We start from the raw sequence: 55,210 nt of genomic DNA, 5'->3' as shown, positions 1-55,210 counted from the left end.
GCGCAAGTTCGTCTCGATCAGGATCGAGCCAGTCAAAGGCCAATTGGCCTGAGTTTGCGGAAAAAGGGTCGCTCATGGATCCGCCGCGGGCTGTCGCGGCACGTGGGCGCGTTTAAATTCTCTACCGGTAGTATACTCGCCACCCCAGCAAGACGATACGTTCGGAACGCGCGGGCCCTTTATCCACAGGTCTTGCATACCCCTTGAACAGAGGTAACCACTGGCCAGACCGTACACGCACAGAAGTTTTTGGGCACCCATTACAAATCTTGTCCGGAGCGCCGCCAACCGATCTGCGCACCGCCTGGCCCGATGGATTCCGGGCTCACGCCCAGGTGGGGTGCGCCCCGGAATGACGGGGTGCGTGGGGCCGCCCCCCTTGAGCCCCACCCCGATTCATGCGACCTCCGCCCCAACAAACCCCTCATTTCGAGCCTTCGATGCACATTCTCCTGCTTGGTTCCGGCGGCCGCGAACATGCCCTGGCGTGGAAGATCGCAGCCTCTCCCCTGGTGACCAAATTCTGGTGCGCGCCGGGCAATGCCGGGATCGCGCGCGAGGCGGAATGCGTGGCGCTCGATGTTGCCGACCATGCCGCCGTGATCGACTTCTGCAAGGCGAATGCGGTCGAGCTCGTGGTGGTTGGCCCGGAGACGCCGCTGGCGGCCGGTATCGTCGATGACCTCACCGCCGCCGGCATCAAGGCGTTCGGGCCGAACAGGATCCCCGCCCAGCTCGAAAGCTCGAAGGGCTTTACCAAGGCGCTGTGCACCGAATTCGGTATTCCGACCGGCGCCTACAAGCGTTTCACCAGCGCCGCCGATGCGCGTGCCTACGTCCAGAGCCAGGGCGCGCCGATCGTGGTCAAGGCCGACGGCCTTGCCGCCGGCAAGGGCGTCGTCGTTGCCAAGTCGGTGCGCGAGGCGGAGGACGCCATTGCCATGATGTTCGAGGGCGCCTTCGGCGAGGCCGGCGCCGAGGTCGTGATCGAGGAGTTTCTGCCGGGCCGCGAGATCAGCTTCTTCGCGCTGTGCGACGGCGAGACCGCCATTCCGCTGGCCTCCGCCCAGGACCACAAGCGCGTGTTCGACCATGACGTCGGCCCGAACACCGGCGGCATGGGCGCCTATTCGCCGACGCCGCTGGTCACGCCGGCGATCCATGATGCGATCATGGCCAAGATCATCCTGCCGACGGTCGCCGGCATGAAGCAGCGCGGCACGCCGTTTCGCGGCATCCTCTACGCCGGCATCATGCTGACGACGCAAGGGCCGAAACTGTTCGAGTTCAACGTGCGCTTCGGCGATCCCGAGTGCCAGGTGCTGATGCTCAGGATGATGTCGGACATCGTGCCGGCCTTCCTCGCCGCCTGCGACGGGCAGCTGAAGAACTTTGACCTCCGCTGGCATCCCGAGGCCGCGCTCACGGTGGTGATGGCGGCGAAGGGCTATCCCGGCGACTATCAGAAAGGCACGCGGATCGAGGGGCTCGATGACGCCTCAGAGGTCGAGACCGCCGAGATCTTCCACGCCGGGACGGTCGAGAAGGACGGCGCCATCCTCGCCAATGGCGGCCGCGTGCTCAATGTCTGCGCGCTCGGCAAGACCGTGACGGAAGCGCAGGCCCGCGCCTACCAGGCCGTCGACCGCATCAACTGGCCGGAAGGTTTTTGCCGCCGCGACATCGGCTGGCAGGCGGTGGAAGCCGAGAAGTCCAAGAACTAAGGCCAAGAGCTGACAGGCTTTTTTCGCGCGCGCGCGCAATGTGCGGCCCGCCCGACGGCACTCCGAAATTGTGTAGGCGGCTGTTGAACTTAGCTACTGTGCATGGGGTTGTTTTTCGACTTTTTGTTTTGGGGCACCTCAAGACCGAGCAGATCCCGCGCTGACAGATAAGGATGCAGAAGATGTCCGATCTCGCCGACCTCTATCCCGGCTTCGCCTCCGAATGGATCAACACCTCCTTCGGCCGCATCTTCGCCCGCGTCGGCGGCAAGGGACCGCCGCTGTTGCTGCTGCACGGCTTCTCCGAGACCAACGTGATGTGGCACCGCGTCGCGCCGCAGCTGGCCGACCGGTTCACGCTGATCATCGCCGATCTGCCCGGCTATGGCTGGTCCGACATGCCCGAGAGCGACGCGCTGCACATCCCCTACAGCAAGCGGGCGATGGCGAAAGCCATGGTCGAGGCGATGGAGCAACTCGGCCACGTGCATTTCGCGCTCGCCGGCCATGATCGCGGCGGCCGCGTCTCGTATCGGCTGGCGCTCGATCATCCCGGCCGGCTGTCGAAGCTTGCGGTGCTCGATATCCTGCCGACCTATAATTACTGGGAGCGGATGAACCGCGCCTACGCGCTGAAGATCTATCACTGGACTTTTCTGGCGCAGCCGGCGCCGTTGCCGGAGACGCTGATATCGAGCAACGGCGAGTTCTTCCTGCGCTTCAAGATGGCGAGCCAGACCAAATCGAAGACGCTGGACGCCATCGACGAGCGCGCGCTCGAACACTACATCGCCCCGTTCCGCGATCCCGCCCGCGTGCATGCGATGTGCGAGGACTACCGCGCCGGCGCCTATTTCGACTACGATCTCGACAAGGCCGATTTCGAGGCCGGCAAGAAGATCACCATTCCGATGCTGGCGCTGTGGGGCAACGCCGGCATCGCACAAGCCGCCGCCACCCCGCTCGACATCTGGAAGCAATGGGCGACCAACGTGGATGGCATGCCGGTGGATTCGGGGCACTTCCTCACCGAGGAGAACCCGGACGTGACCGCCAAGGCGCTGCGCGAGTTCTTCTCGGCTTAGGCCTCATCGTCATTGCGAGCGAAGCGAAGCAATCCAGGCTCTTTCCGCGGCGGCAGTCTGGATTGCTTCGTCGCTTCGCTCCTCGCAATGACGGGGAGAGGCCTACCGCCGCTCCCGAAAGAAGTCCTTGAGCAGCCGCGCCGACTCGCTTTCGCCGACCCCGGAATAGACGTCCGGGACGTGATGGCAGGTCGGCTGCGTGAAGAACCGCACGCCTGATTCAACCGCGCCGCCCTTGGGGTCGGCGGCGCCGTAATAGAGCCGCCTCACCCTTGCAAACGAGATCGCGCCCGCACACATGGTGCACGGCTCCAGCGTCACGTAGAGGTCGCAGTCGACCAGGCGCTCGCTGCCGATTTTCTTGGCCGCCTCGCGCAGCGCGACGATCTCGGCATGAGCCGTGGGGTCGTAGTCGGTCAGCGTCCGGTTTGCCGCGGTGGCGATGACCTCGTAATTGCGGACCACGACGCATCCGATCGGAACTTCGCCCGCCTTTCCGGCGTTTTCGGCCGTTTTGAGCGCCAAATCCATGAAAGAGGGGGCTTTCAAGCCTCGTATCATCCCGAGAAACCTGCTAGTAGCTGCGCCTTCAGCAGAAGTGCTTACCGAATTTGCCTGAGCATGCGGCTCGAGACGAGCGCGCACAATGCTTTCTGGCCACCCCCTGAGTGAGATTATTCATGCCTCGCGACAGCGACAAAGACAACGATTCCCGCGGCCGGCGTGATCGCGGCCCGGCCAAGGGAGGCCCCGCGAAGGGCCGCTCCGGCAAGCCCCGCGGGCCCGACAAGAAGTTCGCCAAGCGCGGCCCTCCTGGGGACAAAGGCGACGCCCGCCCGCCCCGCGAGGGTCAACCGTTCCGCCGCCGCGAGGAGGGCGATGCCCCGCGCCGCGATTTCGGCGACCGTCCGAAGTTCAATCGCCAAGACCGGCCCCGCGAAGACCGGCCGCGCGGCGAGGATCGTGGCGAGCGCAGCTTCAAGCCGCGTGGCGATCGGCCCTTCAAGCCGCGTGCAGACCGTCCGTTTTCCGATCGTCCGTCGCGCGACGGCGAGAAGCGCCCGTTCAAGCCCCGTGGCGACCGCCCATTTTCTGATCGCCCCTCGCGCGATGGCGAGAAGCGGCTGTTCAAGCCGCGCGGTGATCGCCCCTCCTATGGGCGTGATGACCGTCCGCCGCGCAGGGATCGCGACGATTCCCGTCCGGCCGGCCGAACCGGTGACGCGAAGTTTGGCGACAAGCGACCTTACGCGCCGCGTGGCGACCGTCCGGAACGCAAGTTCGACGGCGAGCGGAAGTTTTCGCGCGGTGCTCCGGACCGCAATCGCAGCGAGCGCAGCGATTCAAAACCCTGGCAGAAGCGCGATGCGGCCCCGCGCGGCGACCGGCCGCCGCGCAAGGATTTCAGCAAGGGTCCGCGCAAGGATTTTGGCGGCAGCGACCGCGGTGGAGACAAGCCGTGGCAGAAGCGCGACGACCGGCAAGGCGGCGGCGAAGACCGTCCGCGCTTTTCGCGTTCGCGCGACGATCGTCCATCGGGTGACCGTCCGTTTCGCGAGCGGCCCAAATTCGATCGTCCCAAGTTTGATCGCCCACGCGATGATCGTCCCAGGTTCGATCGCGGCGGCGATCGCCCGAAATTCGATCGTCCGCGCGAGCGCTCCGAGGGCCGCTCCGACTGGCACGAGCATCCCCGCAGCGAAGCGCGTTCCGGCGATCGTCCACGCCGCGAAAACGAGGATGAGAGCAGGATCTTCGAGAAGCGTCCGGCCTTCGGCGGTCGCGGCGCCTATCGCGAGCGCGATCGTGATTCTGAGCGGCGGCCGCGCCGCGAGGAAGAGGCCAAGCCGAAGAAGGCCGGCGAGCGTATCGCCAAGGTGCTGTCGCGTGCGGGCCTCGCCTCGCGCCGCGATGCCGAGGAGATGGTCACGCAGGGCCGCGTCAGCGTCAACGGCCGTGTCATCAATTCGCCGGCGCTCGACATCACCTCGAACGATGTCGTCACCGTCGACGGCAAGCCGTTGCCGGAGCGCGAGCGGACGCGGCTGTTCCTCTATCACAAGCCGCGCGGCCTGATGACGACGCATGACGATCCCGAGGGACGTCCGACCGTGTTCGACAATTTGCCCGAAGGTCTGCCGCGGCTGATCAGTGTCGGCCGGCTCGACTTCAACACCGAAGGCCTGCTGCTGCTCACCAATGATGGCGGGCTCGCGCGCACGCTCGAGCTGCCGGACACCGGCTGGCTGCGCCGCTACCGTGTCCGCGCCCATGGCGACGTCACGCAGGCGCAGCTCGACGAACTGAAGAACGGCATCGAGATCGAGGGCATCAAATACGGTCCGATCGACGCGACGCTGGAGCGTGACCAGGGCGCCAATGTCTGGCTGGTGTTCGCGATCCGCGAGGGCAAGAACCGCGAAGTGCGCAACGTCTGCGCTCATCTCGGACTCGAGGTGAACCGGCTGATCCGGGTCTCCTACGGCCCGTTCCAGCTCGGCGAGGTCCCCGAGGGCCAGGTCGAGGAGATCAAGTCCCGGGTGCTGCGCGACCAGCTCGGCGAAAAGATCATCGAGAAATCGGGCGCGCAGTTCGACGTGCCGCAGAAATCTGCCTCGCATGAGGGAGACGACGCGCCGCGCGAGAAGAAGCCGGCGACCAAGCGCGGCGTGATCAACGACCGCAAGGGCCGCCGCGTGCTGGTGCAACGTACCGGCAGCGAGGAAGCGCGCGAGCGCAACGAGGCTGAGGCGAGCGGCTACGGCCCGCCGCGCCGTCCCAAGCGCGGCTATCACGGCAAGCGCGATCTGGCGCCGAAGGAGGACTGACGTTGCGCGTCGTCGGCGGTCGATTGAAGGGGCGCAATCTGGCCTCACCGTCCTCGCGCGACATCCGCCCCACGGCGGACCGCCTGCGCGAGTCCGTGTTCAACATCCTCGTGCACGCCTATGACGATCCGATTGCGGACGCGCGCGTGCTCGATCTCTTCGCCGGCACCGGCGCGTTGGGCATCGAAGCGTCGTCACGCGGCGCGAAGTTCACGCTGTTTGTCGACAACGGCGCGGAAGCGCGCGCCCTGCTGCGGAACAATGTCGAGACGCTGGGCTTGGGTGGCGTGACAAAAGTCTATCGCCGCGATGCGACCGATCTCGGGCCTGCACATCCGGTCGAGCCGTTCTCGCTGGTGTTCCTCGATCCGCCCTATGGCAAGGGGTTTGCGGAGAAGGCGCTCGCCTCCTTGCGCGACGGCGGCTGGCTGGCGCCGGGCGCGCTGCTGGTTGTCGAGGAAGCGAAGGCCGCGCAGTTCGTGACGCCTGAGGGTTACGAGGAATTGGAGCGGCGGGCGTATGACGACACGGAGTTCGTGTTTTTGAAGAGGCCGTAGCCTTGCACTCGGTGCGTAGGGTGGGTTAGCCGAAGGCGTAACCCACCACTTCTGTTTGCGCGGATACCAAAGAGGTGGGTTACGCTTCGCTAACCCACCCTACGAAATCACCTCCGCCCGAACAGCTTCTCCACGTCGCTCAGCTTCAGCTCGACATAGGTCGGGCGGCCGTGATTGCACTGGCCGGAGTTCGGGGTGTCCTCCATCTCGCGGAGCAGGGCGTTCATCTCCTCCGGCCGCAGCCTTCGGCCGGCGCGCACCGAGCCGTGGCAGGCCATGGTGGCGGCGACGTGCATCAGGCGGCGCTCCAGAGGCAGCGCCTCGTCCCACTCGGCCATGTGCTCGGAAAGATCGCGCAAGAGCCCGCCCGCGTTGGTCTTGCCGAGCAACGACGGCGTCTCGCGCACCGCGACCGCGCCGGGGCCGAAGGATTCGATCGCAAGGCCAAACGACGCCAGCTCCTCGCTGCGCTCGAGCAGGCGCTCCACCGTGGCTTCGTCCATCTCGACGATCTCGGGGATCAGCAGGATCTGCCGCTGCACGCCGTTGGCCGCCAGCGAGGCCTTCAGCCGCTCGTAGACGATGCGTTCATGCGCGGCGTGCTGGTCGACGATGATCAGGCCGTCGCGGGTCTGCGAGACGATATAGGTCTCGTGAATCTGCGTGCGCGCAGCGCCGAGCGGGCGGTCGACCAGCTCGCCGGCGGGCTGGGTTTCGATCCGCACGTCCGCGCTGGGCGCGCCAACGTCGAACGCGGCCTGTGCGCGCTCGGCGAAGGCGGGCGCGGCGGCACCGTCGAATGACGGCATCGGCGCGACGGGGGCGGATGGCGACGCCCGCCAGTCCCAGCTTGCCGGGCGCGGCGTGAATGCGGGGCGGAACGACGACAGCGCGCTCTCGCCGCTGTTGGCGGCCGTACGCCGGCCCTCCCGTGCAAGCCCTTCCTTCAATCCGTGCACGATCAGCGCGCGGACGAGGCCTGCGTTGCGAAACCGCACCTCGGTCTTGGCCGGATGCACATTGGCGTCGACCTCGCGCGGATCGAGCGTGACGAACAGCGCCAGCACCGGATGACGGTCGCGCGGCAGATAGTCGGAATAGGCCCCGCGCACTGCGCCGAGGATCAGCTTGTCGCGCACTGGGCGGCCGTTGACGAAGAGATATTGCCCGAGCGCGTTGGCTTTGGTCAGCGCGGGTCCTGCGGCATAGCCGGCGACCACCACACCCTCGCGCTCGGCATGGACCTCGATGGCATGGCTGCGGAACTCTGCCCCCAGGATGTCGCCGAGACGCGTCAGGCGACCGGCGACGCCGGGCAGCGCCGCAGCCCAGGTCACCGGGGTGCGCTCTTCGCCCGCGAGCGTGAAGGCGATTTCGGGCCGCGCCATCGCCAGCCGCCGCACCACCTCACGGATCGCTTCCGCCTCGGTCCGGTCGGTCTTCAAGAATTTCAGCCGCGCCGGCGTCGCGTAGAAGAGGTCATTGACCTCGACCCGCGTGCCATGCGCGAGCGCGGCCGGCATGATCTCGGACTTCTCGCCGCCCTCGACATTGAGCGCCCAGGCGTGCGGCTCGCTGGCATGCCGCGTGGTGATGGAGAGCCGCGCCACAGAGCCGATCGAGGGCAGCGCCTCGCCGCGGAATCCGAGCGTGCGGATCTGCAGCAAGTCCTCGTCGTCGAGCTTGGAGGTGGCGTGACGCTCGACCGCCAGTGACAGGTCCCTGGCGGTCATGCCGCCGCCGTCGTCGGTGATGCCGATCCGCCGGCGCCCGCCGCCATCGGTGAAGACGTCGATCCGGCTCGCGCCGGCATCAATGGCGTTCTCGACCAGTTCCTTGACCACGCTCGCGGGACGTTCGACCACCTCGCCGGCGGCAATGCGGTTGACGACCTGTTCTGGCAATTGGCGGACGGGCATGAAACTCGATCTTGGGTTTCGATCTTGGGCTTCGATCTGGATTCGCTGACAGCACTATTCTAGGCCGTGTTGCGTCAAAAGCATGTGTTGGGCAACAGGAACGTGGCGGGCTGGGGAAGAGGGCTGTCTATCACATTGAAGAGATTGGACGTTCGACAAAATCGTGCAATCGGGTGGACCGATCTCCGGCTGCCGTCCCGATTGTGGGGTACCGGGCTGCGGTGTAGCATCATGAAAAAAACGGCAACAGGACGGGAGGACGCCATGTGCCATCTCTTCGCGCATCAGCCCCAACGCGACTACGAATCCCAGACCCGCTCATTGCGGATCGGTGGGCATTGCACCTCGATCCGTCTGGAAATGGCGTTCTGGGACACGCTGGAGGAGATCGCGGCCAAGGAGAACATGAGCGTCGGCAAGTTCCTGACGACGCTCTACAACGAGGTGCTCGACCATCACGGCGAGGTCAACAATTTCGCCTCGTTGCTGCGCTGCTCCTGCCTGATCTATCGCTCCCGGAGCGTGGCGCCGGTACGGGATTTCAAGGTCGCCGTTGCGCCCATTCTTGATGCGGCTGAATAGCCCTACCGTCATTGCGAGGAGCTCTTGCCACGAAGCAATCCAGACCGTCACCGCGGTGGGATGCTGGATTGCTTCGCTTCGCTCGCAATGACGGGGAGGGAGCGGTGTGCTCCATTCCGAGCCGATGGACGTCGGACCTCAGATCTCCTTCTTCTGCATCGCACTTGCAATGTAATCCGCCTGCCGGATCGCCAGCGAAACGATGGTCAGCGTCGGATTGCAGGCAGCACCGCTGGTGAACTGGCTGCCGTCGGAGACGAACAGGTTCTTGACGTCGTGGCTTTGACCGAACTTGTTGACCACGCCATCCCTGGGCTTCTCGCTCATCCGGTTGGTCCCGAGATTGTGCGTGCTCGGATAGGGCGGTGTCGGATAGCTCACGGTGGCGCCGACGGCATCGTAAACCGCAGCGCCCTGCTTGTAGGCGTGCGCGCGCATTGCGATGTCGTTGGGATGGTCGTCGAAGTGGACGCTCGCGACCGGCTGACCGAACTTGTCCTTCACGACAGGATCGAGCGTGATGCGGTTGGTCTCCTGCGGCATGTCCTCGCCGACCAGCCACATCCCGGCCATCCGCGGATAGCCGTCGAGCGCGGCGGTGAACGGACGTCCCCAGGCGCCGGGGTTGAGGAACGCGGCCATGAACGGCAGTCCGATCGACAGTGTCTCCATCTCGTAGCCGCCGACGAAGCCGCGCTTCGGGTTGTTGGCGGCCTCGTCGCGGACGATGCCGGCCATGGTGGTGCCGCGATACATGTGCACCGATTTCTCGAACACGGCGTAGACGCTGCCGGTCATGTGGCGCATGTAGTTGCGGCCGACCTGGCCGCTTGAGTTGCCGAGGCCATCGGGAAACATCGTGGATGCGCTGTTCAACAGCAGCCGCGGGCTTTCGATCGAATTGCCGGCCACCGCGACGATGCGCGCCTTCTGCCTCTGCATCGCGCCTGTTGCGTCGGCGTAGACGACGCCGGTGACCTTGCCGCCGGCGTCGTGCTCGATCTTGATCGCCATGCTGCTCGGCCGGACCTCGAGATTGCCGGTCGCCTCGCCCTTGGGGATCTCGGTGTAGAGCGTCGACCATTTCGCGCCGGACTTGCAGCCCTGGAAGCAGAAGCCGATCTGCTGACAGGCGCCGCGGTCGTCGCGCGGCTGGCTGTTGATCGCCATGTTGCCGGTATGCACAGTCTTGTAGCCGAGCTTCTTTGCGCCGGCCTCCAGCACCTTGAAGTTATTGTTGCCGGGAAGCCCGGGAATGCCGTTGGTGCGGGTCACCCCCATCTTGTTCTCGGCCTTGGCGTACCAAGGCTCCATCTCGGCGAGCGTGACCGGCCAGTTCAGCAGGTTGGCGCCGGGAAGGCTGCCGTAAGTGCTCTTCACCCTGAACTCGTGCTCGTCGAAGCGCAGCGATGCGCCCGCCCAATGCGTTGTGGAGCCGCCAACTGCCTTGACGATCCAGGCGGGGAGACCCGAAAAATCCTTGGCGACGCGCCAGGTTCCGGATGTGGTGCGCGCATCGGTCCAGGCGAGCTGGGAGAAACTCTCCCACTCGTCGTTGACGAAGTCCTGATTTTCGATTCGGGGGCCAGCTTCGAGGATAACCACCTTGACGCCCTTCTGCGCGAGTTCGTTGCCCAGCGTGCCGCCGCCGGCACCGGAGCCGACGATCACCACAACGCTGGAGTCGTTCAGATCGAATTTTGCCATATGCGTTCTCCTGAACCGTTGGGTGGGCCTTAAGCCTTCGGCAGCCAGTCGATGTCGGCGAAGCCGCGGTTGATGTAGCCGCCGTGCTCGGCGGAAGAGCCCTCGTAGCCGAACCGCGGCCAGACCTCCTTCTGGTTGTAGAGAGAGACGATGAGGTCGCCGCGCACCTTCTGGAAGAAGTCGCTCTGCTCGATTTCCTTCAAGAGCACCACGCGGTCGGCTTCCCAAGGCACTTCAGCGTAAGCCACCTTGTGGCGATCACGCGCATTCTGGTCGAGCCGTGTGATGCCGTCGCTGATCAGCGACTTGACGGACGCGTCCTTCGCCGCCTTGCCGTCCCACGGCTTGATCGCGGTGATGTAGTAGCTGTCGCCGAGGACGTCGTGCGGATAGATATCGCGCGCGACCTTCAGCAGCGTCTTCATCGTCGCTGGCGAAAGCGCGCTTGTCTCGTCGGCCCATGCGCCCTCGATGCCGACGGCGACGCTGGTCGCGACTGCCGCGACCGGGACGGCGGTCGCGGCGCCCTTGAGAAAGACGCGGCGGCTGTGCTTGCTTCGACGATCGACTTCTCTCATGGCATTCCTCCTTCGATTTTTGTATTTTGAATTTTTGTGGTCAGATCAGTTGAAACGTCCGCCGCGCTGGATCACCTCGATCTTGTAGCCGTCGGGATCACTGACGAAGAAGAAGCGCGCCAGCGTTTTGCCGTCGTGCTTGAAGTCGCGCAGCGGGCCCGGTGCAAGCTTCTCGCGCTCGAAGCGGGCATGTTCGGCATCGAGATCCTCGACCACCACGGCAAGATGTCCGTAGCCGTCGCCGAGCGCATACGGCTCCTTGCGATCGAAATTGACCGTCAGCTCCACCTCGAAGGGCGAGGAGGGATGACGCAGATAGATCAGGGCAAAGTCTGCGAACTTCAGACGGTCGGTGACTTCCAGGCCAAAGGCCCGCTGGTAAAAGTCGAGCGAGCGCGCCTCCTCGAGTGCGCGGATCATGGAATGGACCGGCTTCGCCATTCAGTTCTGCTCCCTGAGAAAGGCGATGATGGCGGCGCGCGTCTCCGGCTTCGCCTGCCGGTAGACCATGACCACGCCGGGAATCACGGCTTGCGGATTGGTCAGCCAGGCGTCGAGCTTCGTCTCGTCCCAGGCGAAGGCTGCTTTTGCGAGGGGCTCCGAATAGTGAAAGCCTTCGACCTTGCCGGCGGCCCGCCCGACGATCCCGACCAGCGGCGGACCCTGCCGCACCGGTTCTGACAAGTTCGTGGTGTGGCACACCGCGCATTGCTGCTTGAACAGTGTCGCGCCATCCGGCGGCTTTGCAGCCGGCAAGGGCATCTGCGCCTCGGCCACCCGCACCACCAGCACCATCGCGGTGCACAATCCCAGCACGATCGCGCGCATCGTCAAAAGTCCGCCCATTTACGTCAATTCAGCGTGCGCAAATTCTAGGCGCGGCAAAACATGCGGTGGTAGTAGCGGGCTGTTTCGCTGCGCGCGGGGGTCTTTGTTCCGCGCTGCCGCATATGCGGAGGACAATTCCGCGAAACCGCCGTCAAATTCCTAAACGATCACCACACGAGGCAGATTGCATCGCGGTCGCGCCGTTCGAGCTCTTAACGCGATGGATTGGTTCGGCTCAGGCGGACGGCGCATCAAGCCGCCGAACCGATCATCGCGAAAATCCAGGAGAAATGGATGAAGTTGGTGAAAACCTCTGCAATCGCATGCGCCGTCTCGGCCCTCATTGTGACACCCGTTCTCGCGCAAGGTACGTCGTCTGGCGCCAAGCCCAGCGGCACCGTGCAAAGCAAACCCATGCAAGGCAGCACGATGGGCAGCGGCGACGAGGAGATGAATGCCCAGCCGGGCGCAGCGGGCGAGACGACGGGCATGAAGCCGACGAAGGGCACCAGGGGCACGGTTGGCACCACGGGCAGTGCTGCGCACAAAGGGACCGCCGACGATTCCGCGACGGGCGGTGCAGCCACGGGCAAGCGCTACTAGCCCAAGCGCTACTAGCCAATGGAGTGAAACGGCAGAACTCCGGTCGCCCTGCGGCCGGAGTTCTTTTGCTGTGTCTGCTAGTCGTCGAAACCGCGCCCGCGCTTCGACTTGATGTCGCTGCGGTGTTTCTTGCCCTCGAGCCGGCGCTGCTTGGAGCCAAAGGTCGGCTTTGTCGCGCGCCGCGGCTTCGGCCGGATCATGGCTTCGCCGAGCATCTCCGTAAGGCGGTCGATGGCGTCCTGTCGATTACGTTCCTGGGTGCGGAAGCGCTGGGCGTGGATCACGATCACGCCGTCTTTGGTCATGCGCTGGCCGGCGATGCGGGCGAGCCGGATCGCCGCATCTTCCGGGATAGTCAGCTTGCGCGCGTCGAAGCGCAATTGGGCCGCGGTCGACAATTTGTTGACGTTCTGCCCGCCCGGGCCGGAGGCGCGGACAAAGCCGATCTCGATGTCGTCCTCGTCGATGACGAGATCGCGGGATATCCGCAGCATAGTGGCACCATTCGTGATGCCCGGACATATCCCGGACGCCTACATTCGGCAATGGCGCCCGAAATGCGAATGGCCGGGCGAGCCCGGCCATTTCAGGAAGCGTCCGAAAGACGTCAGTTCGACTTCGTCGCCGGTGCGGCTGCCGGTTGCGCCGCGGCCTGTGGGGCGCGGCCGACGACGACGGTCAGGAGGCCCTGGCCCCAGAGGCGCTTTGCGGCCGCCTTGGCGTCGTCCATGGTGACCGCATCGACAACGCCGTTACGCTTCTCGATATAGTCGATCGGCAGCTTGTCCTGTTGATATTGCAGCAGCGCCTGCGCGAGCTTCGAGGAGGTGTCGAGCGCCAGCATCTGCGAGCCCTTGAGGTAGGACTTGGCCTCGTCGAGCTCCTTCTGCGTCGGGCCTTCCTCGGCGATCCGGCGCACTTCCTTGTCGATGGCGTCGATGGTGTCGCCGGCGCGGTCGGCGCGGGTGCCGGTATTGCCGATGAAAACCGCCGAATGCTCCATCCAGAGCAGCGATTCGAACACCGAATAGGCCAGCCCGCGCTTCTCGCGCACCTCGCGATAGAGCCGCGAGGACAACCCGCCACCGCCGAGGATGTGGTTGACGACATAGGCCGCCATGAAGTTCGGATCGCTGCGCTTCACCCCGGGGCCGCCGAAGGTGATCACGGTCTGGGGCACGTCGAGCGTCACGAAGGCGCGTTGCGGCGGCTTGGCGGCCTCGACGTCGGGGACCGGCACGAGGTTGGCCTTGGCGGGCAGGCTGCCAAAAGTGTGGTCGAGTAGCTTGCCGAGCGTGGCCGGATCGACATCGCCAACCACCGCGATCTTCAGCGTGTCCTTGGCAAGCACGCGGCCGACATAATCCTTCATGTCGGCAACCGTGATGGTCGGAACGCTGTCGAGGTTGCCGTTGGACTGCCGGCCGTAGGGATGATCGCCGAAGGCAATCTCCAGGAATTTGCGGCTCGCCAGCGAGGTCGGGTTGGTGGTCTCGCGGCGCAGGCCCGAGATCACCTGCGAGCGAATGCGCTCGACATCGGCGGTTTCAAAATGCGGCGAGGTCAGCGCGCTCCGCAGCAGGTCGAAGGCCTCGTCCTTGTTGTCGCGCAGCATGCGCAGGCTGCCGCGGAAGGTGTCGCGGGTGGCGCTGAAGGAGAGCTCGATGGCGCGGCGGTCGAGCCGCTCATGGAAGGTCTTGGAATCGAGATCGCCGGAGCCTTCGTCGAGGAGATCGCCGACCAGATTGGCGACGCCCGACTTGTCCTTGGGATCCTGTGCCGAGCCGCCGGCAAAGGAATATTCCATGGCGATCAGCGGCACGGTCGCATCCTGCACGAACCAGGCCTCGATGCCGCCCGGCGAGGTCAAATGCTGGATCTTTGCAGCCGCCTGCGACGGAGAGACGGTGGCGAGTGCGAATGTCGCGCCGGTGACGACGGAGAATGCTGCACGTCGAAGGAAGGGATAGGTCACGAACGCTTCTCCTCGCGCTTGGCGGCGCCGGTGTCCTTGATCAGATAGCCCGTCACCGAGCGCTTCTTCTCGAGCCATTTCTGCGCGACCGTGCGGACCTGCTCGGCGGTGACCGCGCGGATGCGATCTGGCCAGCTCCGGATGTCCTCGATCGACAGGCCCGTGGTCAGTGCGCCGCCATACCAGCGTGCCAGCACCGCCTGGTTATCCTGGGCGTAGATCGCCTCGGCGATGAGCTGGGTCTTGACCCGCTCGAGATCCTCGGCGCGGATCGGATTCTGCGCGACGTCGGCAATGACGCCGTCGACCACCTGCTCGACCTCGGCGAAGCTGACGCCGGATTTGGGCGAAGCCGAGATCGCGAACTGGGTCGGGTCGAGCGAGATGCTCGAATAGCTGGCGCTGGCGGAGACCGCGAGCGGCTTGTCGACCACGAGCGCGCGGTAGAGATAGGAATTGTTGCCGCTGCCCATCAGCTGCGCCAGCACATCGAGGGCCGCGCTTTCGCCGGCTGCTGCCGTGGTTGCCGAGGGCACCAGGTAATAGCGCCGCAAGCCGGGTTGCTCGACGCGCGGATCGGCCAGGGTCACGGTGCGCGGCGCCGCGGGCTCCGGCTCCTGCGGGCGGACACGGCGCGCCGGGATCGCGGGCTGGGCCGGGATGGAGCCGAAATTGCGCTCGACCAGCGGGCGGATGTCGGCGGCCTCGACGTCGCCGGCGATCACCAGGATCGCGTTGTTCGGCGCATAGAAGCGGCGATAGAAGGCGAGCGCATCCTCGCGATCGAGCTTCTCGATCTCCTGGTGCCAGCCGATCACCGGCCGGCCGTAGGGATGGTTGAGATAGAGCGCGGCCATGATCTGCTCGTTCAGCCGCGCGTCCGGATTGTTGGCGACGCGCATGTTGTATTCTTCGAGCACGACGTCGCGCTCGGGCAACACGTTCTCGTCCTTGAGGATCAGGCCGGTCATGCGGTCGGCCTCGAACTCCATCATGGTCGGCAATTGCTCGCGCGGCACGCGCTGGTAGTAGTTGGTGTAGTCGACCGAGGTCGAGGCGTTCTCGTTGCCGCCGACGCGGAGCACGGTCTGGGAGAATTCGCCGACCGGATGCTTGGAGGTGCCCTTGAACATCAGATGCTCGAGGAAGTGCGCGAGCCCGGACTTGCCCGGCGTCTCGTCTGCCGAGCCGACCTTGTACCAGATCATTTCCGTGACGACGGGCGTGCGGTGGTCGGGAATCACCACGACCTGCATGCCGTTTCCGAGCGTGAAGCTGGCGGGCGGAGCCGACGTCACCGTGGTCTGCGCAAGGGATGCGCCGGCCGTCAGGACACTCGTCGAAAGCAGCGCGGCAAGGAGGCGGGCAACCGATCGGTTTGCGAACATCATGATCCCTAGTGAAAGGCCGAGCCCGGACGTCCGGCTCGGAGACACGGCATGGTACACCGTGCGGCAAACGCTTCGCGTCACGAAGCAGAGAACTCAACTCGGGCGCAAGTTACTGATAAGCAATTTAAAGACCGCGTCCGGCGCGCACGAGCCGCCGGCGCGGGTCCGCGTCTGTCGGGATATCGAAGGACAGGAGGGCTATTGTTCCTTGTCCTTGCCGGACATGATGTCGAAATAGGTCCGCCGTGACTTGTCCTCTCCGGCGCCATAGGCGTAGCTCGGCGACGGTGTCTGATAGCCCGGCGGCGGCTCGACCAGCGACTGGCGTGGCGGCTCGGTCGTGAACTGCTTGTTTTCGGAGGCGCCGCTGCCCTTCATCATGCCCCACAGACCGCCGGTGAAGCCGAGCTGAGCCGGGCTGAGCGACGGGTTGCCGTTGGTACCCGGCTGAATAGGATCATTGCTCGTGCGCTCGGGTGCGGCTGTCCTGCCGACCTCCATCTCGGCGGGGGACAACGCCCGGCCGGCCTGCCAGCTCTCCGTCGCCTTGACGGCCTTCTTGCGCTGCGCGATGGCCTCCTTGCGGCGTCTCTCGTCAGGGTCCTTCGGCCAGTTCGGTGCGTTCTTGGCTTCGGTCCCGGCGGGCGGCGGCAGGTCAAGCTTGGGCGGCACCACCAGCGGCGAGCGCTCGCGGTATTCGATACCCTTCTTCTCCATGCTCTTGGCGCCGATGCCCGACATCAGGTTGTCGATGAGCTTCTCTTCGAAGGTCATGTCGTCGTCGTCCTCGCCGTCGTCACCGGCGCGTGCGGCGCCAGCCGACATGACGAGACCGATGCCGAGCGCGACAGCGGACAATTTCAACGCCCGCCAGAACCCCTGCCGGGGGTCTTCAACCATCGAACCGCTGGTTTTCGAGCTGCGCATCACTGTACCTGTTCCAAATTGTGGCAGTTTGCCGCTCTCGCGCGGCATAATCCCTCGCAAAAGCAAGGTTCCGCCTGCCGGTCCGTATCGGCCGGGATCAGGGCGCTTTTGCGGCGGGTACCCCCAGGAAGGAATCATACAATAGCGCCGCCACGCCAGCAACGATGGCCACGTCTGCGAGGTTGAACACGTACCAATTATAGGTATTTCCGCCGATCTCGACGTGGAACAGGGCAAAATCGACCACCGCGCCATAGGCCAGGCGGTCGATGCCATTGCCGATGGCGCCGCCGATGATCAGGCCGAGCGCGATAGTTGCCAGCAGGGTGTGCGAGCGGGCCATCCAGATCGCCAGCGCAACCACGGCGAGGACCTTCACGGCCATCAGCGCCATTTGCGCCGCCTGACCGTCGTTCTGGAGCCAGCCGAAGCTGATGCCGATGTTCCAGGCCAGCACCAGGTCGAAGAATGGCGTCACGCTCACCGCGCCGCGACGGGCAAGGTCGAACACGTTCAGCAGCCAGAGCTTTGAGGCCTGGTCGGCCACGAGCGTGACCAGGGCCGCGAGGATGCCGGCGCGGAGCGGGGTCATGCAGGGGAGATCTCTATCTCCACTACAAACACCGCCGTCGTCCCGGCGAAGGCCGGGATCCATACTCCGAGGCGGAAGTTGTTTGAGGGACTCGTGGTCATCAGCCTTCGCTGCAATCGGCGGTCGTGGTTATGGGTCCCGGCCTTCGCCGGGACGACGCAGAGTTAAACGCTGACCCCCAGCGCCTTCCATTCGCGCAGCGCCTTGGCGTCGCGCGGGGTGACGTCGGGATATTCGGGGTCTTCACCCACCGTCGGCGAAATCTTCCAGGAACGGGCGCATTTGGTGCCGACCGCCTTCTCCACCACGACAGCGACGCCTGGAACGGCATCGAGACGGAATGCGGAAGCCGGCGCCTCGCCCTCGCGCACCTCGTAGTTCGAGGTGATGCAGATCTCGGCGAGGTCCGTGTCGAACAGCGTCGCAAGCATGTCGCGGTCGGCGACATAGATGACCGGCGATGCCTCCAGCGACGACCCGATGTTCTTGGCGGCGCGTTCGAGCTCCAGCGCACCGGTGACGACGCGGCGGACGTTGCGGATCGCTTCCCACTTCGCGGCGAGCTTGTCGTCGCGCAGGCTTTCGAGGTCGTCGGGAAACTGCGTCAGGTGCACCGAGGGTTCTGCGTCGGGCCTGTACATGCGCCAGGCCTCCTCCGCGGTGAAGCTGAGGATCGGCGCCAGCCATTTCAGGATCGAGCTGCACAACAGGTCGATCGTGGTCAGCGCCGCCTTGCGCGTCGGCGAGGACGGCGGATCGCAATACAGCGTGTCCTTGCGGATGTCGAAATAGAACGCGGAGAGCTCGCTATTCAGGAAGGCGGACAGGGTTGCGACCACGGTCTTGTAGTCGAACTCCTGATAGGCCTTTCGGACGACGGCAGCACGGACCGCGAGCTCGTGCAGCATCAGCCGTTCGAGCTCAGGCATGTCGGCGGGCGCGACTGCGTCGGCCAGCTTGTAGTGATCCAGCGTTCCCAGCATCCAGCGCACGGTGTTGCGCAGCTTGCGATAGGTCTCGATGGTGTTCTTCAGGATCTCCGGGCCGATGCGCTGGTCGTCGGCATAGTCGGTGGCGCAGACCCACAGACGCAGGATATCCGCGCCCGAATCCTTGATCACCTTCTGAGGCTCGACTGTGTTGCCGATCGACTTCGACATCTTGCGGCCGTTCTCGTCGAGCGTGAAGCCATGGGTGAGCACGATGTCGTAGGGCGCGCGGCCGCGCGTGCCCGCGCTCTCCAGCAGCGACGAGTGAAACCAGCCGCGATGCTGGTCGCTGCCTTCCAGATACATCACGGTGTCGCCGCCGCCGTCGACCTTGCGAACGATGTTGCCGAGCTGCGGGAAGTTCTGGCGATCCTCGAGCACGAAGGCGTGCGTGGAGCCGGAATCGAACCAGACGTCGCAGATGTCGTCGATCTTCTTCCAGTCTTCCTTCGCGCGCGATCCAAGGAAGCGCTCGCGGGCGCCTTCCATGTACCAGGCGTCGGCGCCTTCCTCCATGAAGGCCTCGGTGATGCGCTGGTTGACGATTTCGTCCTGCAGGATCTCGGCCGAGCCGTCGCTCTTCTCGCGCACGAACACGGCAATCGGAACGCCCCAGGCGCGCTGGCGCGAGATCACCCAGTCCGGACGATTGGCGATCATGCCGTTGATGCGGTTCTCACCCGACGGCGGCACCCATTGCGTGACCGAGATCGCATGCAGCGCGCGGGCGCGTAGCGTGTCGCCCTTCTTGGCGTGGCCGTCGTCGCTGATGTCCTTGTCCATCGCAATGAACCATTGCGGCGTGTTGCGGAAGATCACCGGCTTCTTCGAGCGCCAGGAATGCGGATACTGGTGCTTGAGGCGGCCGCGCGCGAGCAGCTTGCCGGCCTCGACCAACGCCTTGATCACGGCCTCATTGGCATCGCCCTTCTCGCCCTTGTCGTTGAGCACGCGCTTGCCGGTAAAGCCGGGGGCCTGCGCGGTATAGGCGCCGTTCTCGTCGACAGTGTAGGGGATCGCGGTCGAGATGCCGCGCTCATCGAGCTCGCGGGTATTGGCCGTCCAGACGTCGAAGTCCTCGCGGCCGTGGCTCGGCGCGGTGTGCACGAAGCCGGTGCCGGTATCGTCGGTGACATGCTCGCCGGCGAGCAGCGGCACGATAAACGCGTAACCGCCATCGAGGCCGCGCAAGGGATGGGCGCACTCCACGGCGTCCAAGGTGTCGCCGGGAATGTCGCGCACCTTCTCATAGGCCGTGACGCGCGCCTGCTTGAACACCTCTGCAGCGAGCGCGTCAGCCAGGATCAGGAGATCGCCGGTCTTCGCCCAATTGTCCGCGACCGCATCCGTCACCTTGTAGAGGCCGTAGGCGATCTTCGGTGAGAACGAGATCGCGCGGTTGCCGGGCAGTGTCCAGGGCGTGGTGGTCCAGATCACGACCGAAGCATCGGCGAGCGCACCATGTGCCGGGGAGGTGACGGGAAATTTTACCCACACCATGTCGGAGGTGTAGTCCTCGTACTCGACCTCGGCCTCGGCGAGCGCGGTCTTCTCGACCACGCTCCACATCACCGGCTTGGAGCCGCGATACAGCGTGCCGTTGGCGGCGAACTTCATCAGCTCGCGGGCGATCTGCGCTTCGGCGGGATAGCTCATCGTCTGATAGGGATGATCCCAGTCGCCGATGATGCCGAGGCGCTTGAATTCCTCGCGCTGCACGTTGATCCAGTGTGTCGCATAGGCGCGGCATTCCTTGCGGAATGCCACCATCGCGGCGGAGTCGCGGAAGTCGGGCTTCTGCTTGCCCTTGGAGCGGTAGTTCTCTTCCTCGATCTTCCATTCGATCGGCAGGCCGTGGCAGTCCCATCCAGGCACATAGTTGGAGTCGAAGCCGAGCATCTGCTGGCTCTTGGTCACGACGTCCTTGAGGATCTTGTTCAGCGCGTGCCCGATATGGATGTTGCCGTTGGCGTAGGGCGGGCCGTCATGCAACACGAATTTGGCGCGGCCCTGGGCTTCCTGGCGGAGCTTGTCGTATAGGCCGATGTCGTTCCAGTATTTCAGCAGCTCCGGCTCGCGCTGCGGCAGGCCGGCACGCATCGGGAATTCGGTCTGCGGCAGGAACAGGGTTTTCGAATAATCTTTGGCTTCGGATTTTTGGGACTTTTGTGGCTTGTCGGACATGAGGCTGACTGGCTCGGAAGGGCGCGGGAACGGATGGCGATGCGGAATCGCGGGTGAAACGACAACATCCCGGTCTTGCGCCGAGCCGAAGGCTCAGGCGGAAGCCGGGCCGCTAATCCCTATGATGCGCCGCGCAAACATGGGCTCTCCATAGCAGGGGGGCGGGGGAAGCGCAAAAGGTTCGGCGGGCCGGTTTCCGGCCTCAATCGATGGCGCCAAGCCTCGGAAACGCGTCCGGGGCGGCGGCGAGCATGGCCCGGGCGCGAGCAGAATCGTCGTCCATCTGGCGGATCAGGGCATCCAGGCCGTCGAATTTCAGCTCTTCGCGGATGAAGCCGATAAAGGCGCAGTCGAGCGCCTGTCCGTAAAGATCGCCCTTGAAGTCGAACAGGAAGATTTCCAGCAGCGGCGCACCATTATCAAACGTCGGGCGGCGGCCGAAGCTTGCCACCCCGTCCAGCCGCTCCGCGCCGCGGCCGATCCGCACCGCATAGATGCCGTGCTTGAGGCCGCAATTGGCGTCGAGGCGGATGTTGGCGGTGGGATAACCGAGGTCGCGGCCGCGCTTCTCGCCGTGGATGACCTCGCCGGTGATGAACCAGGGCGCGCCGAGCATGGTCGTGGCCTCGTCCAGTTGGCCTTCGGCGAGCGCGATCCGGATCGCGCTGGAGGAGACCGGCCGCTCGTCGATATCGACATGCGGCTGCACGTCGACCTCGATGCCGAGCCGGGGCGCCTCGTTGACCAGGAGGCTCGGCGAGCCGACCCGACCCTTGCCGAAGTGGAAGTCGTAGCCGACGGCGATGCCCCCGATGCCCAGGCGTCCGATCAGGTCATGGTGAATGAAGTCTTGCGCGCTGGTCCCGGCGCGCGACTTGTCGAAGGTCATAACCACGGCGCCGTCAAGTCCGGTGCCGGCCAGAAGCCGCAGCTTGGCACGCTCGTCCGTCAGGCGGAATTGCGGGGTGTTGGGGCTGAAAAACCGGCGCGGATGCGGCTCGAAGGTCAATGCCAGCGCAGGGCGGCCATGTATCCGGCCCATTTCCAGGGCTGCCGCGATCACGGCGCGATGACCGAGATGAACGCCGTCGAAATTGCCCATGGCGACCACGGCACCCCTTGCAATGGCGGAGTCCGGCGTGGTGTCGCGGATAACGGTAAAATGCGGAGCCATCAGGGGAATTCTCGAACCGGCGGGACCGGCCGGGACCGTGGCGCGACGGGCCGGATGAAGTCAAGCGGGAGGGGCGGCCGCATCGAAAGCGATTTCAGTCCACCGGGGGCGTTCCCAGTTAACGCGCTGTTTAACGCCTTGGTGCTAGTCCTTGGGCATGGAACCGCGGGGCTCCGGCCCGGCTGGTCCGATTGTAAATATTTCCTGGGTTTGCGTTGGGGGAGTCGAGATGGCGGTTGATTTGTCGATGTCGGTTCTGGTGGTTGATGACTACAGCACCATGATCCGTATCATCAGGAACCTCCTGAAGCAGCTTGGCTTCGAGAATATCGATGATGCAAGCGACGGTTCGGCAGCGCTGAACAAGATGCGCGGCAAGAAGTACGGGCTCGTGATTTCCGACTGGAACATGGAGCCGATGACGGGTTACGACCTGCTGCGTGAAGTGCGCGCGGATCCGAACCTCGCCACCACGCCCTTCATCATGATCACGGCCGAATCGAAGACCGAGAACGTGATCGCGGCGAAGAAGGCCGGCGTGAACAACTACATCGTCAAGCCATTCAACGCCGCGACGTTGAAGACCAAGATCGAGGCGGTCTTCCCGGACATGGCGAGCGCGTAAGGCGCTCCTGCCGCTTTCATCAAGATCGTCATGCCCGGGCTTGTCCCGGGCATCCACGTTCTTGGAGCTGCAAAGGAACGCGTGGATGGCCGGGGCGTAGGCGGGCGAGAGCGACGCCGTCCTACGGCCGGCTATGCCCGGCCATGACGACGTCTATCGCTGAGCAATTGGTCTAAGCCGCGACGTTTCAAGCCGTAGCCATCACCACTTCAGTTCGCGCATCAGCGCCTTCGGCGGATGGCCGAACAATTCCAGCACCGAAGCCGGGTCGAGCTGGTCGAGACCCTCGAACTCCTCGGCATGGATGCCACGGGTCACGAACAGGCAATCGATGCCGAACTCGCGCGCGCCGGTGAGGTCGGTCCGGACGGAATCGCCGATCGCGAGCACTTTTTTGCGGTCGATCTGGTGGCCCTGGCGTTCGCCGGCGAGCGCCATCGCGCGCTCGTAGATCGGCCGGTGCGGCTTGCCGTAGAAGATCACCTCGCCGCCGATTTCGCGATAGAGCTCCGCGATCGCGCCGGCGCAATAGATCAGGCGGTCGCCTTTTTCCACCACGATGTCGGGGTTGGCGCAGACCAGCGTCAGCTTGCGCTCGCGCGCCTTCAGCATCATGCCGCGATAGTCTTCGGCCGTCTCGGTCTCGTCGTCATAGAGACCGGTGCAGACGATGTAATCTGCCTCCTCCAGCGGCGCGGTCACCGCATCGAGGCCGCGGTAGATCGAGTTGTCGCGCTCGGGGCCGAGCCAGAACATCTTGCGGCCGGGATGGTCGGCGACATAGAGCCGCGTCAGATCGCCTGAAGACACGATCGCATCATACGTCTCGTCGGCCACGCCAAGCTTGCGCAATTGCCGCTGCACGGAGTCGGCCGGGCGCGGCGCGTTGGTGATCAGGATGACCGTACCGCCGCGGCTGCGATAGGTGTGCAGCGCCTCGCAGGCTTCGGGGAAGGATTCGAGGCCGTTATGGACCACGCCCCAGATGTCGCTGAGCACGACGTCCACGCCCGCCACGAGTTCACGCAGGCTTTCAGCGAAATGCAGCGTGGTCATGATGCGCGCGGCCGATCAGATGCGGCGCGCGAGCGCGGCGTTGCCGGTGACGCGCTGTGGCGGAGACGCAGCCGACGTTGCGGCTGAGCTGGGTGTGCCGGAGCCATTGGATCCCTGAGTGTCCTGTGCCTGGTTCGGCGCGGCGGTAGCAGATGACCCCTCCGGCCGCAATGGCCGGGGCGGCGCGAACAGGAACCCCTGGCCGAACCGCACGTCATAGTCGAGCAGGTCGATCACGGCGCGCTCGCCCTCGATCCGCTCGGCGATCAGATCGATGCCGAAGCGGCCGAGAAGATCGGAGAGGTCTGAAGGGTGGATGTCCGAGGCCGAAGCCTGCCTGGGGTCGAGCAGGAGCGAGGCCGGCACCTTGATGAAGCGCACGCCGCGATCGGCAAGCTCGCGGGGTTCGATACGCAAATCGGTGACATGGTCGATCGAGAAACGGAAGCCGCGCTGGGCGAGCGCGGCGAGATTCTCGGTCTCGGCCGGGCCGAGATTGCGGAAGGTCGATTGCTTGAATTCCAGCACCAGCGAGGGCGCCAGCGCGCGGTTGGCTTCGAGGAAATCGAGGTATTGTGCGAAGGTGGTGGAATTGCCGAGCGTGGAAGCCGCGACGTTGCAGAACACGCCGACCTCCTTGTTGCGTACCATCAGGCGTCGCAGCACCTGCACGCAGCGCAGCATCACCATGTTGTCGATGCGCCCGATCAGGCCGGAGGCCTCCGCGATGCTGATGAACTCCTCGGCCGCGACCAACTGGTCACGCTCGTCGCGCAGGCGCGTCACGGCCTCGTAGAAGCGGACCTTGCGCTGCGGCAGCGTCACCATCGGTTGGAGGAAGATGTCGATGCGGTTCTCGTCGATCGCGTTGCGGAGCGTCGCCAGCAATTGGGTCTGGTTGCGGCCGTTCGCGGCCTGAACCGGATTGGCGGTCTGGGTCTGGATTGCCGGTGCTGCCGGACGTGGCGGCGGCGTGGGCGCCGGGGGAGGGGCAGCCGGCCGCTCCTCCTCGAACGGCGCCATCAGGTCGAGCGGCGCATCCGGCTCCTGCCTTGCGACCGGAGCGGTGGCCGGCACCGGCGCGTTGCCGGCCATTAGATCTTCATGGGCCGACACGGTGGTGGCGAGCTGCCTGACCAATCCGCCGAGCTCGTTGATCTCGCCGACCACCGACTGGATACGGTCGGAATTGGCCGAATTGGAGGAGGCGATGCGTGCTTCGATCGTGGCAAGCCGGCGGCCGAACTCGGCGACCTGGCGGGCGAGGTCGGCGGTGCCGCGTGAAAGATCGGCGATCTGGCCGCCGACGTCGCTGCGGTCGCGCAGTCGCATCGACACTGCATTGTAGAGGATCAGGAAGGTCAGCGCCGTCAGCGCCACGATCGCGGATTCGGTTCCGCTGATCCCGGCGACCGCGTAGAGCACGAGCCCGAGCGAGGCGGCGACCAGAACCATGCAGATGGCGATGAAGATCGTCGAAATACGAATCATGCCGCGCGCTACGCCTCAAGAGCTGACTGCTTGACCGGGAAAACACGGGTGGCGTTTCGAACCCGTCACGCCGCATGCTCCCCCAAGCGGCATGACCTTAACATCATTGTTGATTCGAGGGGATAGCGGCCCGATCTCGGAGTCAGGATGGCGCCGCAGCGCCGACCGTGTCGGCCGAGACGGCCTCGCGGGTGCCAAGCGGCCTGGGCGCCCCGGTGGTCGTGTCGCGCAGGGTCTGCCGTTCGATCTCCGAATTCAGCTCGGCCCCGAACATGATGACGATGGCCGACATCCACATCCACATCATCAAGCCGATCGCAGCGCCGAGCGAGCCGTAGGTCGCGTTGTAATTGGCGAATTCCGAGAGATACCAGGACAGCAGCGCCGAGCCGGCGATCCAGAGGATCGCGGCCGTCACCGCGCCGATGCTCAGCCATTGCCAGCGCGGCGCGTCGCGGCTGGGCGCGAAGCGGTAGAGGATGGCGAGTGCAGCCAGCAGGATGACGAGCAGCAGCGGCCATCGCGCCAGCGCCACGATCAGCTTGCTTTCGGGTGCGAGCCCAAGATGGTTGAGCGCGAGCGGAAAGGCGACCACGGTGCCGACCATCACCAGGAGGGCTGCGATGCCGCCAATTGTGAAGGCCAGCGACGTCAGGTTCAGCTTGATGAAGCTGCGCTTCTCGCGTTCCTCATAGGCGACGTTGAGGGCATCGAAAATCGCTTTGACGCCGGCATTGGCGCTCCAGATCGCAAGTACGAGTCCGAACAGGAAGGTGGCGCCGAGGGCTGTACTGCCATTCGACACCACCCGCCCAATCTGCTCCTCGACGATCTGGAACGAGCCCTCTGGCAGCATCGTCGCCAACGTCTGGAGGTTGGAGCTGATCGTGGAGGGATCGGCGAACAGGCCGTAGGACGAGACCAGCGCGGTCACAGCGGGAAAGATCGCGAGCAGTCCGAAAAAGACGACGCCGCCGGCGGTTGCGAGCAGGCGATCGTCATCGATGCGCTGATAGGTGCGCCAGAGGATGTCCTTCCAGCCTGCCAAGGGGATCGCGAACGGGCTTTTCGCGCGGCGGCCGCGGCCGGGCTGCGTGGCTGCGCGCGCCGGGCCCGTTTCCGGAGAATTCGCCTCGCCGTTACGGTGGTCCTGCGGAGGTCCTGGCTGGATCCCAGAATCCTGGAAATATCGTTCTGCGGTGAGCACGAACACGGTCGTGGCTGCCACTAACAGCCAGCTGTCGAGGTGCTCGGCGCGCCGCATACGCATTTTCAGGTCTCCGCTCCGTGGCCGTGACGCCGCCGGTGCGCTGCCGTGAGCCCGACCAGCCCAACGGCCGCGAGCATCAGCCCGAGTTGCACGGGCCGGTTGGACCTGGCCGGCCGCGTGCTGCCGCCATGTCCTGGTTCATGTCCTCGGTCATGGCCGCGTTCGCCCGGCGCGAGCGGCGCCAGGGGAATTGTCGTCGCGACCTCTTTCACCGCCTGCTTCACCGTTCCGCGCGGGATGCGCGGGGTGGCGATCGCCACGCGCAGGCGGCTGGCGAGCGGTACGATCGGCTTGGTCTTGCGCTTCATCTGAGCCATGGCCACGCCGGCGCAGGCCGCGGCCAGGACCAGGAGCACGCCGCCGACGGCGCCGAACCCCCAGAATTGCCCGTAATGGATTGCAATCCAGCGGTACAGCGCGATCAGGCCGACGAAGAAGGCTGCGACGACGAACAAACCCGCAACCGCGAGCAGTCCGGCCGCAGCCGCATACGAGGTCATGCGCCCCGTGGCTTGATTGCTCCGGTCACGGGCATAGGACTGGGCGGCGCGCTTGAGATGGTTGAGCTTGAGCGCGACGCCGGCGCGCAGCAATTCCCCCGATGGCGCAAGCATGCGGTTATCCTCCGAGTGCGAGAAAATTCGTCGGGGGATGAACGTGGCGGTATTTGACTTGTTCCGACGAGGTCTGCCCGCCGTGATGGATCAGCCGAGATCGGCTGCGGCGATCCAGAACACTTCGCCCTCGGAATCCTCGGTGTCGAGCCAGAGCAGCGGCAGTTCAGGAAAGGCCTCGTCGACCAGTTCGCGGCCGCGGCCAATCTCGCAGATCAGCCCACCATCCGGCGTCAGGTGGTCGGGCGCATCGCGCAGGATCCGACGCACCACGTCGAGACCGTCGGCACCGCCGTCGAAGGCGAGCTTCGGCTCGGCCCGGCACTCCGGCGGCAACGCCGCCATGCCTTCAGCGTCGACATAAGGCGGGTTGGTGATGATCAGGTCGTATTTGGTGTCACCGAGCGGGGCGAACAGGTCGCCACGATGCAGGCTGATCCGGTCATCGAGCCCGTATTCGCCGACATTTCGTTTGGCGACGTCGATCGCGCCCTTGGAGATATCGACGGCATCGATCGTGGCGTTCGGAAAATGATGCGCGGCGAGGATCGCGAGGCATCCCGATCCCGTGCAGAGATCGAGCACGCGCTCGACGGCGCTGGGATCGTCGATCAGCGAGCCGGCTTCGCCGTCGCCACCGAAATGCGACTCCAAGAGCTCACCGATGAAGGAGCGCGGAACGATGACGCGCTCGTCGACATAGAACGGCAGGCCGCGCATGTAGATCTTGTTGACGAGATAAGCGGCCGGTTTGCGCGTGGTGACCCGCTGGTGGATGAGATCGATGATGGTCCTGCCCTCGGCGGTCGTGACGCGCGCGTTGGCAAAAATCTCGAACTGCTCGGGATGCAGATGCAGGGCTTCACAGACCAGGAAGGCCGCTTCCGCGACCGGATCGGGCGTGCCATGGGCAAAGGCGAGCCTGGCCTCATTGAAGCGGCTCACCGCATAACGGACGAAATCGATCAGCGTGAGAAGCTCGCCGCGGCCCAGTTTCGCGAGCTTTGGCGCGGCGCGGCCGCGCACGGTCTTTTTGGATGTTGCTGCCATCAGCGTCGGGCCCAGCGCGCGGCGGCTTCGTCGTCGCGGGCCTGGGCCTCGACCCAGCCGGTGCCGGTGGCGCTCTCTTCCTTCTTCCAGAACGGTGCGTTGGTCTTGAGATAATCCATCAGGAACTCGGCTGCTTGGAACGCTACCTGGCGGTGCTGCGAGGCGGTCAGCACCAGCACGATGTTCTGGCCGGGCATGAACCGGCCGACGCGATGGATCACCGTGACGCCGTTGAGAGGCCAGCGCGAGGTGGCCTCGTCGGCATGGCGCCTGATCTCTTCCTCGGCCATGCCGGGATAATGCTCGAGCGAGAGCGCGGCGATCTTCGCGCTGTCCTCGTCGCCGCGGCAGATGCCGGAAAAGCTCACGACCGCACCGATGTCAGTGCGGTTCCCGGTCAGCACCGCGATCTCGCGGGCGATGTCGAAATCGTCTTGCTGGATACGGATGGTGACGGGGCAGGTGGTGACGGGCATGGTCTAGCCGCCGGTCATCGGCGGGAAGAACGCGATCTCGCGGGCGCCCGCGATCGCGGCGTCCGACTTGACGTGGGCATGGTCGATCGCGGCGCGGATCACCTTCGGCTTCTCGAACGCGTAGGCGTAAGCTTCGCTTTGGCCGGACAGCCAGGCGATCAGATCCTCCACGGTGCGCACGGTCGCGGGCGGCTCGATCGTCTCCTCGGCCTTGCCGACGCGCTCGCGCACCCAGGCGAAGTACTTCACCTTCATCCCTCATCCTCCTTGATGAGGTGATGGATGCCGGCGCCGAAATAGTCGTAGCCGGTGTACATGGTGAGGATCGCCGAGGCCCAGAGCAGCGCCAGCCCGATCATCGAGACCATGGGCACCACCTCATCGCCGGCCGGGCCAGCCAGCAGGAAGCCGATGGCGATGAGTTGAACCGTCGTCTTCCACTTCGCAAGCTTGGTCACGGGCACGCTGACGCGCAGCGCGGCAAGATATTCGCGCAGGCCCGAGACCAGGATCTCGCGGCACAGGATCACGATGGCGGCCCACAGCGACCAGCCGTGAATGATGCCGTCGGCGGCCAGCATCAGCAGGCACGAGGCGACCAGGAGCTTGTCGGCGATCGGATCGAGCATCCGGCCGAACGCCGATTGCTGATTCCAGATTCGCGCGTAATAGCCGTCGAGGTAGTCGGTGACCGCAGCCGCGATGAAAATGGCGACCGCGACCCAGCGCAGCCACAGCGGGCCGTCCATGATCGACTGTGCGTAGATGCACCCGACCACGACCGGGATCGCAGCGATCCGGCCGTAGGTCAGGATGTTCGGGAGGGACATCGCGCGGCTGGTCGTCCCTCGTGTCGTGACGATGTTCATCCGTCCTACCAATACCGCTGCAGCCTGAAGGTCAACCGTTCCGCTCCCCAAATGGGGTGCGGGATGCGACGACCATATGACCGCGGCCCCCCTTTATTTCACCCCGGCTGGGGATGGAAATACTCGAAAATCCTGCGGGCGCTCTCGGCGCTCACCCCTGGAACCTTGCCGAGATCGGTGATCGAGGCCCGTTCGATCTCCTTCAGGGTTCCGAAATGATGCAGCAAGGCACGTTTGCGTGACGGACCGATGCCCGGAATCTCCTGCAAGCCGGCCTCGCGGATGTCCTTCTTACGCAGCTTGCGGTGTGAGCCGATGACGAAGCGGTGCGCCTCGTCCCGCAGCCGCTGGATGAAATAGAGCACTGGGTCGCGCGGCTCCAGCTTGATCGCCTCGCGCTCCGGCATGAACAGGGTCTCGCGGCCGGCATCCCGGTCCGGCCCCTTGGCCACCGACATCAGCGCCACCTGGGTCAGGCCGAGATTTGCAAAGATTTCCCGGACCGCGTTGAGCTGGCCGCGGCCGCCGTCGATGATCACGAGATCGGGCCATTGCGGGAAGTCGTCGTCCTTGGTTTTGGCTGCGCTGTCCTCGGGTGGATTGATCAGGCGCTTGAACCGGCGCTCGAGCACCTCGCGCATCATCCCGTAATCGTCGCCGGGCGTCAGACCCTCCGACTTGATGTTGAACTTGCGGTACTGGTTCTTCACAAAACCGTCCGGGCCGGCGACGATCATGGCGCCGACCGCGTTGGTGCCCTGGATGTGGCTGTTGTCGTAGACCTCGATCCGCTTCGGTGCATGTGTCAGGCTCAGGGTCGTGGCCATGGCGTCCAGAAGGCGGCTCTGCGTCGCGGTGTCCGCGAGCTTGCGGCCTAAGGCCTCGCGCGCGTTGGTGAGCGCATGGGTGACGAGCTCCTTCTTCTCGCCGCGCTTCGGCGTGGACACCTCGACCTTGCGGGCGGCCTTGATCGACAGCGCGTTGGCGAGCAGCTCGCTCTCCTCGATCTCGTGCGAGAGCAGGATGTTCCTCGGCGGCGGCTTGTCGTCATAGAACTGGGCGAGGAAGGAGCCGAGCACCTCTTCCGGCGTATACGTCTTCTCGGCGCGCGGGAAATAGGCGCGGTTGCCCCAGTTCTGCCCGGTGCGGAAGAAGAACACCTCGACGCAGGAGAAGCCGCCCTCCTGGTGGATGGCGAACACGTCGGCCTCTTCCACCGTGCGCGGATTGATGCCTTGCTGCGACTGGATCGCGGACAACGCAGCGAGGCGGTCGCGGTAGAGCGCGGCGCTCTCGAATTCGAGCTCGCCGGAGGCCTTCTCCATCTCGGCGGCAAGCTCCTGTTTCACCGCATGGCTTTTGCCGGACAGGAAGTCGCTCGCCTCGCGCACCAGGGTCGTGTAGCCGGGGAAGTCGATCTCGCGGGTGCAGGGGCCGGCGCAACGGCGGATCTGGTAGAGCAGGCAGGGCCGCGAGCGGCTCTCGAAGAAGGAATCCGTGCAGGAGCGGATCAGGAACGCCCGCTGAAGTGCGGTGATGGTGCGGTTGACGGCGCCGGCGGAGGCGAACGGGCCGAAATAGCGACCGGGCCGCGTCTGCGCGCCGCGATGCTTCAGGATCTGCGGCGCCCAATGATCGCCCGTAATCAGGATATAGGGAAAGGACTTGTCGTCGCGCAGCTGCACGTTGAAGCGTGGCCGCAGCTGCTTGATGAGGTTGGCCTCCAGCAGCAGCGCTTCGGTCTCGGTGTGGGTCGAGATGATTTCCACGGTAACCGTGGCGGCGATCATGCGCAGGATGCGCGCCGGCTGCGGCGCACTCTGGCGCGCATAGTTCGACAGGCGCTTTTTGACGTTCTTGGCCTTGCCGACATAGAGCACGTCGGCATTCGCATTGAGCATGCGGTAGACGCCGGGCGAGGTGGGGGCGAGGCGGACCGCGCGTTCGATCGCCTCGTGGCCGGTCGCCAGCGGCTCTTCGCCGACCGTGCCGCTCTCTTCCAGGATGTCCGGCAGCCGTGCATCGTCCTCGTCGTCCCCGCTTGCGGTGGCGGGATCGAGGTCGGGCGGCGCCGCTTCCGTTTCCTGGGGCGGGAGGTCGGGCGCGTTGCCGCGCACGGGTTTGCGCGCGCGCGCGTCGTCCGGATTGTCGGGGGAATCGTGAACCATGGTGCGAATTTAGGCGCTGCGGGTGCCGATTTGAAGTTCCGGCCGTGCGGCACGCACAGGATGGCGGCGCAGTTCCCGGTAACGCTTGCTTAAGCCTGTTAACAGCGCGGTAACCCGGCTTAACAGGCCTTTAACTTAAAACTCTCGATAAATCTTACGCGAAACAGTGGTGGTTCCGTAACCATGCGGTTTTGCCTGGCGCGGCGGCGCAGGCATCGCAGCGGTGACGGCAGTTGCGTTGGAGTGTGTGATGAAGAGGCTCGTTGTGGGCGCAGCCGTGTTGGCTGCAGTCGGCTGGACGGCTTCGGCGAAGGCCGCCGATCTCAATTACGGGCAGCGTGCGCCCTACACGGTCAATCAGCCGCTCAACGCCTATAGCTGGGCCGGTCCGTATCTCGGTGCCAATCTCGGCTACGAATGGGGTTCGGTGAACAACAATCCGGCAAAACCGTCGGGCTTCGTCGGCGGCGTTCAAGCCGGCTACAATTTCCAGACCGGCCCGTGGGTGTTCGGCGTCGAGGGCGACATCCAGGCCGCCGGTGCCGACGACACCTTCGCGCCGTGGAAGTTCTCCAATCCGTGGTTCGGCACCCTGCGCGGCCGCGCCGGCTACGCCTTCAGCAACGTGCTGTTCTACGGCACGGCGGGCCTCGCCTTCGGCGAGCTGCGCGCGCAGACGTTCGGCTGGACCGAGTCGCACACCAGCGCCGGCTGGACCATCGGTGCCGGCGCGGAAGTTGGGTTCGCGCCGAACTGGAGCGCCAAGCTCGAATATCTCTACATCGATCTGTCGACGAGTCAGTTCGCGATTACAGGCGTGTCAAACGGCTATAGCGCCAGCGTTGTGCGCGCAGGCGTGAACTATCACTTCTGATAGCCAAGAAGAAAATACCGGACCAACCTCCCGGCCGCTTGCGGCCGGGATTTTTTTTACGCAAGGCTCGCTAGGGAAGGATGACCAAATCGACGGCCTTCGGCCCCTTGCCCTTCTTGTCCGGTTCGACTTCGAAAGTAATACGCTGTCCTTCGGCGAGGTCCTTCAGTCCGGCCCGCTCTACAGCAGTAATATGCACGAAGACGTCGCGGCCCCCGTCGTCCGGTTTGATGAATCCGTAGCCGCGCTCACCGTTGAAAAACTTGACCGTTCCCGTCATGGCCATCGGGAAACTCCCCCTCATTGCTCCTCCGTCGTGACGCAGACGCACGTCACGACATGACCGGGCCTTACGAAGCCCGGGAGCTGGCCATCCTTGGGCAGACCATTCGGTCCGACTGGATCTTTCTTAGGCCTTCACTCCGCCGCAACCATTCGCGGAAGCGGAACGTAAAGCCAGTCACTGAAACAGCATAATACGGTTCTCTGCAGATTGACTACCGCTCCTGCATATTTTTCCCAAGATGCCGGAGTGTTACGGCCTCGGCACCTCTAATCGGAATCTGGCAGCGCCACCCTGGCCGAGCGGCATTTCCAGCTCCGGCAGGATCGTCTTGAGTTCGCCGTGCAGTGTGTAAGGGGGATTGACGATCAAGAGCCCGCTGGAGGTGAGGGCTGCGCCGTCGGCTTGCGGCGCCACGCTGAATTCTAGGCGCAGGCATTTTCCCGGCGGTTTTGCTGCGGCTGCGAGCCGCGCCACTGATTGCACCAGCGTGTCGGTGGCGCGCCGGCTCTTGGCGGGATACCAGATTACGTAGATACCGGTCGGCCATTTCGCGAAAGCCGCCGAGAAGGCCTCGCCGAGCTTTTCGAACTCGTCCTTCGCCTCGAACGGCGGGTCGATCAGCACGAGCCCACGCCGTTCCTTCGGCGGCACGAAAGCCGGCAGTGCCATCCAGCCGTCGAGGTCGACCACGCGGGCCTGTTCGTCGCGGCGCAGCACGCCGATCAGCGCCTTGCGCGCCTTCGGCTCGAGCTCGCAGACCAAGAGGCGGTCCTGCGGCCTGAGCAGGCCGCGTGCGATCAGCGGCGAGCCCGGATAGGCCTTGAGCTCGCCCTTCGGATTGAAGGCGCGGACGATGTCGAGATAGGGCTTGGTCAGCGCCATGGCGTCGTTCGACAGCCGCGCCTGCATCAGCCGCGCAATGCCTGTCAGCCATTCGCCGCCGCGGCGCGCCTCGTCGCTTTCGAGATCGTAGAGGCCGGCGCCGGCATGGGTGTCGATGACGCGGAACGCGCCCGGCTTATCCTGGAGATAGGTGATGATGCGCGTCAGCACGATGTGCTTGATGACATCGGCGAAGCTGCCGGCATGGAAGGCGTGGCGGTAATTCATGCAAGAGCACTACGCCACGTGACGGCCTGAGCAAAGAGGCGCGACGCCTGGGCTACCCACCCCGGATCGGCGGCATCGTCACCTGGTCGCGACGGCAGGCGCGGCGGTCGATCTCCTCGCAGGCGCGGAATTGCAGGTCCTTGCTGAGGCAGATCCGGATTTCGGACAGCCGCGTCCGGTTGCAGGTGATCGAGACGGCGGCATTGCTGAGGCCCGGATTGGCCTTGATGAAGGCTTCCTCCACCTCCGCCGGCGCCACGGTCTTGGCCTGCGACAAATCGAGATATTCGGCCGGAATCTTGATTGCGGCGCGCGCCTTCCGGATCGTCTCGAAATAGCTGCGGTCGGCGAGCCCCGAGCAGGTGCCGTGCTTGTCCCACTCGTTGAAGATCAGCCCCGGCGCCGGCATCAGATCGAGCATGGAGGAAACGATGCTGCGGTTCAGCCGCGGCGACGGCCGCTGGCAATATTCCGGGAAACCGTTCTCATATTGCGGCCACAGACCATGGACCACGAAAGCGTAGGGCCGTCCGCTGCACTGGATCTGCGAGCGGCCGCCGCGCTCCGCCGCCTCTTCGCAGAAGGAGGGCGACCACGACAGCGACAGCACATAAAAATCGAATTCGCCGGGCGTGTTCTGCCGCTTGTCCTGGGCCTTGACGCCGCCGGCCAGCGCAGCCAGCCCGGCCGCAAGCGTCAGCGAGATCATCAGGCGGGAAAACGAATGCAATCTGGAATGAAACATGGCGACGCCCCTCAACTAGACTGTGCAGACGAGCCTAGCAGGCGATAGGAACATTTCAAGAACAAATTTCGGGCGACCGTCATCCGCCGCCTGATCGGTCCGGATCAGAACTTTTTCAATTACTGTTTGGCGGCGCGGCAGGCCGGGTTGTAGGCCCAGTTGCGGTCGAGCCCGACCACGCACCATTCGACGCCCTGGCCGTAGCCGGCGAAGCCGCCATCCTCGACGATCGAGAAGTGCACCTTGCGCATCTTGCCGTCCGTGAGCATGGCCTCGCCGGTGCAATAGCGGCGCGGGATGTTGTCGGATGCCCAGGGCCGGAACGCGGTCTCGTGAACCGCGGCGAAGCCGGTGATCTTCAACGAGGAATTCCAGAACGAGCTTTCTTTCTCCCAGAACTGGCTGGCGATCGTCGGCAGCGCCCTGTCGCATTCGGAGACATTGCCGTCATAGCGCGGCCCGCTCAGCCAGAAATTCAGCTCCAGCGGATTGGCGGCCCGGGCCTCACCCAGCGACAGCGTCCCGAACAGGAGGCCGAGCACAGCGGCAAAGCGGAGCGATTTCAGGAAGGTCGAGGCGCGCATGGATGATCCAGACAGCATGATCTGCGAAGGGCGGACGGTGCCGTGAAGGCCGGGGGAGGTCAAGTGCAGCGCGGCAACACTTGCCGACGAGTTGACCGCAATGCTGCGTTAGAGAGAGCTTCCGTTCTTTCCAGCGCCGCGCCGGCACCGTAAACTGCCGCCAACCAATCGGAGTGACGGGAATGCGAATCATTGCGGCCGCGGGCCTACTTGCCTTGGGTATGTTGGCGAGCCAGTCGGCGCGCGCCGATCTCCTTCCGGTGCCTCCGTTCAAGGGCAACGACACCGGCGGCATCATCGCCTATTCGATGGCAACCCAGGTCGATGCGCGGCAGGTCGCGGTCGATCACTGCGCGCGCTACGGCAAGGTCGCCAAATTCCTGGCGGTGCAGGCCTATGAGGGCGGCTACATCTCGTTCTCCTGCCGCTGGGTGCCCTATGGCGCCGCCGACCAGCCGATCCGCACGCTCTACTGAGGCGCTTTCGTAACGCCGCTACCTCTCAGCCGGGAGCTTTCCACATGACGCGCAAACTCGCTTTGCTCGGCTCCGCGCTTTGCCTCGTCGTGTCGGCAGGCAGCGCCCGCGCTGACGACCTGCCGGTGCGCAAGGCGGGGCTGTGGGAATTGAAGATGGTCAGGACCGGCACGCCGGTGCCCGAGATGACCATGCAGCACTGCACCGACGAGACCGTCGACAAGGAAATGAACAACAACATCTCCCCGATGGCCAAGCAGATCTGCGCCAAGCAGGACATCAAGAAGACCGCGACGGGCTATGTCAGCGATTCCGAATGCAATGTCGCCGGCATCAGCACGACCTCGCATGCTGAGATCACCGGCGATTTCAATTCGGCCTATACGGTGAAGACGTCGTCGCACGCGCAAGGCGGCGCCGCCGGCGCGGCAGGCCGCGACACGACCATGCAGCTCGAAGCGAAATGGTTGGGCGCCTGCAAGCCGGACCAGAAACCCGGCGACATCGTGATGCCCGGCGGCTTCAAGATGAACGTGCGCGACATGGATAAGCTGAAGGCGTTGTTGCCGAAGTAGGGAAATAGGCTGAGATCGTAGCCCGGATGGAGCGCAGCGAAATCCGGGGCCTTGCATCCACCGCGAAGAAAACTTCCCGGATTGCGCTTCGCTCCATCCGGGCTACATCAGCTACACCGGTATCCGCACGCTCGCCCTTAATCCCCCCATCGGACTGTCGCCTAGCGTGATGTCGCCGCCGTGCGAACGGGCGATGTCGCGGGCGATCGCGAGGCCAAGACCCGTGCCGCCTTCGTCCTGGTTGCGGGCGTTGTCCAGCCGCAAGAATGGCTTGAACACCTCTTCGCGCAAATGGGCGGGAATGCCCGGCCCGTCGTCGTCGACCGTCACGGTCAAATAGCGGTGATCGCGCTGGCCGGTAATGGCGATGCTCTTGCCGTAGCGGGCGGCGTTGGTGACGAGGTTGGCAAGGCAGCGCTTGAACGAGGCCGGCTTCACCGTGACCACGGGCAGTCCGTTGAACGCGACCGTCGCCATGTGGCCGTGGCGCTCGGCGTCGCTGCGCAGCTCCTCGAGCGCCTGGGCCATGTCGGTCGGCTGCGACTGCTCGCCGGAATCGCCGCGGGCAAACGCGAGGTAGTCCTCGAGCATCATCGACATCTCGTCGACGTCCTTGCGCATGCCCTCCATTTCCGGACTGTCGCCGATCAGCGCCAGCTCGAGCTTGAACCGCGTCAGGATCGTGCGCAGATCGTGGCTGACGCCGGCGAGCATCGCGGTGCGCTGCTCCATCGTCCGCTCGATGCGCGATTTCATTTCGAGGAAGGCGACCGACGCGCGCCGCACCTCGCGCGCGCCGCGCGGGCGGAAATTCGGCGCCTCGCGGCCCTTGCCAAAACTTTCGGCGGCGTCGGCAAGTCGCAGGATCGGCTTGATCTGGTTGCGCAGGAATAGCACCGCGACGATCAGCAGGATCGAGGACGTTCCGACCATCCAGAACAGGAAGATCTCCGAGTTCGAGGCATAGGCGGCGCTGCGCTGCGCGAACACGCGCATCACGGCGTCGTCGAGCTGGATTCGGATCTCGACGAGGTTGGAGCGGCCGACCGTGTCGATCCAGAAGGAGCGCCCGATCTGGCGGCCAAGTTGCACCGACAGCGTCTGATCGAGCAGCGAGAAGAACGGCTTTGGTCCCGGCGGCGGCATGTCGCCGGCCGGGAGGAAATCGACGACGAGGCCCAGGCGCTGCTGCGCGATGCGGCGGATCTCGTTGCGGTCCTTGTCCTGCGGATAGCCCTTGTAGACGTCGATCAGCGCAGCGATGTCCTGCACCACTGCGGCCGACAGGCGCCGTGTCACCGTGTTCCAGTGTCGCTCCATGAACACGAAGGCGACGACCGATTGCAGGATCACCATCGGCACGATCATGATCAGCAGCGCACGTGCATAGAGGCCGGTCGGCATCCAGCCCTTGAACGCATTGCCCATCCAGCCATTGGCGGCGGAGACGCGGCCGGCTGCGCTCTTCAAAAGCGTCAGGCCGGTATCGATCGTGCTCATCGGTGGCGCTTTACTGCTTTATGGAGAGGCTACCAGCCGGTAGCCGATGCCGCGCACGGCCTGGAGGAACAGCGGATTGGCGGGATCGGTCTCGATCTTGCGCCGCAGGCGGTTGATCTGCACGTCGACGGCGCGCTCGTTGACGCTGCCATTGCCAGTCAGCGCGCTGCGCGGCACGGTCTCGCCCGGTGTCTCCGACAGGATCCGCAGCATCTCGCGCTCGCGGTCGGTGAGGTGAATGACGTCTTCGCCCTGGCGCAATTCGCCGCGCTCGAGGTGGTAGATGTAAGGGCCAAACGCGATCTTCTCGATCGCAGCGGCCTGCGGCGGCGGCGCGGCGCGCTTGAGGATGTTGTTGATGCGCAGCGCAAGCTCGCGCGGCTCGAACGGCTTTGCGACGTAGTCGTCGGCGCCGATCTGCAGGCCCTCGATGCGTGCTTCGGCTTCGTGGCGCGCCGTCAGCATCACGATCGGCACCGAGGACGAGGTCCGGATGAAACGGGCGAGATCGAAGCCGGTCTCGCCGGGCATCATGACATCCAGGATCAAGAGGTCGAAGTGCAGGCCCAAAAGCTTGGAACGGGCGTCGCTGGCGCTGGCGGCGGTCGAGACACGATAGCCTTCGCCGGCAAGGAAGCGCGAGAGCAGATCGCGGATGCGGCGGTCGTCATCGACCAGCAGGAGATGCGGGGCATCGTCGGCGGGGCGGACCGGCGGGCGTGCGAGCGTGGCAGCGAGCGGCACGGTCACTCCTTGTCCTGATTGACGGTGGCAAAGATTGTCTCGAGCACCTTGTCTGGATCGTCGCGGTCGATCATCGCGCGCAGGAAGCGCTTGACGGTCTCGGCATCCTGCGGCGCCATCTCGGCGAGCGCCCTGGTAATGCGCGTGGTCTGGAGGCCGGCGAGCTTCTGCACCAGCGCCTCGCCCTTCGGTGTCGCAAACAGCAGGCGTTGGCGGCGATCATTGTCGCCGGTCTTCTGCACGATATAGCCCTCGTCCAGGAGCTGCTTGAGCACGCGGCCGAGCGATTGCTTGGTGATGCGCAGGACGTCGAGGAGGTCGGCGACCTTGAGCCCGGGATAGCGATAGACAAAGTGCATGACGCGATGATGGGCCCGGCCGAAGCCGAACGCCTCCAGCTCCTGGTCGGGATCGCCGACGAAATCGCGATAGGCGAAGAACAGCAGTTCGATGATATCCCAGCGCAAATTGCCTCCGTCGTCTGCGGCCGGCCGCGGCCCGGCAGCGTCTTGAGAAGGAGTCGCGAAATTTATGTCAGGCATATTGACGTATCTTGGTTTCAATGTTACAAAACGATCAGCCTGCACGAAACTTTAGATCGTTTCGCATCGGGTGGGGCATCGAAGCAAGGCGGCCAAAGGAGGCCGGACAGGCAGCGACGGCCGGAGCAGATCTACCGTGCGATTGTCGAACGGCATTTCGGCAAAACATACTGGACTTCCGTCTTCCGCAAAAGCATGTCCTCGGTGACATGCTGGCCACGGAAACCGGCCGTAACAAGGCTGGCGGCGGTCCGGCCAGAAACCAATCGAGCCAGCCGGGCCCAAATCGGGCAGGCGGGTGCCAGCATGGCACCGCCACCGGCAGCGGGAGGCTAAGGACATGAGCATGAAATTCGACATCCAGCCCGCATCCAATCCGGTCTCCGAGAAGGACCGGGTCGCGAAGCTGGTCGACCCCGGTTTCGGGCGGGTCTTCACCGACCACATGGCAGTGGTCCGCTACAACCAGGCCAAGGGCGGCTGGTACGAGGCGCGTGTCGAGGCCCGCGCCAATTTCCAGCTCGATCCGGCCGGCGCCGTCCTGCACTACGCCCAGGAAATTTTTGAAGGCCTCAAGGCCTACAAGCGCGACGACGGCGGCGTGAACCTGTTTCGCCCCGACGCCAATGCACGGCGCTTCAAGGACTCGGCCGACCGCATGGCGATGGCGCAGCTCCCTGAAGAGGTCTTCATCGAGGCGGTCGAGCAGGTCGTGCGCATCGATCGCGCCTGGATGCCGGGCGGCGAGGGCAGCCTTTACCTGCGCCCGTTCATGATCGCGAGCGAGACCTTCCTCGGCGTCAAGCCGTCGTCCGAATACATCTTCGCGGTGATCGCCTCGCCGGTCGGCTCCTACTTCAAGGGCGGCCCCGCGCCGGTCTCGATCTGGGTCTCCGAGAACTACACGCGCGCCGCGGTCGGCGGCACCGGCGCCGTCAAGTGCGGCGGCAACTACGCCGCAAGCCTGCGTGCGCAGGCCGAAGCGATCCAGCACGGCTGCGATCAGGTCGTCTTCCTCGATGCGATCGAGCGCAGCTACATCGAAGAGCTCGGCGGCATGAACGTGTTCTTCGTGTTCGACGACGGCTCGCTCTCGACGCCGCCGCTCGGCACCATCCTGCCCGGCATCACCCGCGACTCCATCATCGCGCTGGCGAGGGATGCCGGCAAGACCGTGCGCGAGGAGCCGTACTCGCTCGACCAGTGGCGCAAGGATGCGGCAAGCGGCAAGCTCAAGGAGGCGTTTGCCTGCGGCACCGCCGCAGTGATCTCGCCGATCGGCACGGTGCGCTCGGTGAGCGGCGATTTCGAGATCAGCGGCGGCGCCGCCGGCCCCGTCGCCATGGGCCTGCGCAAGCAGCTCGTCGACATCCAGTACGGCCGCACCAACGATCCGCACAACTGGATCAAAAAGGTGATTTGACGCCTTTCTTCCTTCTCCCCTTGTGGGAGAAGGTGGCGCGAAGCGCCGGATGAGGGGTTGCTTCCGCAAACTCAAACGCGAATTTGACTCGCGGATAGAACTCCTCACCCGTCTCGCCGCTGTCGCGGCGAGCCACCCTCTCCCACAACGGGAGAGGGGAAAAAGCGGATTGCTGGTGGCTTTTTTCGCCATGAACGCCCCGCCACGATCCCGCGACAAAGTCCCGAGATATCAAGTCATCCGGACATCGCGATCATGGCATCCACTCTTCCCCAGCCCCTGAAATGGGTCGTTCTCGCCGCAATCACCGGCGTCACCGTCTTTGGCATCCTGACCATCGGCCCCAAGCCGGAGGTCTCGGCTGAGGACCGTTCGCCCGTCGTCGACGTGCGCACCACCGATCCGGAGATGAACACCGCGATCGCGCGTGCCCGCGGCACGCTGCCGACATTTTGGACATCCTATGAGGCGCCGAAGCCGACGGAGACAGGGCATGCCCTGAAGGTGCACTTTTCGACCCGCAAAGGCGGTGAGCACATCTGGATGGCCGAGGTGAAGAAGCTACCCAACGGGGCCTATTCCGGCCTCTTCGCCAACGAGCCACGCGATCTGCCCGGCAAGCGGGCAGGCGACAAGGTCGAATTCACGGAAGCCGACATCTCGGACTGGATGTTCATGCGCAACGGCAAGATCGTCGGCGGCGAAACCATCAAGCCGACGCTGAAGTCGCTGCCGAAAGCTGACGCGGATGCCCTCCGGGCGCGGATGGAGCAGCCGTAAGGGACCACCCCGGCAGTTGCCGCATCCCGCGTCGGCTGGTAAATGCCGCGCATGGCTGAAAAACCCAAAAAACCGCAGAAATTGAAGGCACGCCTGCCGCGCGGGCTCGAGGATCGCGATCCCGCCGCGATCCGGGCGACGCGCGAGATGGTGGAGAAGATCCGCGCCGTCTACGAGCTTTACGGATTCGAGCCCGTGGAAACGCCGGCGATGGAATACACCGATGCGCTCGGCAAATTCCTGCCCGATCAGGATCGTCCGAACGAGGGCGTGTTCTCGTTTCAGGACGATGACGAGCAGTGGATCAGCTTGCGCTACGATCTGACCGCGCCGCTCGCACGCTATGTCGGCGAGCGATACGGGACCGACGCTCTGGTCCTGCCCTATCGCAGCTACCGCGTCGGCTACGTGTTCCGCAACGAAAAGCCCGGCCCCGGCCGCTTCCGCCAGTTCATGCAGTTCGATGCGGACACGGTCGGCTCGGCGACGCCGGCGGCTGATGCCGAGATCTGCATGATGGCGGCCGACACGATGGAGGCGCTGGGCATCGCACGCGGCTCCTATGTCGTGAAGGTGAACAACCGCAAGGTGCTCGACGGTGTTCTGGAAGCCATCGGGCTCGGTGGCGAAGAAAACGCAGCGCGCAGGCTGATCGTGCTGCGCGCAATCGACAAGCTCGACAAATTTCCTGCCGACGAAGTGCGAAAATTGCTCGGTCCCGGCAGATGGGATGGTGGCGAAGAAGGCAAGGGCGACTTCACCAAGGGCGCCAACCTGAACGCGTCGGAGGCCGACGTTGTTCTCGCCATCACCAAGCCGCGCGAGGATTGGAAAGAGGCGATCGCCGCGGCGGAAACCTATCTCGCCAAGAGCGAAGTCGGTCAAGCCGGCGTGAGCGAGCTGGAAGAGATCGCCAAACTGGTGACGGCGTCGGGTTACGGCGCAGACCGCATCAAGATCGATCCCTCCGTGGTGCGCGGCCTCGAATACTACACCGGCCCCGTCTACGAGGTCGAACTGCTGCTCGACACCAAGGACGAGAAAGGCCGCCCCGTGCGGTTCGGCTCGGTCGGCGGTGGCGGGCGCTATGATGGCCTCGTCTCGCGCTTCCGCGGTGAGCCGGTGCCGGCGACCGGTTTCTCGATCGGCGTGTCGCGGCTTCAGGCGGCGCTGACGCTGCTCGGCAAGCTCGACACGAAGCCCGGGTTCGGCCCCGTCGTCGTCACCGTGTTCGACCGCGACCGCGTCGCCGACTACCAGAAGATGGTCGCATCGTTGCGAACCGCCGGCATTCGTGCCGAGCTGTATCTCGGCAATCCCAAGAACATGGGCAACCAGCTCAAATATGCCGACCGCCGCAATGCGCCTTGCGTCATCATCCAGGGTTCGGATGAAAAAGCGCGTGGCGAGGTGCAGATCAAGGATCTGATCGAAGGCGCGAAGGCGGCGGCCGCGATCGCTTCCAACCAGGAATGGCGCGAGAGCCGCCCGGCGCAGTTCTCGTGCAGCGAGGCCGACCTCGTCGCCAAAGTACGCGAGGTGCTGGCGCGCCATGACGTGAGCTGGGGCTAGCTATTCGCTTGCGCGCCATGCCCGGGCTTGTCCCGGGCATCCACGTCCTGTTTGATGACGACCGTCAATGGCCGGTGTTCGGCCCCAAGGGAGAGAAAAATGCCTGAGATCACTGTCAGCATGGCCATGGGCCGCACCGACGAGCAGAAGGCCGGCATGATGCGCGACATCACCCAGGCGCTGGTAAAGAATCTCGGCGTCGATGCCGATGCGGTCGTCATCCAGATCAACGAAGCCCCGCTTGCCCACAAGATGAAGGGCGGCAAGACCTTCGTGGAGCGCGCGGCGGCTGCGAAGAAGTAGCCACACCTATAGCAACATACACCGCCGTCGTCCCGGCGAAGGCCGGGACCCATAGCCACAGGCCTTGCATTGTTGCGCGAGCTGTCAATCGCAAGTCTTCGCCAAATTCGATTCGGTGGTTATGGGTCCCGGCCTTCGCCGGGACGGCACCATTAGTGAGGCGAGCTATGGACGCACGTGACTTCATCAAGGTCGGCATGAGCGCCGAGCGCACGCTGGTGGTGCCGGTGGAGCGCACGGTCGGGCATTTCGTGCCCGGCATGCCGATGGTCTATGCGACCCCGATGATGATCCTGGAAATGGAGATGACATCGGGCGATGCGATCCGCGCCGCGCTTCAACCGGGCTGGGTCACGGTCGGCACCGAGGTCGATATCCGTCATCTCGCAGCAGCTCTCGTCGGCGCGACGGTGCGGACCAGCGCGAAGGTTTTCGCAGTCGAGCGCCGCGTCATCCGCTTCGAGGTCGAGGCCTTCGAGGGCACGCGAAAACTCGGCGAAGGCCGCCACGCACGCGGGCTCGTCAATGTCGAGATGTTCAACAGGCGGCTGGGCGCGACGTAGGAGCCGCTTGCTCTGCCCTCATCCTGAGGAGACCGCGCAGCGGTCGTCTCGAAGGATAGCCACAGGCGAGCCGGGCCTGCATGATTCGAGACGGCGCTTTGCGCCTCCTCACCATGAGGATCAGCTACTTCGCCAATTCCTTCGACCGCTGCGTCGCCGCCGCGATCGCGCGGATCATCAGATCGCGCAGGCCGGGCTCGCCCATCAGCACGCCGAGCGCCGCGGCCGTGGTGCCGCCTGGCGAGGTGACGTTCTGGCGCAGCGTGCCGGAGGCAAGCTCCGACTGGTGCAGAAGTTCACCCGAGCCGGCGACGGTTTCGCGCGCGAGTTTCGTCGCCAGCGCCTCGGGCAAGCCGGCCTCGACGCCGGCGCGCGCGAGCTCTTCGGCCAGCAAAAACACATAGGCCGGCCCCGAGCCGGACACCGCGGTCACCGCGTCCATCAGGCTCTCATCGTCGACCCATTCGACCGAGCCGGTGGCGCGCAGCAGCGCATCGGCCACCGCGCGTTGCTGTGCGCTGACATTGTTCGCGGCGACAGCCACCGTGATGCCCCGACCGATCGCGGCCGGCGTGTTCGGCATCGCGCGCACCACCGCGCCGCCACAGACCTCTTCGAGCGAGGCGATCGTGGTTCCCGCCATGATCGACACCACCGAGGTCTTGTCCGAGACGAACGGCTTCAGCTTGGCGCCGGCCTCGCGGAACATTTGCGGCTTCACCGCGACGACGAGCGTCTCGACCTGGCCCGCCGTCGTCACGTCCGGATTGAGCGCAACACCCTTGGCGGCAAGTGCGGTGATCTCAGCCGAGATGTGCGGATCAATCACCGCGACGCGGCGCGGATCGAGCCCGCCCGAAAGCCATCCGGTCAGCATCGCGCCGCCCATCTTGCCGGCGCCGGCGAGCAGGATGGTGCCGGTGATGTTCTCGAGAGTGCTGTTGCTCGTCATAGCCGTCGCCACAAACTCAGTGTCGTCCCGGCGAAGGCCGGGACCCATAACCACAACTGGTTTTAGTAGATGGAGGTGTTGGCAACAAGCAGCGTGCCACAAGCGAAATCGCGCGGTATGGGTCCCGGCCTTCGCCGGGACGACGATGAGGAGAGAGGTATGGCTCCCTCACTTGCTGAGAGGCCTTAAGCCTCGCCCACCGTGTCGAACATCGCCGCGTCCATGGCCTCCGTCGTGGACTTGCCCGCCCACACCACGAACTGGAACGCCGGGAAATAGCGTTCGCATGCGTGGATGGCGCCGGCGAGCATGGCTTCGCACTGGCCGGTGGAGGCGATGAGTCCGCCCGGCAGCACCAGGGCCTGCCGGTGCATGATCATGCCGGTGGTGGTCCACAGGTCGAAGTGCCCGACCCACAGCTGCTCGTTGACCGCGGCGACGAGCCGCTGGACCTCCGATCGCCGCGCAACCGGAATCTTCATGTCGAAAGCGCAGGCCAGATGCAGCGCCTCGATCTCGCCCATCCAGGTGAAGGAGATCTGGTAGTCGGTCCATTGTCCCTTGGAGACAATCGTGAGTTCGTCTTCGCCGGAGCGTTCGAACGGCCAGTTGTTGCTGGCAGCGATATCCTCGACCACCGCGAGCGGATGATTTTTGGAATCGATGGTGCCTTCGAGCAGGGACATGCCGTCTCGACCTCTTGCCTTTTTGTTGTCTTTGATACGCACGCGGTTGGTCCGGCGCGCGCTCCCCTAAACATCGTTAAGGCGATCCGTTCGGATCAGCGCGGGCTTGTCGCGGATCAACTGATGTGATTTGCGGAATCTGCGCAACTGGCTGCCGAGTCCGTCCACAAGTCAGGACTCGTTCGTCCACAGCTCATCTCGGCCACAATTATTAACGCGGGGGAGGCCGAGCCGGACGGAGAAGAACAAACCGGAATCGGATTCGCCGATGGCCCGCCAATCGTTAATTCCGCCGCGTGGCGACTGGACCGCCATGGCGGCATGGGACCATGCGGTTTTCCCATGCGGAACCGGCTTGCCGCGGCCCCGAACCGGCGTCATATTTACGTTTAGGCCGCCCATTCCGGACGGCCGATGTTCTCAGGGCGGGGTGAAAGTCCCCACCGGCGGTAAGGGCCGAAAGGTCTAAGCCCGCGAGCGCCTTCCCCAAAGTGTGTTGCTGAGGGGAAGGGTCAGCAGATTCGGTGCAACTCCGAAGCCGACGGTTAAAGTCCGGATGAAAGAGAACGGTCGGTGGCAGACGCATCGCAGGATGCGGCTGTTTGTCGTTCCGTGTGCCCTGATTCTGGTCCTTAACTGAGGAAAGCCATGAATCAGATGTTGCAAGACCCCCAAGTCCAAACTTCCCAGCCAACCCAAACGCCACCGCCGGTTCCCCAGGATCCGGCGCCCGACCATCCGCGCTTCGCGAAACCGCAGCGGGTGGCCTTCGTGCAGGCCTGCTGGCACCGTGACGTGGTCGAGGAGGCTCGTATCGCCTTCGTGAAGGAGGCAGAAGCGCGCCACCTCAATCATGTCGACGTGTTCGAGGTGCCGGGCTCGTTCGAGATCCCGCTGCATGCGCAGATCCTCGCCAAGACACGACGCTACACCGCGATCGTCGCGGCCGGCCTCGTCGTCGACGGCGGCATCTACCGCCATGAGTTCGTCGCCGACACCGTGATCAAGGCGTTGATGGACGTGCAGCTGCGCACCGAGGTGCCCGTGTTCTCCGCGGTGCTGACGCCGCAGCAATTCCACGAGACCGAGGTGCACTACGATTTCTTCCGCAGGCATTTCGCGATCAAGGGCGTCGAGGTTGCGGCCGCCTGTGCTGAGACGTTGCTCGGGCTCGAACGCCTGCGCGGCCAGGTCGCCGCGGGAATCGTGTAACGCGGCGCAACGACCATCCCTCATCCCGAGCGGCGCGACGCGCGTCTCGACGGATGAGGGGCGATCGCTGCCGTCATCACCCCAGCGATACACCCGCCTTGGCGCGGCTGATCCCCAGCGTCAGGATGCGCTGCAGGAGAGCCGGATATTTGAGCCCGGCATGTAGAGCCGCCGTGGCGAACTCCTGGCTCTTGGCGATCTCGGGATTGGGATTGGCTTCGATGAAATACGGCGTTCCGTCTGCGGTGAGACGAAAATCGATGCGCGCGTAGCCGTCGAGGCCAAGCGCCCGATAGATGCGTTTCGCGGCCCGCTGGATCCTGGCGGTCACTTCCGGCGCCAGATCCTTCGCAGGCCCGTCGACGATGCCGACCTTTTCCTGATAGTCGGTGTCGTGCTTGGCCTTCTCCGTGGCGATGTGCCGTGAGCTGCGGCCGCCCATGCTGCCGAACTTCAACTCCCAGACCGGCAGAACGCGTAAGCGGTTGTTGCCGAGCACGCCGACGTAGAGCTCTCGCCCCTCGATGAATTGCTCGGCAATGGCGGCGGATTCGACCCGCTCGTGGATGAAGGCAACCCGCTCCGCCAGCTTTTCGTCGGTGTCGACGATCGACGCTTGCGAGATGCCGAACGAGCCATCCATGTTCAGGCTCTTGACGATCAGCGGCAGCGCAAGACGCGTCGGGCGTTTCACCTTGCGGCGCATCGGGAAGACGGCAAAGGCCGGCGCGGCGATCCGGCGGTGATGCACCAGCGTCTTGGACAAATCCTTGCCGCGGGCCAGGGTCAGGCCGCGCGGATTGCACCCGGTATAAGGCACCTTCATCAGTTCGAGATAGCTCGCGATGTGCTGGTCGAAGGCGACGTTGTTGTGGAATTCCTCCAGCAGCGTGAAAACCACGTGCGGCTTGAACTCCTCGATCGCTTCGCGCACCGGCTTGATTTCCTCCTGCGCGCCGAGTGGGCGAACCTCATGGCCCGCCGCGCGCAAGGTGCTCACCACGTCGTATTCCGTTTTCCACGCATTGATCTCCTGTGCGGAGTATCCGTCGGAGGAGTCCGGGGGCATGAAGTCCGGATGCATGAGGACTAGAATACGGAGACGTCTCATAGCGCGATCCATTTTCGCCGAGACGGGCCAAACATGGTGTGCATCGTCTTGGCGGTCACGAGGACGGTGAAATCGAGAACAAGCTTCGGTTCGGGGCCGACGGCGCGCAGGTCTAGCTCGCGGCAGCGAGAGATCATCTCGTCGAGCACGGCATCGAGCGTAAGCTGATTCTCGCCGGTCCATCGCGAGACCAATTGCCTGATCTGGGCACGATGGCGCCTGATCAGCGCCGCAGCCGGCTTTGAGCGGTGATGCCGTGGATCGGCTGAAAACAGCCGGGAGAGATCGCGATCGTAGGTCTTGGGGGGCGTAAAGGCGTAGAACGCCTGCTTCTTCTTGTAGTGGTCTTCGAGCGTCTGGCTGAGCCGACCCAGCGTATCGACACGATCCCGCGTCGTGATCAGCGGCCGCTTTCCCGCGATCTCGCCCATCAGCTCGTCGACATATTCGAGCTTCTTCAGTGCCGGCCAGCCGGCATATCGCGTCCGCCAGTTCGAGCGCGGCCGCAGCCACACCGCAAAGGTCTCGGCGAAATCCTCGTCCGGGTGGCTCTGCGCATACCACAGCCGCAGATGCTGGACGTAACGCCTGCTGGCCGGATTGGGCCGGTAATAGCGCGGGTAGTGTTTCGACGACGGGCCGAACAGTTGCTGCCAACGCCGACGGCGCTGCAGCTGGTAGCCGTGCTGAATGGCGTGGCCTGCCTCGTGACGGAGGATGGCCATGCACTCGCGCCAGGTTCCGCCCTCGACGTCGAACATCATCTTCTTCTCGAGCTTCATCAGGCGGGGATGAGCGAGATAGAACGGAATGGCGATGCCGGGAACGCCGCCCGGACTGAACCATTCGCTCGACATCCATGTGTGCGGCCGCAGCCGGATATCCCGTTCTTCCAGCTCCTCATAGAGCGTGCTGACGCAGCCCTCGAGCCAAGTGCCTTCGACCGTAACCCTCAGGCTGGAGAGGCGTTGCTTGAGCAACTCGTCATCCGACAGCTTCTCCCAGGCAAATTTCCGGCGTGGCATCGGGCATCCAGAGGGCAGAGATGACTCGGGATTCGGATGATGTCATGGGCGGTCGTTGGCAACAACCCGCAAGGCCCGCGTCGTAAGGGGCGCAAGGAGCGCTCACCCCCTCGCCCCGCTCTTGTCCGCCGAAGCCTTGGCGAAGGCGGATGCGGGGCCGCGACGAGCTTCGCTCACGCTGAGAGGGTGGGGTGAGGGGGAGTCTCCGGGGGATGGTGAGAGTTAGACTCGCGGAGAGTCCCCTCACCCGGAATTCAAGCTTCGCTCGAATTCCGGCCTCTCCCCGCAGGCGGGGAGAGGCGAAGAAGAAAATCAGTCGAACAGGCTCGAGACCGACTCTTCTGCCGCGGTGCGCGCGATCGCGTCCGAGATCAGGCTGGCGATCGGCAGCGTGCGGATGTTCGGTGCCTTGCTCACCGCCTCCGTCGGCAGGATCGAGTCGGTGATCACCAGCTCCTTCAGCCTGGAGTTTGTGATCCGGGCCGCCGCGCCGCCGGAGAGCACGCCGTGGGTGATGTAGGCGTAGACGTCTTTGGCGCCCTTGGCGATCAGCGCGTCGGCGGCGTTCACCAGCGTGCCGCCGGAGTCCACGATGTCGTCGATCAGGATGCAGGTGTAGCCTGCGACGTCGCCGATCACGTTCATGACCTCGGATTCACCCGCCCTCTCGCGGCGCTTGTCGACGATCGCGAGCGGGGTGTTGATGCGCTTGGCGAGGCCGCGTGCGCGCGCCACGCCGCCGACGTCAGGCGAGATCACCATCGTCCTGGAGAGGTCGAACTTGTCCTTGATGTCGCGCACCATCAGTGGCGCCGCGTAGAGGTTGTCGGTCGGGATGTCGAAGAAGCCCTGGATCTGGCCGGCATGCAGGTCGAGCGTCATGACGCGGTCGACGCCGGCCTGCGTGATCAGATTGGCGACGAGTTTTGCCGAGATCGGCGTGCGCGAACCCGATTTGCGGTCCTGCCGGGCGTAGCCGAAATAGGGCAGCACCGCGGTGATGCGGCGCGCCGAGGAGCGGCGCAGTGCGTCGGTGATGATCAGCAATTCCATCAGATGGTCGTTCGCCGGGAACGAGGTCGACTGGATGATGAAGGCATCCGAGCCGCGCACGTTCTCCTGGATCTCGACGAAGATCTCCATGTCGGCGAAGCGCCGTACCACCGCCTTGGTCAACGGCAGGTCGAGACCCTGCGCGATGGCCTGTGCGAGAGCCGGATTGGAGTTGCCGGCGACGAGCTTGATGGAGCCGTTCTTGGCCGACATGGACGCTTCCTCCCGCGCTTTGCTGGACACGATGTTCAACATCAAACAATACCCACTGGAAGCACGGTTACGACGGGCGAGGAAATATCAGGCCGGAGGCTGCAATGGCAACCCGGGACGCTACGTTTTCCCTGCGAAATCCCGAGTCCGGCCAACGGTTTGGCCGGAAGTTGGGGCCGTGGTTTCGCGGGGGTTATCGCTCGGCATAGCCCAGCGCCGAGGCCGGCATCTCGGCCGCCGGAGCCTCCGGGATCACACTCGCCACGGCCGGCCCGCGCAAGCCGGGAGCCGAGACCGGCGCATCCGGCGTGCCGTTGATCATGTTGGAAAGCCCGCTGAATCCGGCCTGGGCGATCTTCCGCAGCACGAGGTCGTCGGCAGCGCCCCAAGGGTCGCGGCCGCCCTTGGCCGCCGTCGGTTCCTCGCCGGAAAGGCGCAGCGCCCGCTGCTGGTTGGCGTCGTAGACGTCCCAGACCCAGGCGATCACGGTCTTGCCGCGCACGATCTGGGCAGAGAGGTAGCTGCGCACGCGGTAGGCAGCCGACCCCTCGCGGGAGACCACGGACAGGCTGCGCAGCTTGGATTCGGTGTCGAGCACGCCGACCATGCGGTCGAACACTTGCGGCGGCGGTCCGTCGATCGATTCGAACGCGACTGTCGCCCCGGAGCCGGCGCTCGGCGCCATCGCATAGGAGTTCGCGGCACCACCGCCACCGGCACAGCCGCCAAGCGCGGCCGCCGCCGTCAGCAGCATGACCGCCAGCACGCGCGAACCCGCGCGGCGCAAGATGAATGACGCGTCCCTCATTATGGAGGGCAGCGATATCGTTAAAACGCATTAACGTCTAGGGCGGGGGCGCCACAGGCCACTGTCATCGCGCGCGGGCATCGCCCCGGAATGACACGGGGTTGCCTTTGTGTTCACGCTTCGAGCGCGATTGCGTGAACGTGGCGGCCGTAATCCGGCTCCTTGCGATGCACGGAGCGGCGATAGCTGAAGAAGCGCTCGTCGGCGTAGGTGTCCAGACCAAGATCGTCGATCATCAGGATACCCGCGGCTTCCAGACGCTTCCGGATGAAGCCGGCGAGGTCGAACATCGCGTGTCCCTCGCGCACCGAAGGGATGAAGAACATGGCGTTGTCCGCATCCGCCTCGATGAAACGCGCCACGAACTCGTTGCCGACTTCATAACTGTCCTGGCGGATCAGCGGGCCGATCGCGGCGATGATGCCGCTGCGCGAGGCGCCGAGTTTTTCCATCGCTGAAATGGTCTGCTCCAGCACGCCGGTGAGCGCGCCCTTCCAGCCGGCATGCGCGCCGCCGATCACGCCCGCATTGGGATCGACGAACAGCACCGGTCCGCAATCGGCGGTAGAGACGCCGAGCGCGATGCCGGGCACCTTCGTCACCAGCGCATCGCCCTTCGGCCGCGGCCCGCTCGGCCACGGGGTGTCGGCGACGAGGACGTCGGGCGAATGGATCTGGTGCAGGCTGAGAAAGCGTTCCGGTGCGACGCCGACATGCTCGGCCATGCGGCGGCGGTTCTCCGCGACAAGGGCTTGATCGTCGTTGGAGCCGAGCCCGCCGTTCAGCGCGGAATAGATGCCGCCCGAGACGCCGCCTTCGCGGGTGAAGAAGGCGTGGCGCAGGCCCGGCACGGCGGACAGCAGCGAGGAGGCAAGCGTCATGAACCGTCTCCGGCGCGTTCGAGATCGCTCAGGCCGGCGATACCCGTCAGCCGCGGCTCGGAAATGCCGAGCACCTTGAACATCGAGCCCATGCCGCTACGCCCGGTTTCGGTCAGTCGCTTCAGCGCGATCGAAATGTCGGTGGCGACGTCAGGCGCCGCCTTCTGCATCAAGGCGGCGGCACGGGTCTCGATGCCGACGCGTTTGAGGAAATCGCCCTGCGTCACCGGCCCGTGCACGCGGGCGCCGACGTCCTCCGCCCCGCGCGCGAGCGCCTGGAAGTCGACATGGGCCGTGACGTCGGCCTGGCCCGGCGCCTTCAGGGGATCGGTGAAGGTGTGGCGCGCGATCGCCTGGAAGGTGTCGCCGGCATCGCTGCGCAGATGGCCGTAATCGATGATCAGCGCCGCGCCGTCCTGGTCGCGCACGCGGCTGGCGAGCTTCATGATCTCCGCATCGGGCCGCCATTCGAACACGGCCCCGACGGGCGCGGCGCGCACCAGAGGCGGCAGCAGCACCTCGAAGCGCGGCGTCGGCTCGGCCGCCGCGCCGAATTGAAGTTTTCCGTTGGCGTCGACCTCGATCACGCGCTCGTGCCAGCCGTTCTCGTGACGGACCATCTGGTGGATCGGCAGCACGTCGAAATATTCGTTGGCGAGGATAATGCTCGGTCCCTCAGGCACGTCGTCGATGCGGTCGTGCCAGGCGATGTTGCGCACGCCCGACAGCGTCGCACTCTGCCGCTCGCGCAGGACCGGATTGACCTCGACCATGTGGATATGGAGCGCCTGGTAAAGCGGCGGCAGCACGCGGAGCGCACGTAGCGCATCGGCCATCATGGTGCCGCGGCCGGGACCGAGCTCGATCAGCCGCAGGAATTGCGGCGAGCCCATCTGCTTCCACACCGAGGCGGTCCACAGGCCCAAGAGCTCGCCGAACATCTGGCTGACCTCGGGCGCGGTGGTGAAGTCGCCTTCTCGTCCCAATGGATCGCGCGAGACGTAATAGCCATAGCGCGGATGCATCAGGCACAGTTCCATGTACCGCCAGACCGGCATGGGGCCTGAGGATTTGATCAGCGCCTTGATCTCGTCGAGTAACGGCTGGTCGGTCACGGCCTATCTTCTCAAAAGGAATTAACGAATAGCCCCTGCGGGCTCGGGCGCACCGCGCCTCACTGCCAATACAATAAGTATGCCGCCTACAATAAGCATCGGGATCGACAACAGCATGCCCATGGTTAATCCGCCCCAGAGGAAGCCGAGCTGGGCGTCCGGTTCGCGGAAATGCTCGCCGGCGATCCGGCTCAAGCCATAGATCAGGATGAAGGCGCCGAGGATCATGCCCGGCCGCTTCAGGGCGCCGAAGCGGATCATGATCGCGAGGGCCGCGAATAGCAAAATGCCCTCCATGCCGGCCTCGTAGAGCTGGCTCGGATGGCGCGGCAGCTGGGTGGGATCGTTGGGGAAGATCATCGCCCAGGGCAGCTCCGGGTCGGCGGCGCGACCCCACAATTCGCCATTGATGAAATTGGCGATGCGGCCGAGCAGCAATCCGACCGGGGCGACTGCGGTGGTGATGTCGCCCAGCGACAGGATCGAGATGCCGTTGCGATAGGCGAACCACATCACCGCCACGACGCAGCCTAGGAAGCCGCCGTGGAAGGACATACCGCCTTCCCACAGCCTGAAGATCGCGGCGGGATGATCGATGAAGAAGGGCAGATTGTAGAACAGCACATAGCCGGTGCGGCCGCCCAGGATGATGCCGAGCGTGACCCACAGAATGAAGTCGTCGATCTGCACCAGCGACATCGGCGCCGGGCCGCCCCACAGGCGTTCTTTCTTCAGGAGCGAGCGCGCATAGAGCCAGCCGAACACGATGCCGCAGATATAGGCCAGCGCATACCAGCGGATTGCGAACGGACCGATCTCGATCGCAATCGGCTTGAAGGCGGGAAAGTCGATGAGCAGAAAGGGCATCGCACCTTCTATGTCTAGACGAGATTGCGGCGATAGAGCGCCAGCAGGCGCTCCCAATGCCGCTCGGCGGCGTCGCGGTGATAGACCGGACGCTTGGGGAACGCGAAGCCGTGATGGGTGCCGGGATAGATCTCGACCTCGGCTTTGGCGCCGCTCATGCCCTGCTTGACCTTCTCGATGATCTCGGCGGGCGCGTAGATGTCAGTCTCGGCGCAGGCGAAGTAGAGTTCAGCCTTGGTCTTGGCTGCCGCGAGATGCGGGCTGTCGTCCTGGTCGGTTGCGAGCTTCGTGCCGTAGACCGAGGCCGCGGCCTTGACGCAATCGGGAAAATGCGTGGCGGCGTTGACGGCGTAGCGGCCGCTCATGCAGTAGCCGACGGTGCCGATCAGTTTGGTGTTGGCGGCCGCCTGGCCCTCGGCATAGGTGAGCAGCGCCCTCGTGTCGTCCATGATCATGGGGATCGTCAGCGAGTCCATCAGCGCGAACATGCGCTTGCGCTCCGGCGCGTTCGGATCGGCCGGCAGCGCGCCGAGCTCCATCACGCCGGAGCGGTAATAGAGGTTCGGCAGCATCACGTAATAGCCCGATGTCGCGAGCCGGCGCGCCATGTCGCGCAGCTCTTCGCGGATCGCCGGCGCGTCCATGTAGAACAGGATGACCGGAAACGGCCCGCCGCGTTCGGGATAGCTGATGAAGGTTGCGGTGTGACCGTCCTTGGTGGGGATCGCGATCTGCTGGTCGATCATCTCGAGCGCCTTTTGTGATTCTTCTTATGCAGGGACGTTGAATACGATTGCAAGGAAACCGGGGCATGACAAGGATACCGCCGATCGGCCCTTGAACCGGCCCAATCGGATTGCCATTGTCTCCCCGCGCGTTCGCGCAGAGTTCATCGAAAGCCGCCAGGAGACCGACATGACCCAGACCAACAACCGGTTTTTCGACGAGATCGGCCGCCTGATGAACGACGCCGCCGGTGCCGCGCAGGGCGTCAAGCGCGAGTTCGACACGGTGATGCGCACCCAGGCCGAAAAATTCCTGCGCGACATGGACCTGGTCAAGCGCGAGGAGTTCGAGGCGGTCAAGGACATGGCGCGCCTGGCGCGTGAGGAGAACGAGGCCCTGAAGGCGCGCATCACGGCGCTGGAGGCCAAGCTCGGCGGGTAGACTTTTCCGTCATTCCGGGGCGATGCGCAGCGATCGAACCCGGAATCTCGAGCGGGTTCGATCGCTGTCGCGACCGACCCGGAATGACCGACAGTTCAGGGACGCCCGGCAGCCCATTCTCCTTGTCATTTCCGCGTCTTCCGGGTAAAAGCCCGCCACGTCCGCAGCCCCCGCACCCCTGGAGGCTTGCTGCGGCGTATGCCATGGGCCGCGCTGCGGCCCATTAACTTTTGCAAAAACAAGGACTTAACGTTATGGCGACCGTCAAGGAATTGAAGGCGACCGCACGTCCGAAGAGCGGCAAGGGGGCCGCCCGGGCTGAGCGTCGCGCCGGGAGAGTGCCCGGAGTGATCTATGGCAACAACCAGCCCCCGCTGACCATCTCGGTTGACGATCGCGAACTGCGCTCGCGCATCCTTGCCGGCCGGTTCCTGACCACGCTGGTCGACATCGACCTCGAAGGCAACAAGCACCGCGTGATTCCGCGCGACTACCACCTCGATCCGGTCAAGGACTTCCCGATCCATGTCGACTTCATGCGGCTCGGCGAAGGCGCCACCATCCGCATCAGCGTTCCCTTGCACGTCGTGAAGGCTGAAGGTTCGCCCGGCGTGAAGCGCGGCGGCGCCGTGAACATCGTTGCGCATGCGATCGAGCTCGAGTGCGGCGTGGAGAACATCCCGCAGTTCATCGAGGCTGACGTCGGTTCGCTCGAAATCGGTCACTCGCTGCATCTCTCGGACATCAAGCTGCCGGCCGGCGTGAAGGCGCTGACCTCCGA

The 55,210-nt window shown here is 64.8% G+C and carries 58 protein-coding genes and 1 riboswitch (2 of these 59 running past the window's edge); of the genes, 18 read left to right on the top strand and 40 right to left on the bottom strand.

The window, feature by feature from the left end; genetic code table 11:
• A protein-coding gene (locus C7G41_RS00865) for a DUF6884 domain-containing protein (protein WP_146159743.1) crosses the window boundary here: on the bottom strand, positions 1-76 show its 5' end (the start). 1,160 nt of this gene lie to the left of the window's left edge; only the first 76 of its 1,236 coding nucleotides appear in the window; the start codon lies at positions 74-76; its stop codon lies off the left edge, out of view.
• A 364-nt stretch (positions 77-440) separates the two neighbouring features.
• On the opposite strand from C7G41_RS00865, the gene purD reads away from it, so the two are divergent.
• Both purD and C7G41_RS00855 read left to right on the top strand, forming a co-directional pair.
• Positions 441-1,724, top strand: coding sequence for a phosphoribosylamine--glycine ligase (gene purD, locus C7G41_RS00860; RefSeq protein WP_106940813.1), 1,284 nt, complete (start codon positions 441-443; stop codon positions 1,722-1,724).
• Positions 1,725-1,906: 182 nt separating this feature from the next.
• Positions 1,907-2,809, top strand: a complete 903-nt coding sequence (locus C7G41_RS00855; protein ID WP_106941442.1) for an alpha/beta fold hydrolase — start codon at positions 1,907-1,909, stop codon at positions 2,807-2,809.
• 102 nt (positions 2,810-2,911) lie between these two features.
• Here the strand turns inward: C7G41_RS00855 and C7G41_RS00850 are convergent, their stop codons facing one another.
• Positions 2,912-3,370 (bottom strand): nucleoside deaminase, encoded by a 459-nt coding sequence (locus C7G41_RS00850; protein WP_106940812.1) that lies wholly within the window; start codon positions 3,368-3,370, stop codon positions 2,912-2,914.
• 119 nt (positions 3,371-3,489) lie between these two features.
• Between C7G41_RS00850 and C7G41_RS00845 the strand changes: the two genes are divergently transcribed.
• Positions 3,490-5,637 carry a pseudouridine synthase gene (locus C7G41_RS00845; protein ID WP_199198060.1) on the top strand — a complete coding sequence of 716 codons (2,148 nt, stop codon included), beginning with the start codon at positions 3,490-3,492 and terminating at the stop codon, positions 5,635-5,637.
• 2 nt (positions 5,638-5,639) lie between these two features.
• Positions 5,640-6,194, top strand: a complete 555-nt coding sequence (gene rsmD, locus C7G41_RS00840; RefSeq protein ID WP_106940810.1) for a 16S rRNA (guanine(966)-N(2))-methyltransferase RsmD — start codon at positions 5,640-5,642, stop codon at positions 6,192-6,194.
• A gap of 107 nt (positions 6,195-6,301) precedes the next feature.
• Here rsmD and mutL read toward each other — a convergent pair whose 3' ends face one another.
• Positions 6,302-8,113 (bottom strand): DNA mismatch repair endonuclease MutL, encoded by a 1,812-nt coding sequence (mutL, locus tag C7G41_RS00835; RefSeq protein WP_106940809.1) that lies wholly within the window; start codon positions 8,111-8,113, stop codon positions 6,302-6,304.
• A gap of 264 nt (positions 8,114-8,377) precedes the next feature.
• On the opposite strand from mutL, the gene C7G41_RS00830 reads away from it, so the two are divergent.
• Positions 8,378-8,695 carry a ribbon-helix-helix domain-containing protein gene (locus C7G41_RS00830; RefSeq protein WP_106940808.1) on the top strand — a complete coding sequence of 106 codons (318 nt, stop codon included), beginning with the start codon at positions 8,378-8,380 and terminating at the stop codon, positions 8,693-8,695.
• Between the two features lie 138 nt (positions 8,696-8,833).
• Here C7G41_RS00830 and C7G41_RS00825 read toward each other — a convergent pair whose 3' ends face one another.
• The 4 genes from C7G41_RS00825 to C7G41_RS00810 are packed head-to-tail and all read right to left on the bottom strand — an operon-like array spanning position 8,834 to position 11,808.
• Positions 8,834-10,402, bottom strand: coding sequence for a GMC family oxidoreductase (locus C7G41_RS00825; protein ID WP_106940807.1), 1,569 nt, complete (start codon positions 10,400-10,402; stop codon positions 8,834-8,836).
• A gap of 29 nt (positions 10,403-10,431) precedes the next feature.
• Entirely contained in the window at positions 10,432-10,980 is a 549-nt protein-coding gene (locus tag C7G41_RS00820; protein WP_106940806.1) for a Twin-arginine translocation pathway signal, read from the bottom strand.
• Positions 10,981-11,025: 45 nt separating this feature from the next.
• Complete coding sequence (locus C7G41_RS00815; RefSeq protein WP_106940805.1) at positions 11,026-11,421, bottom strand: VOC family protein; 396 nt, start codon at positions 11,419-11,421, stop codon at positions 11,026-11,028.
• On the bottom strand, positions 11,422-11,808 hold the full coding sequence (locus C7G41_RS00810; protein ID WP_199198149.1) for a cytochrome c family protein: 387 nt from the start codon (positions 11,806-11,808) through the stop codon (positions 11,422-11,424).
• Positions 11,809-12,102: 294 nt separating this feature from the next.
• On the opposite strand from C7G41_RS00810, the gene C7G41_RS00805 reads away from it, so the two are divergent.
• Positions 12,103-12,411 carry a hypothetical protein gene (locus tag C7G41_RS00805; protein WP_106941441.1) on the top strand — a complete coding sequence of 103 codons (309 nt, stop codon included), beginning with the start codon at positions 12,103-12,105 and terminating at the stop codon, positions 12,409-12,411.
• A 77-nt stretch (positions 12,412-12,488) separates the two neighbouring features.
• On the opposite strand, the gene arfB is transcribed toward C7G41_RS00805, so the two are convergent.
• From arfB to C7G41_RS00770, 7 genes are all read right to left on the bottom strand, one after another.
• A complete protein-coding gene (arfB, locus tag C7G41_RS00800) occupies positions 12,489-12,905 on the bottom strand; it encodes an alternative ribosome rescue aminoacyl-tRNA hydrolase ArfB (protein WP_106940803.1) in 417 nt (138 codons plus the stop codon).
• 113 nt (positions 12,906-13,018) lie between these two features.
• Entirely contained in the window at positions 13,019-14,386 is a 1,368-nt protein-coding gene (locus tag C7G41_RS00795; protein WP_199198059.1) for a pitrilysin family protein, read from the bottom strand.
• On the bottom strand, positions 14,383-15,774 hold the full coding sequence (locus C7G41_RS00790) for a pitrilysin family protein (RefSeq protein ID WP_199198147.1): 1,392 nt from the start codon (positions 15,772-15,774) through the stop codon (positions 14,383-14,385). Before C7G41_RS00790 ends, C7G41_RS00795 begins: the two co-directional genes overlap by 4 nt.
• 201 nt (positions 15,775-15,975) lie before the next feature.
• Complete coding sequence (locus C7G41_RS00785) at positions 15,976-16,704, bottom strand: hypothetical protein (RefSeq protein ID WP_199198058.1); 729 nt, start codon at positions 16,702-16,704, stop codon at positions 15,976-15,978.
• Positions 16,705-16,801: 97 nt separating this feature from the next.
• Entirely contained in the window at positions 16,802-17,296 is a 495-nt protein-coding gene (lspA, locus tag C7G41_RS00780) for a signal peptidase II (protein ID WP_199198057.1), read from the bottom strand.
• 164 nt (positions 17,297-17,460) lie between these two features.
• Positions 17,461-20,469, bottom strand: a complete 3,009-nt coding sequence (gene ileS / locus C7G41_RS00775; RefSeq protein ID WP_106940799.1) for an isoleucine--tRNA ligase — start codon at positions 20,467-20,469, stop codon at positions 17,461-17,463.
• A 202-nt stretch (positions 20,470-20,671) separates the two neighbouring features.
• Positions 20,672-21,643: a bifunctional riboflavin kinase/FAD synthetase gene (locus C7G41_RS00770; RefSeq protein ID WP_106940798.1), complete on the bottom strand. Its 972-nt coding sequence runs from the start codon at positions 21,641-21,643 to the stop codon at positions 20,672-20,674.
• Positions 21,644-21,872: 229 nt separating this feature from the next.
• Between C7G41_RS00770 and C7G41_RS00765 the strand changes: the two genes are divergently transcribed.
• Entirely contained in the window at positions 21,873-22,268 is a 396-nt protein-coding gene (locus tag C7G41_RS00765; protein WP_007596883.1) for a response regulator, read from the top strand.
• 201 nt (positions 22,269-22,469) lie between these two features.
• Here C7G41_RS00765 and C7G41_RS00760 read toward each other — a convergent pair whose 3' ends face one another.
• The 9 genes from C7G41_RS00760 to uvrC form a co-directional block, all read right to left on the bottom strand.
• The gene (locus tag C7G41_RS00760; protein WP_106940797.1) at positions 22,470-23,324 is read right to left on the bottom strand and encodes a TIGR01459 family HAD-type hydrolase; all 855 of its coding nucleotides are present in this window, start codon (positions 23,322-23,324) and stop codon (positions 22,470-22,472) included.
• Between the two features lie 15 nt (positions 23,325-23,339).
• Entirely contained in the window at positions 23,340-24,815 is a 1,476-nt protein-coding gene (locus tag C7G41_RS00755; protein ID WP_106940796.1) for an EAL domain-containing protein, read from the bottom strand.
• 142 nt (positions 24,816-24,957) lie between these two features.
• Complete coding sequence (locus C7G41_RS00750; protein WP_106940795.1) at positions 24,958-26,085, bottom strand: YihY/virulence factor BrkB family protein; 1,128 nt, start codon at positions 26,083-26,085, stop codon at positions 24,958-24,960.
• A 2-nt stretch (positions 26,086-26,087) separates the two neighbouring features.
• Positions 26,088-26,699 carry a phage holin family protein gene (locus C7G41_RS00745; RefSeq protein WP_106940794.1) on the bottom strand — a complete coding sequence of 204 codons (612 nt, stop codon included), beginning with the start codon at positions 26,697-26,699 and terminating at the stop codon, positions 26,088-26,090.
• 90 nt (positions 26,700-26,789) lie between these two features.
• Entirely contained in the window at positions 26,790-27,749 is a 960-nt protein-coding gene (prmB, locus tag C7G41_RS00740; protein ID WP_106940793.1) for a 50S ribosomal protein L3 N(5)-glutamine methyltransferase, read from the bottom strand.
• Positions 27,749-28,225 (bottom strand): molybdenum cofactor biosynthesis protein MoaE, encoded by a 477-nt coding sequence (locus C7G41_RS00735; protein WP_106940792.1) that lies wholly within the window; start codon positions 28,223-28,225, stop codon positions 27,749-27,751. The genes prmB and C7G41_RS00735 overlap by 1 nt, the downstream gene beginning before the upstream one ends.
• Before the next feature lie 3 nt (positions 28,226-28,228).
• Positions 28,229-28,480 (bottom strand): molybdopterin converting factor subunit 1, encoded by a 252-nt coding sequence (gene moaD, locus C7G41_RS00730; RefSeq protein WP_106940791.1) that lies wholly within the window; start codon positions 28,478-28,480, stop codon positions 28,229-28,231.
• On the bottom strand, positions 28,477-29,094 hold the full coding sequence (gene pgsA, locus C7G41_RS00725) for a CDP-diacylglycerol--glycerol-3-phosphate 3-phosphatidyltransferase (RefSeq protein ID WP_106940790.1): 618 nt from the start codon (positions 29,092-29,094) through the stop codon (positions 28,477-28,479). Before pgsA ends, moaD begins: the two co-directional genes overlap by 4 nt.
• Positions 29,095-29,192: 98 nt before the next feature.
• On the bottom strand, positions 29,193-31,262 hold the full coding sequence (gene uvrC, locus C7G41_RS00720) for an excinuclease ABC subunit UvrC (protein WP_106940789.1): 2,070 nt from the start codon (positions 31,260-31,262) through the stop codon (positions 29,193-29,195).
• 250 nt (positions 31,263-31,512) lie between these two features.
• On the opposite strand from uvrC, the gene C7G41_RS00715 reads away from it, so the two are divergent.
• Complete coding sequence (locus tag C7G41_RS00715; protein WP_199198056.1) at positions 31,513-32,136, top strand: outer membrane protein; 624 nt, start codon at positions 31,513-31,515, stop codon at positions 32,134-32,136.
• 70 nt (positions 32,137-32,206) lie between these two features.
• Here C7G41_RS00715 and C7G41_RS00710 read toward each other — a convergent pair whose 3' ends face one another.
• From C7G41_RS00710 to C7G41_RS00695, 4 genes are all read right to left on the bottom strand, one after another.
• On the bottom strand, positions 32,207-32,422 hold the full coding sequence (locus tag C7G41_RS00710; protein WP_007614865.1) for a cold-shock protein: 216 nt from the start codon (positions 32,420-32,422) through the stop codon (positions 32,207-32,209).
• A 249-nt stretch (positions 32,423-32,671) separates the two neighbouring features.
• A complete protein-coding gene (locus C7G41_RS00705) occupies positions 32,672-33,532 on the bottom strand; it encodes a 23S rRNA (adenine(2030)-N(6))-methyltransferase RlmJ (RefSeq protein WP_106940787.1) in 861 nt (286 codons plus the stop codon).
• A gap of 52 nt (positions 33,533-33,584) precedes the next feature.
• On the bottom strand, positions 33,585-34,277 hold the full coding sequence (locus C7G41_RS00700) for a ribonuclease T2 (RefSeq protein ID WP_106940786.1): 693 nt from the start codon (positions 34,275-34,277) through the stop codon (positions 33,585-33,587).
• Between the two features lie 119 nt (positions 34,278-34,396).
• A complete protein-coding gene (locus C7G41_RS00695) occupies positions 34,397-34,861 on the bottom strand; it encodes a hypothetical protein (RefSeq protein WP_106940785.1) in 465 nt (154 codons plus the stop codon).
• Between the two features lie 182 nt (positions 34,862-35,043).
• On the opposite strand from C7G41_RS00695, the gene C7G41_RS00690 reads away from it, so the two are divergent.
• Entirely contained in the window at positions 35,044-35,337 is a 294-nt protein-coding gene (locus C7G41_RS00690) for a hypothetical protein (RefSeq protein WP_106940784.1), read from the top strand.
• A 44-nt stretch (positions 35,338-35,381) separates the two neighbouring features.
• On the top strand, positions 35,382-35,912 hold the full coding sequence (locus tag C7G41_RS00685) for a DUF3617 family protein (RefSeq protein ID WP_106940783.1): 531 nt from the start codon (positions 35,382-35,384) through the stop codon (positions 35,910-35,912).
• 111 nt (positions 35,913-36,023) lie between these two features.
• Here the strand turns inward: C7G41_RS00685 and C7G41_RS00680 are convergent, their stop codons facing one another.
• The 3 genes from C7G41_RS00680 to C7G41_RS00670 are packed head-to-tail and all read right to left on the bottom strand — an operon-like array spanning position 36,024 to position 38,698.
• Positions 36,024-37,412 (bottom strand): ATP-binding protein, encoded by a 1,389-nt coding sequence (locus tag C7G41_RS00680; RefSeq protein WP_106940782.1) that lies wholly within the window; start codon positions 37,410-37,412, stop codon positions 36,024-36,026.
• Positions 37,413-37,430: 18 nt separating this feature from the next.
• Positions 37,431-38,162, bottom strand: coding sequence for a response regulator (locus C7G41_RS00675; protein WP_106940781.1), 732 nt, complete (start codon positions 38,160-38,162; stop codon positions 37,431-37,433).
• A complete protein-coding gene (locus C7G41_RS00670) occupies positions 38,159-38,698 on the bottom strand; it encodes a MarR family winged helix-turn-helix transcriptional regulator (RefSeq protein WP_199198055.1) in 540 nt (179 codons plus the stop codon). The genes C7G41_RS00675 and C7G41_RS00670 overlap by 4 nt, the downstream gene beginning before the upstream one ends.
• 340 nt (positions 38,699-39,038) lie before the next feature.
• On the opposite strand from C7G41_RS00670, the gene C7G41_RS00665 reads away from it, so the two are divergent.
• From C7G41_RS00665 to C7G41_RS00645, 5 genes are all read left to right on the top strand, one after another.
• Positions 39,039-40,121, top strand: a complete 1,083-nt coding sequence (locus tag C7G41_RS00665; protein WP_106940779.1) for a branched-chain amino acid aminotransferase — start codon at positions 39,039-39,041, stop codon at positions 40,119-40,121.
• Positions 40,122-40,376: 255 nt separating this feature from the next.
• Positions 40,377-40,901, top strand: coding sequence for a YegJ family protein (locus C7G41_RS00660; protein WP_106940778.1), 525 nt, complete (start codon positions 40,377-40,379; stop codon positions 40,899-40,901).
• A 51-nt stretch (positions 40,902-40,952) separates the two neighbouring features.
• Positions 40,953-42,473 (top strand): histidine--tRNA ligase, encoded by a 1,521-nt coding sequence (hisS, locus tag C7G41_RS00655; protein WP_106941439.1) that lies wholly within the window; start codon positions 40,953-40,955, stop codon positions 42,471-42,473.
• 54 nt (positions 42,474-42,527) lie between these two features.
• Positions 42,528-42,776 carry a tautomerase family protein gene (locus C7G41_RS00650; protein ID WP_106940777.1) on the top strand — a complete coding sequence of 83 codons (249 nt, stop codon included), beginning with the start codon at positions 42,528-42,530 and terminating at the stop codon, positions 42,774-42,776.
• A gap of 167 nt (positions 42,777-42,943) precedes the next feature.
• Complete coding sequence (locus C7G41_RS00645; protein WP_106940776.1) at positions 42,944-43,339, top strand: thioesterase family protein; 396 nt, start codon at positions 42,944-42,946, stop codon at positions 43,337-43,339.
• A 124-nt stretch (positions 43,340-43,463) separates the two neighbouring features.
• Here C7G41_RS00645 and proC read toward each other — a convergent pair whose 3' ends face one another.
• Both proC and C7G41_RS00635 read right to left on the bottom strand, forming a co-directional pair.
• Positions 43,464-44,291 (bottom strand): pyrroline-5-carboxylate reductase, encoded by an 828-nt coding sequence (gene proC / locus C7G41_RS00640; RefSeq protein WP_199198054.1) that lies wholly within the window; start codon positions 44,289-44,291, stop codon positions 43,464-43,466.
• A 185-nt stretch (positions 44,292-44,476) separates the two neighbouring features.
• Positions 44,477-44,977: a YbjN domain-containing protein gene (locus C7G41_RS00635; RefSeq protein WP_007614845.1), complete on the bottom strand. Its 501-nt coding sequence runs from the start codon at positions 44,975-44,977 to the stop codon at positions 44,477-44,479.
• A 412-nt stretch (positions 44,978-45,389) separates the two neighbouring features.
• Positions 45,390-45,549: riboswitch (FMN riboswitch) on the top strand.
• A gap of 76 nt (positions 45,550-45,625) precedes the next feature.
• Here C7G41_RS00635 and C7G41_RS00630 point away from each other — a divergent pair.
• The gene (locus tag C7G41_RS00630; RefSeq protein WP_106940774.1) at positions 45,626-46,189 is read left to right on the top strand and encodes a 6,7-dimethyl-8-ribityllumazine synthase; all 564 of its coding nucleotides are present in this window, start codon (positions 45,626-45,628) and stop codon (positions 46,187-46,189) included.
• Positions 46,190-46,265: 76 nt separating this feature from the next.
• Here C7G41_RS00630 and C7G41_RS00625 read toward each other — a convergent pair whose 3' ends face one another.
• The 8 genes from C7G41_RS00625 to C7G41_RS00590 all read right to left on the bottom strand — a co-directional run bounded on the left by C7G41_RS00625 (position 46,266) and on the right by C7G41_RS00590 (position 54,008).
• Positions 46,266-47,300, bottom strand: coding sequence for an ATP-grasp domain-containing protein (locus C7G41_RS00625; RefSeq protein WP_199198053.1), 1,035 nt, complete (start codon positions 47,298-47,300; stop codon positions 46,266-46,268).
• Entirely contained in the window at positions 47,297-48,325 is a 1,029-nt protein-coding gene (locus C7G41_RS00620) for a putative zinc-binding metallopeptidase (protein WP_106940772.1), read from the bottom strand. Before C7G41_RS00620 ends, C7G41_RS00625 begins: the two co-directional genes overlap by 4 nt.
• A 312-nt stretch (positions 48,326-48,637) precedes the next feature.
• Positions 48,638-49,591: a ribose-phosphate pyrophosphokinase gene (locus C7G41_RS00615; protein WP_199198052.1), complete on the bottom strand. Its 954-nt coding sequence runs from the start codon at positions 49,589-49,591 to the stop codon at positions 48,638-48,640.
• Positions 49,592-49,784: 193 nt separating this feature from the next.
• On the bottom strand, positions 49,785-50,399 hold the full coding sequence (locus C7G41_RS00610; RefSeq protein ID WP_106940770.1) for a hypothetical protein: 615 nt from the start codon (positions 50,397-50,399) through the stop codon (positions 49,785-49,787).
• A gap of 113 nt (positions 50,400-50,512) precedes the next feature.
• On the bottom strand, positions 50,513-51,280 hold the full coding sequence (gene pgeF, locus C7G41_RS00605) for a peptidoglycan editing factor PgeF (RefSeq protein WP_106940769.1): 768 nt from the start codon (positions 51,278-51,280) through the stop codon (positions 50,513-50,515).
• Positions 51,277-52,395: a class I SAM-dependent methyltransferase gene (locus tag C7G41_RS00600; protein ID WP_106940768.1), complete on the bottom strand. Its 1,119-nt coding sequence runs from the start codon at positions 52,393-52,395 to the stop codon at positions 51,277-51,279. The genes pgeF and C7G41_RS00600 overlap by 4 nt, the downstream gene beginning before the upstream one ends.
• A gap of 21 nt (positions 52,396-52,416) precedes the next feature.
• Positions 52,417-53,262, bottom strand: a complete 846-nt coding sequence (gene lgt / locus C7G41_RS00595; protein WP_106940767.1) for a prolipoprotein diacylglyceryl transferase — start codon at positions 53,260-53,262, stop codon at positions 52,417-52,419.
• A gap of 14 nt (positions 53,263-53,276) precedes the next feature.
• Complete coding sequence (locus C7G41_RS00590) at positions 53,277-54,008, bottom strand: dienelactone hydrolase family protein (RefSeq protein WP_106940766.1); 732 nt, start codon at positions 54,006-54,008, stop codon at positions 53,277-53,279.
• A gap of 169 nt (positions 54,009-54,177) precedes the next feature.
• Here C7G41_RS00590 and C7G41_RS00585 point away from each other — a divergent pair, with 169 nt between their 5' ends.
• A complete protein-coding gene (locus C7G41_RS00585; protein ID WP_011090176.1) occupies positions 54,178-54,429 on the top strand; it encodes an accessory factor UbiK family protein in 252 nt (83 codons plus the stop codon).
• A 254-nt stretch (positions 54,430-54,683) separates the two neighbouring features.
• Positions 54,684-55,210: the 5' portion of a 50S ribosomal protein L25/general stress protein Ctc gene (locus C7G41_RS00580; protein ID WP_018453521.1), read on the top strand. The gene runs 193 nt beyond the window's last position; only the first 527 of its 720 coding nucleotides appear in the window; the start codon lies at positions 54,684-54,686; its stop codon lies off the right edge, out of view.

It is taken from the genome of Bradyrhizobium sp. MOS002 (assembly GCF_003020115.1).
Classification (GTDB): Bacteria; Pseudomonadota; Alphaproteobacteria; order Rhizobiales; family Xanthobacteraceae; genus Bradyrhizobium.
Note: the sequence above shows the minus strand (reverse complement) of the source record. Positions and strands in the feature narration are given on the sequence as shown.

Coding starts and splice junctions, on each gene's coding strand:
- purD (WP_106940813.1), top strand. CDS start 441: ATGCACATTCTCCTGCTTGGTTCCGGCGGCCGCGAACATGCCCTGGCG.
- C7G41_RS00855 (WP_106941442.1), top strand. CDS start 1,907: ATGTCCGATCTCGCCGACCTCTATCCCGGCTTCGCCTCCGAATGGATC.
- C7G41_RS00850 (WP_106940812.1), bottom strand. CDS start 3,370: ATGATACGAGGCTTGAAAGCCCCCTCTTTCATGGATTTGGCGCTCAAA.
- C7G41_RS00845 (WP_199198060.1), top strand. CDS start 3,490: ATGCCTCGCGACAGCGACAAAGACAACGATTCCCGCGGCCGGCGTGAT.
- mutL (WP_106940809.1), bottom strand. CDS start 8,113: ATGCCCGTCCGCCAATTGCCAGAACAGGTCGTCAACCGCATTGCCGCC.
- C7G41_RS00830 (WP_106940808.1), top strand. CDS start 8,378: ATGTGCCATCTCTTCGCGCATCAGCCCCAACGCGACTACGAATCCCAG.
- C7G41_RS00825 (WP_106940807.1), bottom strand. CDS start 10,402: ATGGCAAAATTCGATCTGAACGACTCCAGCGTTGTGGTGATCGTCGGC.
- C7G41_RS00820 (WP_106940806.1), bottom strand. CDS start 10,980: ATGAGAGAAGTCGATCGTCGAAGCAAGCACAGCCGCCGCGTCTTTCTC.
- C7G41_RS00815 (WP_106940805.1), bottom strand. CDS start 11,421: ATGGCGAAGCCGGTCCATTCCATGATCCGCGCACTCGAGGAGGCGCGC.
- C7G41_RS00810 (WP_199198149.1), bottom strand. CDS start 11,808: ATGCGCGCGATCGTGCTGGGATTGTGCACCGCGATGGTGCTGGTGGTG.
- C7G41_RS00805 (WP_106941441.1), top strand. CDS start 12,103: ATGAAGTTGGTGAAAACCTCTGCAATCGCATGCGCCGTCTCGGCCCTC.
- arfB (WP_106940803.1), bottom strand. CDS start 12,905: ATGCTGCGGATATCCCGCGATCTCGTCATCGACGAGGACGACATCGAG.
- C7G41_RS00790 (WP_199198147.1), bottom strand. CDS start 15,774: ATGTTCGCAAACCGATCGGTTGCCCGCCTCCTTGCCGCGCTGCTTTCG.
- C7G41_RS00785 (WP_199198058.1), bottom strand. CDS start 16,704: ATGCGCAGCTCGAAAACCAGCGGTTCGATGGTTGAAGACCCCCGGCAG.
- lspA (WP_199198057.1), bottom strand. CDS start 17,296: ATGACCCCGCTCCGCGCCGGCATCCTCGCGGCCCTGGTCACGCTCGTG.
- ileS (WP_106940799.1), bottom strand. CDS start 20,469: ATGTCCGACAAGCCACAAAAGTCCCAAAAATCCGAAGCCAAAGATTAT.
- C7G41_RS00770 (WP_106940798.1), bottom strand. CDS start 21,643: ATGGCTCCGCATTTTACCGTTATCCGCGACACCACGCCGGACTCCGCC.
- C7G41_RS00765 (WP_007596883.1), top strand. CDS start 21,873: ATGGCGGTTGATTTGTCGATGTCGGTTCTGGTGGTTGATGACTACAGC.
- C7G41_RS00760 (WP_106940797.1), bottom strand. CDS start 23,324: ATGACCACGCTGCATTTCGCTGAAAGCCTGCGTGAACTCGTGGCGGGC.
- C7G41_RS00755 (WP_106940796.1), bottom strand. CDS start 24,815: ATGATTCGTATTTCGACGATCTTCATCGCCATCTGCATGGTTCTGGTC.
- C7G41_RS00750 (WP_106940795.1), bottom strand. CDS start 26,085: ATGCGTATGCGGCGCGCCGAGCACCTCGACAGCTGGCTGTTAGTGGCA.
- C7G41_RS00745 (WP_106940794.1), bottom strand. CDS start 26,699: ATGCTTGCGCCATCGGGGGAATTGCTGCGCGCCGGCGTCGCGCTCAAG.
- prmB (WP_106940793.1), bottom strand. CDS start 27,749: ATGGCAGCAACATCCAAAAAGACCGTGCGCGGCCGCGCCGCGCCAAAG.
- C7G41_RS00735 (WP_106940792.1), bottom strand. CDS start 28,225: ATGCCCGTCACCACCTGCCCCGTCACCATCCGTATCCAGCAAGACGAT.
- moaD (WP_106940791.1), bottom strand. CDS start 28,480: ATGAAGGTGAAGTACTTCGCCTGGGTGCGCGAGCGCGTCGGCAAGGCC.
- pgsA (WP_106940790.1), bottom strand. CDS start 29,094: ATGAACATCGTCACGACACGAGGGACGACCAGCCGCGCGATGTCCCTC.
- uvrC (WP_106940789.1), bottom strand. CDS start 31,262: ATGGTTCACGATTCCCCCGACAATCCGGACGACGCGCGCGCGCGCAAA.
- C7G41_RS00715 (WP_199198056.1), top strand. CDS start 31,513: ATGAAGAGGCTCGTTGTGGGCGCAGCCGTGTTGGCTGCAGTCGGCTGG.
- C7G41_RS00710 (WP_007614865.1), bottom strand. CDS start 32,422: ATGGCCATGACGGGAACGGTCAAGTTTTTCAACGGTGAGCGCGGCTAC.
- C7G41_RS00705 (WP_106940787.1), bottom strand. CDS start 33,532: ATGAATTACCGCCACGCCTTCCATGCCGGCAGCTTCGCCGATGTCATC.
- C7G41_RS00700 (WP_106940786.1), bottom strand. CDS start 34,277: ATGTTTCATTCCAGATTGCATTCGTTTTCCCGCCTGATGATCTCGCTG.
- C7G41_RS00695 (WP_106940785.1), bottom strand. CDS start 34,861: ATGCGCGCCTCGACCTTCCTGAAATCGCTCCGCTTTGCCGCTGTGCTC.
- C7G41_RS00690 (WP_106940784.1), top strand. CDS start 35,044: ATGCGAATCATTGCGGCCGCGGGCCTACTTGCCTTGGGTATGTTGGCG.
- C7G41_RS00685 (WP_106940783.1), top strand. CDS start 35,382: ATGACGCGCAAACTCGCTTTGCTCGGCTCCGCGCTTTGCCTCGTCGTG.
- C7G41_RS00680 (WP_106940782.1), bottom strand. CDS start 37,412: ATGAGCACGATCGATACCGGCCTGACGCTTTTGAAGAGCGCAGCCGGC.
- C7G41_RS00670 (WP_199198055.1), bottom strand. CDS start 38,698: ATGCCTGACATAAATTTCGCGACTCCTTCTCAAGACGCTGCCGGGCCG.
- C7G41_RS00665 (WP_106940779.1), top strand. CDS start 39,039: ATGAGCATGAAATTCGACATCCAGCCCGCATCCAATCCGGTCTCCGAG.
- C7G41_RS00660 (WP_106940778.1), top strand. CDS start 40,377: ATGGCATCCACTCTTCCCCAGCCCCTGAAATGGGTCGTTCTCGCCGCA.
- hisS (WP_106941439.1), top strand. CDS start 40,953: ATGGCTGAAAAACCCAAAAAACCGCAGAAATTGAAGGCACGCCTGCCG.
- C7G41_RS00650 (WP_106940777.1), top strand. CDS start 42,528: ATGACGACCGTCAATGGCCGGTGTTCGGCCCCAAGGGAGAGAAAAATG.
- C7G41_RS00645 (WP_106940776.1), top strand. CDS start 42,944: ATGGACGCACGTGACTTCATCAAGGTCGGCATGAGCGCCGAGCGCACG.
- proC (WP_199198054.1), bottom strand. CDS start 44,291: ATGACGAGCAACAGCACTCTCGAGAACATCACCGGCACCATCCTGCTC.
- C7G41_RS00635 (WP_007614845.1), bottom strand. CDS start 44,977: ATGTCCCTGCTCGAAGGCACCATCGATTCCAAAAATCATCCGCTCGCG.
- C7G41_RS00630 (WP_106940774.1), top strand. CDS start 45,626: ATGAATCAGATGTTGCAAGACCCCCAAGTCCAAACTTCCCAGCCAACC.
- C7G41_RS00625 (WP_199198053.1), bottom strand. CDS start 47,300: ATGAGACGTCTCCGTATTCTAGTCCTCATGCATCCGGACTTCATGCCC.
- C7G41_RS00620 (WP_106940772.1), bottom strand. CDS start 48,325: ATGCCACGCCGGAAATTTGCCTGGGAGAAGCTGTCGGATGACGAGTTG.
- C7G41_RS00615 (WP_199198052.1), bottom strand. CDS start 49,591: ATGTCGGCCAAGAACGGCTCCATCAAGCTCGTCGCCGGCAACTCCAAT.
- C7G41_RS00610 (WP_106940770.1), bottom strand. CDS start 50,399: ATGAGGGACGCGTCATTCATCTTGCGCCGCGCGGGTTCGCGCGTGCTG.
- pgeF (WP_106940769.1), bottom strand. CDS start 51,280: ATGACGCTTGCCTCCTCGCTGCTGTCCGCCGTGCCGGGCCTGCGCCAC.
- lgt (WP_106940767.1), bottom strand. CDS start 53,262: ATGCCCTTTCTGCTCATCGACTTTCCCGCCTTCAAGCCGATTGCGATC.
- C7G41_RS00590 (WP_106940766.1), bottom strand. CDS start 54,008: ATGATCGACCAGCAGATCGCGATCCCCACCAAGGACGGTCACACCGCA.
- C7G41_RS00585 (WP_011090176.1), top strand. CDS start 54,178: ATGACCCAGACCAACAACCGGTTTTTCGACGAGATCGGCCGCCTGATG.